Source organism: Novosphingobium sp. BL-S-19 (assembly GCF_055521675.1).
Genome location: NZ_CM145498.1, coordinates 620,180 through 676,147, shown reverse-complemented (window position 1 = coordinate 676,147; position 55,968 = coordinate 620,180). Strand labels below are relative to the sequence as shown.

At 66.3% G+C, this 55,968-nt stretch carries 48 protein-coding genes, 1 tRNA gene and 2 riboswitches (2 of these 51 only partly in view); of the genes, 23 read left to right on the top strand and 26 right to left on the bottom strand.

Features of this window, described 5'->3' with window-relative positions; genetic code table 11:
* From flgE to ACZ1JV_RS11565, 3 genes are all read left to right on the top strand, one after another.
* A protein-coding gene (gene flgE, locus ACZ1JV_RS11575; protein WP_465151672.1) for a flagellar hook protein FlgE crosses the window boundary here: on the top strand, positions 1 to 1,166 show its 3' portion. The gene continues 148 nt to the left of window position 1, outside the view; 1,166 of the gene's 1,314 nt are visible here — the last part of the coding sequence; its start codon lies beyond the left edge, outside the window; it ends in the stop codon at positions 1,164 to 1,166.
* Between the two features lie 201 nt (positions 1,167 to 1,367).
* Entirely contained in the window at positions 1,368 to 3,467 is a 2,100-nt protein-coding gene (gene flgK / locus ACZ1JV_RS11570; protein WP_465151671.1) for a flagellar hook-associated protein FlgK, read from the top strand.
* A gap of 12 nt (positions 3,468 to 3,479) precedes the next feature.
* Positions 3,480 to 4,388 (top strand): flagellin N-terminal helical domain-containing protein, encoded by a 909-nt coding sequence (locus ACZ1JV_RS11565; protein ID WP_465136231.1) that lies wholly within the window; start codon positions 3,480 to 3,482, stop codon positions 4,386 to 4,388.
* A 251-nt stretch (positions 4,389 to 4,639) separates the two neighbouring features.
* Here ACZ1JV_RS11565 and ACZ1JV_RS11560 read toward each other — a convergent pair whose 3' ends face one another.
* Both ACZ1JV_RS11560 and ACZ1JV_RS11555 read right to left on the bottom strand, forming a co-directional pair.
* On the bottom strand, positions 4,640 to 6,526 hold the full coding sequence (locus ACZ1JV_RS11560) for a hypothetical protein (protein ID WP_465151670.1): 1,887 nt from the start codon (positions 6,524 to 6,526) through the stop codon (positions 4,640 to 4,642).
* Positions 6,526 to 6,801 carry a hypothetical protein gene (locus ACZ1JV_RS11555; RefSeq protein ID WP_465136233.1) on the bottom strand — a complete coding sequence of 92 codons (276 nt, stop codon included), beginning with the start codon at positions 6,799 to 6,801 and terminating at the stop codon, positions 6,526 to 6,528. The genes ACZ1JV_RS11560 and ACZ1JV_RS11555 overlap by 1 nt, the downstream gene beginning before the upstream one ends.
* Positions 6,802 to 6,940: 139 nt before the next feature.
* On the opposite strand from ACZ1JV_RS11555, the gene ACZ1JV_RS11550 reads away from it, so the two are divergent.
* Positions 6,941 to 7,336: a hypothetical protein gene (locus tag ACZ1JV_RS11550; RefSeq protein WP_465151669.1), complete on the top strand. Its 396-nt coding sequence runs from the start codon at positions 6,941 to 6,943 to the stop codon at positions 7,334 to 7,336.
* Positions 7,337 to 7,518: 182 nt separating this feature from the next.
* On the opposite strand, the gene ACZ1JV_RS11545 is transcribed toward ACZ1JV_RS11550, so the two are convergent.
* Genes ACZ1JV_RS11545 through ACZ1JV_RS11530 form a run of 4 tightly spaced genes read right to left on the bottom strand, consistent with a single transcriptional unit; the run spans position 7,519 to position 10,365 of the window.
* Positions 7,519 to 8,205 carry a MotE family protein gene (locus ACZ1JV_RS11545; protein ID WP_465151668.1) on the bottom strand — a complete coding sequence of 229 codons (687 nt, stop codon included), beginning with the start codon at positions 8,203 to 8,205 and terminating at the stop codon, positions 7,519 to 7,521.
* The gene (locus ACZ1JV_RS11540) at positions 8,202 to 8,801 is read right to left on the bottom strand and encodes a DUF6468 domain-containing protein (RefSeq protein WP_465151667.1); all 600 of its coding nucleotides are present in this window, start codon (positions 8,799 to 8,801) and stop codon (positions 8,202 to 8,204) included. Before ACZ1JV_RS11540 ends, ACZ1JV_RS11545 begins: the two co-directional genes overlap by 4 nt.
* A complete protein-coding gene (gene fliM / locus ACZ1JV_RS11535; RefSeq protein ID WP_465136237.1) occupies positions 8,798 to 9,820 on the bottom strand; it encodes a flagellar motor switch protein FliM in 1,023 nt (340 codons plus the stop codon). The genes ACZ1JV_RS11540 and fliM overlap by 4 nt, the downstream gene beginning before the upstream one ends.
* A complete protein-coding gene (locus tag ACZ1JV_RS11530; protein WP_465151666.1) occupies positions 9,817 to 10,365 on the bottom strand; it encodes a flagellar basal body-associated FliL family protein in 549 nt (182 codons plus the stop codon). The genes fliM and ACZ1JV_RS11530 overlap by 4 nt, the downstream gene beginning before the upstream one ends.
* A 151-nt stretch (positions 10,366 to 10,516) precedes the next feature.
* Between ACZ1JV_RS11530 and ACZ1JV_RS11525 the strand changes: the two genes are divergently transcribed.
* From ACZ1JV_RS11525 to ACZ1JV_RS11500, 6 genes are all read left to right on the top strand, one after another.
* Positions 10,517 to 11,260 (top strand): flagellar hook-basal body complex protein, encoded by a 744-nt coding sequence (locus ACZ1JV_RS11525; protein WP_465151665.1) that lies wholly within the window; start codon positions 10,517 to 10,519, stop codon positions 11,258 to 11,260.
* 52 nt (positions 11,261 to 11,312) lie between these two features.
* The gene (flgG, locus tag ACZ1JV_RS11520; RefSeq protein WP_465136240.1) at positions 11,313 to 12,098 is read left to right on the top strand and encodes a flagellar basal-body rod protein FlgG; all 786 of its coding nucleotides are present in this window, start codon (positions 11,313 to 11,315) and stop codon (positions 12,096 to 12,098) included.
* A 5-nt stretch (positions 12,099 to 12,103) separates the two neighbouring features.
* Positions 12,104 to 12,553, top strand: a complete 450-nt coding sequence (gene flgA, locus ACZ1JV_RS11515) for a flagellar basal body P-ring formation chaperone FlgA (protein WP_465151664.1) — start codon at positions 12,104 to 12,106, stop codon at positions 12,551 to 12,553.
* A gap of 29 nt (positions 12,554 to 12,582) precedes the next feature.
* Positions 12,583 to 13,350: a flagellar basal body L-ring protein FlgH gene (flgH, locus tag ACZ1JV_RS11510; protein ID WP_465151663.1), complete on the top strand. Its 768-nt coding sequence runs from the start codon at positions 12,583 to 12,585 to the stop codon at positions 13,348 to 13,350.
* 430 nt (positions 13,351 to 13,780) lie between these two features.
* Positions 13,781 to 14,620, top strand: a complete 840-nt coding sequence (locus ACZ1JV_RS11505; protein WP_465136243.1) for a flagellin — start codon at positions 13,781 to 13,783, stop codon at positions 14,618 to 14,620.
* Between the two features lie 425 nt (positions 14,621 to 15,045).
* Positions 15,046 to 16,935 (top strand): methyl-accepting chemotaxis protein, encoded by a 1,890-nt coding sequence (locus tag ACZ1JV_RS11500; protein WP_465151662.1) that lies wholly within the window; start codon positions 15,046 to 15,048, stop codon positions 16,933 to 16,935.
* 98 nt (positions 16,936 to 17,033) lie between these two features.
* On the opposite strand, the gene cobU is transcribed toward ACZ1JV_RS11500, so the two are convergent.
* Genes cobU through ACZ1JV_RS11455 form a run of 9 tightly spaced genes read right to left on the bottom strand, consistent with a single transcriptional unit; the run spans position 17,034 to position 25,592 of the window.
* Positions 17,034 to 17,540, bottom strand: a complete 507-nt coding sequence (cobU, locus tag ACZ1JV_RS11495; RefSeq protein WP_465151661.1) for a bifunctional adenosylcobinamide kinase/adenosylcobinamide-phosphate guanylyltransferase — start codon at positions 17,538 to 17,540, stop codon at positions 17,034 to 17,036.
* Positions 17,537 to 18,991, bottom strand: a complete 1,455-nt coding sequence (locus ACZ1JV_RS11490; RefSeq protein WP_465151660.1) for a cobyric acid synthase — start codon at positions 18,989 to 18,991, stop codon at positions 17,537 to 17,539. Before ACZ1JV_RS11490 ends, cobU begins: the two co-directional genes overlap by 4 nt.
* Positions 18,979 to 19,932, bottom strand: coding sequence for an adenosylcobinamide-phosphate synthase CbiB (gene cbiB, locus ACZ1JV_RS11485; protein ID WP_465151659.1), 954 nt, complete (start codon positions 19,930 to 19,932; stop codon positions 18,979 to 18,981). The genes ACZ1JV_RS11490 and cbiB overlap by 13 nt, the downstream gene beginning before the upstream one ends.
* Complete coding sequence (locus ACZ1JV_RS11480) at positions 19,925 to 20,920, bottom strand: threonine-phosphate decarboxylase (RefSeq protein ID WP_465151658.1); 996 nt, start codon at positions 20,918 to 20,920, stop codon at positions 19,925 to 19,927. Before ACZ1JV_RS11480 ends, cbiB begins: the two co-directional genes overlap by 8 nt.
* Positions 20,917 to 21,630, bottom strand: coding sequence for an adenosylcobinamide-GDP ribazoletransferase (gene cobS / locus ACZ1JV_RS11475; protein ID WP_465152550.1), 714 nt, complete (start codon positions 21,628 to 21,630; stop codon positions 20,917 to 20,919). The genes ACZ1JV_RS11480 and cobS overlap by 4 nt, the downstream gene beginning before the upstream one ends.
* Positions 21,630 to 22,214, bottom strand: coding sequence for a histidine phosphatase family protein (locus ACZ1JV_RS11470; RefSeq protein ID WP_465136249.1), 585 nt, complete (start codon positions 22,212 to 22,214; stop codon positions 21,630 to 21,632). Before ACZ1JV_RS11470 ends, cobS begins: the two co-directional genes overlap by 1 nt.
* Complete coding sequence (cobT, locus tag ACZ1JV_RS11465; protein ID WP_465151657.1) at positions 22,211 to 23,233, bottom strand: nicotinate-nucleotide--dimethylbenzimidazole phosphoribosyltransferase; 1,023 nt, start codon at positions 23,231 to 23,233, stop codon at positions 22,211 to 22,213. Before cobT ends, ACZ1JV_RS11470 begins: the two co-directional genes overlap by 4 nt.
* Positions 23,230 to 23,637 carry a DUF1636 domain-containing protein gene (locus ACZ1JV_RS11460; protein WP_465136251.1) on the bottom strand — a complete coding sequence of 136 codons (408 nt, stop codon included), beginning with the start codon at positions 23,635 to 23,637 and terminating at the stop codon, positions 23,230 to 23,232. The genes cobT and ACZ1JV_RS11460 overlap by 4 nt, the downstream gene beginning before the upstream one ends.
* Complete coding sequence (locus ACZ1JV_RS11455; RefSeq protein WP_465151656.1) at positions 23,637 to 25,592, bottom strand: TonB-dependent receptor plug domain-containing protein; 1,956 nt, start codon at positions 25,590 to 25,592, stop codon at positions 23,637 to 23,639. Before ACZ1JV_RS11455 ends, ACZ1JV_RS11460 begins: the two co-directional genes overlap by 1 nt.
* A gap of 188 nt (positions 25,593 to 25,780) precedes the next feature.
* Positions 25,781 to 25,989: riboswitch (cobalamin riboswitch) on the bottom strand.
* Between the two features lie 57 nt (positions 25,990 to 26,046).
* Positions 26,047 to 26,256: riboswitch (cobalamin riboswitch) on the top strand.
* A 199-nt stretch (positions 26,257 to 26,455) separates the two neighbouring features.
* Here ACZ1JV_RS11455 and ACZ1JV_RS11450 point away from each other — a divergent pair.
* The 3 genes from ACZ1JV_RS11450 to ACZ1JV_RS11440 are packed head-to-tail and all read left to right on the top strand — an operon-like array spanning position 26,456 to position 30,134.
* Positions 26,456 to 27,043, top strand: coding sequence for a hypothetical protein (locus ACZ1JV_RS11450; protein ID WP_465151655.1), 588 nt, complete (start codon positions 26,456 to 26,458; stop codon positions 27,041 to 27,043).
* Positions 27,040 to 28,356, top strand: coding sequence for a cobyrinate a,c-diamide synthase (locus ACZ1JV_RS11445; protein WP_465151654.1), 1,317 nt, complete (start codon positions 27,040 to 27,042; stop codon positions 28,354 to 28,356). The genes ACZ1JV_RS11450 and ACZ1JV_RS11445 overlap by 4 nt, the downstream gene beginning before the upstream one ends.
* Positions 28,357 to 28,388: 32 nt before the next feature.
* Complete coding sequence (locus ACZ1JV_RS11440) at positions 28,389 to 30,134, top strand: tetratricopeptide repeat-containing sulfotransferase family protein (RefSeq protein WP_465151653.1); 1,746 nt, start codon at positions 28,389 to 28,391, stop codon at positions 30,132 to 30,134.
* Here ACZ1JV_RS11440 and nagE read toward each other — a convergent pair.
* The 4 genes from nagE to ACZ1JV_RS11420 are packed head-to-tail and all read right to left on the bottom strand — an operon-like array spanning position 30,074 to position 39,225.
* Positions 30,074 to 31,774, bottom strand: a complete 1,701-nt coding sequence (nagE, locus tag ACZ1JV_RS11435) for an N-acetylglucosamine-specific PTS transporter subunit IIBC (protein ID WP_465151652.1) — start codon at positions 31,772 to 31,774, stop codon at positions 30,074 to 30,076. The two genes, ACZ1JV_RS11440 and nagE, sit on opposite strands and share 61 nt — an antisense overlap.
* Positions 31,771 to 34,263 carry a phosphoenolpyruvate--protein phosphotransferase gene (gene ptsP / locus ACZ1JV_RS11430; RefSeq protein WP_465151651.1) on the bottom strand — a complete coding sequence of 831 codons (2,493 nt, stop codon included), beginning with the start codon at positions 34,261 to 34,263 and terminating at the stop codon, positions 31,771 to 31,773. The genes nagE and ptsP overlap by 4 nt, the downstream gene beginning before the upstream one ends.
* The gene (locus ACZ1JV_RS11425; RefSeq protein WP_465151650.1) at positions 34,260 to 36,509 is read right to left on the bottom strand and encodes a family 20 glycosylhydrolase; all 2,250 of its coding nucleotides are present in this window, start codon (positions 36,507 to 36,509) and stop codon (positions 34,260 to 34,262) included. The genes ptsP and ACZ1JV_RS11425 overlap by 4 nt, the downstream gene beginning before the upstream one ends.
* A gap of 40 nt (positions 36,510 to 36,549) precedes the next feature.
* Entirely contained in the window at positions 36,550 to 39,225 is a 2,676-nt protein-coding gene (locus tag ACZ1JV_RS11420; protein ID WP_465151649.1) for a TonB-dependent receptor, read from the bottom strand.
* Between the two features lie 239 nt (positions 39,226 to 39,464).
* Between ACZ1JV_RS11420 and ACZ1JV_RS11415 the strand changes: the two genes are divergently transcribed.
* The 4 genes from ACZ1JV_RS11415 to ACZ1JV_RS11400 all read left to right on the top strand — a co-directional run bounded on the left by ACZ1JV_RS11415 (position 39,465) and on the right by ACZ1JV_RS11400 (position 44,491).
* Positions 39,465 to 40,199, top strand: coding sequence for a GntR family transcriptional regulator (locus ACZ1JV_RS11415; RefSeq protein WP_465136260.1), 735 nt, complete (start codon positions 39,465 to 39,467; stop codon positions 40,197 to 40,199).
* A 10-nt stretch (positions 40,200 to 40,209) separates the two neighbouring features.
* Positions 40,210 to 41,244 (top strand): SIS domain-containing protein, encoded by a 1,035-nt coding sequence (locus ACZ1JV_RS11410; RefSeq protein WP_465136261.1) that lies wholly within the window; start codon positions 40,210 to 40,212, stop codon positions 41,242 to 41,244.
* A complete protein-coding gene (gene nagA / locus ACZ1JV_RS11405; RefSeq protein ID WP_465136262.1) occupies positions 41,241 to 42,374 on the top strand; it encodes an N-acetylglucosamine-6-phosphate deacetylase in 1,134 nt (377 codons plus the stop codon). Before ACZ1JV_RS11410 ends, nagA begins: the two co-directional genes overlap by 4 nt.
* A 329-nt stretch (positions 42,375 to 42,703) precedes the next feature.
* Positions 42,704 to 44,491: a DUF885 domain-containing protein gene (locus ACZ1JV_RS11400; protein WP_465151648.1), complete on the top strand. Its 1,788-nt coding sequence runs from the start codon at positions 42,704 to 42,706 to the stop codon at positions 44,489 to 44,491.
* A 296-nt stretch (positions 44,492 to 44,787) separates the two neighbouring features.
* On the opposite strand, the gene ACZ1JV_RS11395 is transcribed toward ACZ1JV_RS11400, so the two are convergent.
* Positions 44,788 to 46,002, bottom strand: coding sequence for a M24 family metallopeptidase (locus tag ACZ1JV_RS11395; protein WP_465151647.1), 1,215 nt, complete (start codon positions 46,000 to 46,002; stop codon positions 44,788 to 44,790).
* 123 nt (positions 46,003 to 46,125) lie between these two features.
* Between ACZ1JV_RS11395 and ACZ1JV_RS11390 the strand changes: the two genes are divergently transcribed.
* The gene (locus ACZ1JV_RS11390) at positions 46,126 to 47,037 is read left to right on the top strand and encodes a dihydrodipicolinate synthase family protein (RefSeq protein WP_465151646.1); all 912 of its coding nucleotides are present in this window, start codon (positions 46,126 to 46,128) and stop codon (positions 47,035 to 47,037) included.
* Positions 47,038 to 47,182: 145 nt separating this feature from the next.
* Here the strand turns inward: ACZ1JV_RS11390 and ACZ1JV_RS11385 are convergent.
* Positions 47,183 to 47,273: transfer RNA gene (locus ACZ1JV_RS11385), tRNA-Ser, on the bottom strand.
* 75 nt (positions 47,274 to 47,348) lie between these two features.
* Here ACZ1JV_RS11385 and ACZ1JV_RS11380 point away from each other — a divergent pair.
* Positions 47,349 to 48,284, top strand: a complete 936-nt coding sequence (locus tag ACZ1JV_RS11380) for a peptidylprolyl isomerase (RefSeq protein ID WP_465151645.1) — start codon at positions 47,349 to 47,351, stop codon at positions 48,282 to 48,284.
* Positions 48,281 to 48,601, top strand: coding sequence for a DUF1905 domain-containing protein (locus ACZ1JV_RS11375; protein ID WP_465136267.1), 321 nt, complete (start codon positions 48,281 to 48,283; stop codon positions 48,599 to 48,601). Before ACZ1JV_RS11380 ends, ACZ1JV_RS11375 begins: the two co-directional genes overlap by 4 nt.
* Positions 48,602 to 48,634: 33 nt before the next feature.
* On the opposite strand, the gene ACZ1JV_RS11370 is transcribed toward ACZ1JV_RS11375, so the two are convergent.
* On the bottom strand, positions 48,635 to 50,731 hold the full coding sequence (locus ACZ1JV_RS11370; RefSeq protein ID WP_465151644.1) for a RelA/SpoT family protein: 2,097 nt from the start codon (positions 50,729 to 50,731) through the stop codon (positions 48,635 to 48,637).
* Positions 50,732 to 51,022: 291 nt separating this feature from the next.
* Here ACZ1JV_RS11370 and ACZ1JV_RS11365 point away from each other — a divergent pair, with 291 nt between their 5' ends.
* Positions 51,023 to 51,520 (top strand): PilZ domain-containing protein, encoded by a 498-nt coding sequence (locus ACZ1JV_RS11365; RefSeq protein ID WP_465151643.1) that lies wholly within the window; start codon positions 51,023 to 51,025, stop codon positions 51,518 to 51,520.
* A 16-nt stretch (positions 51,521 to 51,536) separates the two neighbouring features.
* On the opposite strand, the gene ACZ1JV_RS11360 is transcribed toward ACZ1JV_RS11365, so the two are convergent.
* From ACZ1JV_RS11360 to hemF, 3 genes are all read right to left on the bottom strand, one after another.
* A complete protein-coding gene (locus ACZ1JV_RS11360) occupies positions 51,537 to 51,923 on the bottom strand; it encodes a hypothetical protein (RefSeq protein WP_465136270.1) in 387 nt (128 codons plus the stop codon).
* A gap of 107 nt (positions 51,924 to 52,030) precedes the next feature.
* Entirely contained in the window at positions 52,031 to 53,113 is a 1,083-nt protein-coding gene (gene add / locus ACZ1JV_RS11355; protein WP_465151642.1) for an adenosine deaminase, read from the bottom strand.
* 171 nt (positions 53,114 to 53,284) lie between these two features.
* Positions 53,285 to 54,151 carry an oxygen-dependent coproporphyrinogen oxidase gene (gene hemF / locus ACZ1JV_RS11350; protein WP_465151641.1) on the bottom strand — a complete coding sequence of 289 codons (867 nt, stop codon included), beginning with the start codon at positions 54,149 to 54,151 and terminating at the stop codon, positions 53,285 to 53,287.
* 59 nt (positions 54,152 to 54,210) lie between these two features.
* Between hemF and pdeM the strand changes: the two genes are divergently transcribed.
* Both pdeM and infC read left to right on the top strand, forming a co-directional pair.
* Positions 54,211 to 54,903 (top strand): ligase-associated DNA damage response endonuclease PdeM, encoded by a 693-nt coding sequence (pdeM, locus tag ACZ1JV_RS11345; RefSeq protein ID WP_465151640.1) that lies wholly within the window; start codon positions 54,211 to 54,213, stop codon positions 54,901 to 54,903.
* A 362-nt stretch (positions 54,904 to 55,265) separates the two neighbouring features.
* Entirely contained in the window at positions 55,266 to 55,787 is a 522-nt protein-coding gene (infC, locus tag ACZ1JV_RS11340) for a translation initiation factor IF-3 (protein WP_465136274.1), read from the top strand.
* 81 nt (positions 55,788 to 55,868) lie between these two features.
* On the opposite strand, the gene ACZ1JV_RS11335 is transcribed toward infC, so the two are convergent.
* Positions 55,869 to 55,968, bottom strand: partial view of a GNAT family N-acetyltransferase gene (locus ACZ1JV_RS11335; protein WP_465151639.1) — the 3' portion only. 422 nt of this gene lie beyond the right edge of the window; only the last 100 of its 522 coding nucleotides appear in the window; its start codon lies off the right edge, out of view; its stop codon occupies positions 55,869 to 55,871.

Genomic DNA, 55,968 nt, shown 5'->3' with positions numbered 1-55,968 from the left:
GCAAGGTCAAGAGCAGCTATTCGGCCGGCGGCGTCACCGCTGCGCCCAAGGCGCTGATTTCCAAGCAGGGCCTGCTTCAGGCTTCCAGCAGCCTGACCGACATCGGCATCGACGGCGCGGGCTTCTTCGTCGTCCGTTCCAGCTCGGACACCAGCGGTTCCATCGCCTATACGCGCGCCGGTTCGTTCACCACGGATCCCGAAGGCTACCTGGTCAACACCGCAGGGTATTACCTGACCGGCTGGCCGCTGGATGCCGACGGCAACTACGTCAACAACGGCAACCTCAATTCGCTTGAGGCAATCAAGCCCAACGCGCTGACCGGTGCCGCCACGCCGACCACCAAGATCTCGATGCGCGCCAACCTCGATTCCACCGCCACCGCGGTAACCGGCTACACCGCCGGCGACATGGCTTCGGGCACGACCACGCCGCAGTTCTCGCGCTCGGTCACCGTCTATGACGCACAGGGCACCTCGCACGATGTGACCTTCAACTTCATCAAGACCGGCACCAACCAGTGGTCGGCCGAAATCACCGCCGATCCGGCCGACGTCTCGACCGTCGGCGGCGTGGCGAACACCACTGGCCTGCTGGCCAGCGGCACCGTCAGCTTCAACGCCGACGGCAGCCTGGACCTGGCCGGATCGTCGGCCGGGCTGTTCTCCAACCTCGACATCGGCTGGTCCAACGGCGCCGGCTCGACGCCGATCAGCCTCGCGCTGGGCAGCGACGACGGGCTTGACGGCCTGACCCAGTTCGGCAGCGATTCCGCGCTACTTTCGTCCAGCGCCAACGGCGGCATGCTGGGCACCGTGTCTTCGGTGGAAATCTCGAAGGACGGCGTGGTCAGCGCGGTGTTCGACGACGGCACCTCGCGCGCGATCTACCAGCTTCCGCTGGCGACTTTCGCCAACCCGGACGGCCTGACGCGCATCAGCGGCAACGCCTATGTCGCCTCGCAGGATTCGGGCGGCCCCTCGATCAACGAGCCGGGCTCGCTGGGCGGCGGCTCGCTTTCGGCCGGTACGCTGGAAGCCTCGAACGTCGACCTCGCCGGCGAATTCTCGAACATGATCATCTACCAGCGCGCCTACAGCGCCTCGTCGAAGATCATCACGACCGTCGACGACATGCTTCAGGAAGTCAGCAACCTGAAGCGGTAGTTTGTTTGCGGGAATGCCCTGACGGGCATTCCCGTCGCGGCACCGGCCCTCTCCCCCACCCGACCTCCCCTACGGGGTAGAATCTGGGAGGTCGGGTGGGGGAGAGGGCCGGTGCCGCAAAATCCGCCCACGGCGGATTTTCAAGCAAACGCCAACCTGATCTCTTCCTTCCCTTCCACGAGAATCGCAGGAAACCGAAAAGTGTCCCTCAACCAGATCCTCAGTTCCGCCATTTCGGGCCTTTCGGCGTCGCAGGCGGGGATGCAAACGGTCTCCAACAACGTCGCCAACGTGAACACCACCGGCTACGCCCGGCAGAAGGTGTCGCTGGCGACTTCCGTGTCGGGAGGGCAGGTCACCGGCGTCGTCGTCGGCGAGCCTTCGCGCGTGGCGGACAAGTTCCTGGAAAACGCCGTCTACCAGCGCGCCGGCACTTCGGGCCGCGCCGAAGCGGTGAACACTTATCTCGACCGGCTGCAGTCGCTGCTGGGATCCACCGATTCCACCTCCAGCCTGACCTCGCGCCTGTCCGCGATCTCCACCTCGGTTGCGCAGATCAGCGGCCTCAATGGCTCCGCGCAATCGATCGCCAACTTCACCGGCAATATCGACGATACGCTGGACACGCTGAACGGCCTGACCAAGGACGTTTCCAGCCTTCAGGCCGATGTCGAGAGCGAAGTCAGCGACACTGTCAGCCGCAGCAACGTGCTGCTGCAGAAGATCAACGACCTCAATGACGAGGTCGCCCGCCTGCAGGGCCTGGGCCAGAGCACGTCCGGCCCCGCCGACCAGCGCATGTCTGCGCTGCAGGAACTGAGCGGACTGATGAACGTGACCGTCCGCGAACAGAGCGACGGCCGCGTCTTCATCGACACCGCATCGGGGCAGACCTTGCTCGACAAGCGGCTGCGCCAGCTTTCGTACAATTCGGGCGCCGGTGCCTCGCAGGCGACCTATCCCGCGATCGACATCCGCTTCGCATCGGACGACGGCGTGATGGGCGCCTCCACCGGCGAGAAGATCGATTCCACCTCGGTCGGCGGCAAGCTGGGCGGATTGCTGGACATGCGCGACCGCGTGCTGCCGCAGTTCAACGAACAGCTGGGCCAGCTGTTCTCGGGCCTGGCCCAGACGCTGAACAAGGTTTCCAACGAGGGCACCACCCTGCCCCCGCCGAACACGCTGACGGGTGAGGCCAACGGCCTGACCGGCAGCGACCGCCTGGGCTTCACCGGCAAGGCGACTTTCGCCGTGCTGGGCAAGGACGGCACCCTGGTCAACAAGGTGACGATCGATTTCGACACGCTGGGCGCCGGCGCCACCGTCGACGACGCAGTGGCCGCGATCAACGCGGGCCTGTCGCCGGATGCCACCGCCAGCATCGATGCCAAGGGCGTCCTGTCGATCAGCGCCGCGAACAGCACGAACGGCATCGCCATCGCGCAGGATCCGGATACCCCCAGCGACCGCGCGGGCGTGGGCTTCTCGCAATTTTTCGGGCTGAACAACATCATCCGCTCGGACAGCAGCGCGCTGGCGCCTTCGGGCTTCACCAGCACCGATCCGGCCGGCTTCGGCGCGGGCGAGACCGCGCAGCTCGTGCTGCGCGACGCCAGCGGCAAAGTGCTGACCCAGTACACCTACACCAGCAGCGGCAGCGAAAGCTGGGGCGATCTGGTCAATACCCTCAACTCCAGCCCGCTCGCTTCCTACGGCAGCTTCGCGCTGGACGACAGCGGCCGCGTGGCCTTCTCGCCCAACGCTGCCAGCGCCGGTTCGACCATCCAGATCCCTTCGGATTCCACCAACCGTTCGGGCACCGGCCTGTCGTTCTCCGCCCTCTCGGGCCTGACCGGCACCGCCAGCGGCCTGAAGGATGCCGAAGTCGATGCGGGGATGCTGGCAGATACCTCCAAGGTGCCGCTGGCCCAGCTCCAGCTCGACGCCGCGATCGGTGAAAAGGCCGTGGGTTCGGGCGACATGCGCAATGCCACCGCCTTCATCGACGCGCTCGCCGCCACGGCGGACTTCGGGAAGGACGGCAACAAGACGGTCGGCAATTTCGCCAACGCCCTGCTTGGCAGCGTTGCCTCCGCCGCGTCGCTGGCGTCCAGCTCCTATGACGATGCCTCCGCCCGCATGTCGGACGCGGTGGACCGGCGCGACAGCTACGCCGGCGTCAATATCGACGAGGAACTGGCCCAGATGGTGGTGCTGCAGAACAGCTACAGCGCCGCTGCCCGGGTGATGACCACCGCCTCGGAAATGTACGACACCCTGATCGGCATGCTCGGATAAGGAACCCAGCAGATGACCCGCGTAGCCACCATTCCCATGCAGACCACGCTTGCCAACGCGATCCAGCGTTCGCAGCAGGCGCTCAACGCCAGCCAGCTCCAGCTTTCCACCCAGAAGAAGGTGAACAGCTACGCCGACCTCGGCCTGGACGCCGTGCGCACCCTTTCGGCCCGTTCGATGCTGGCCCAGCAGGACGCGTACCAGGCGGTATCGGGCCGCGTCGCGACCACGCTGTCGCTTTACGACGCCAATCTCAACCAGATCGATTCCTCGCTGTCGGACTTGCGTACGCAGCTGATGGAGGCGCTGGGCACCGGTAATTCGCCCGACCTTCAGGGGGCGGTGGAGAGCACCTTCACGGACGTGCGCAACTCGCTCAACGCCACCGAAGGCGGCGTGCCGCTGTTCGCCGGTTCGCAGACTTCGGACACGCCGTTCATCCCGCAGACGCTGCAGGACACCGTCGGCCTCAATTCCGCCGACGCTTTCGCCAACGACAATGTCCGTCAGTCGGCCCGCATGGGAGACGGGGTGGACGTGGAATACGGCATCACCGCCAGCGATGTCGGCACCAACCTGATCCCGGCGTTCCGCACGCTGGCAGAGGCCGGGCCCTTCGGCGATACGCTGACCGAAGACCAGAAGACCGCGATCAAGACCGCGCTCGACCAGCTCGACACCGGGCTGGGCGATGTGCGCAACGTCAATGCCTCCAACGGCCGCCGCCAGAACCAGGTGGACACGCTGACCACGCGCGCCTCGGAACGATCGGACCTGCTGACCGAAGTGATCGGCAGCGTGGAAGATGCCGATCTGGGCCAGGTCGCCATCGACATCACCCAGCGCCAGTCGGTTCTGGAGGCCAGCTACTCGGTCTTCGCCCAGCTTTCGAGCATGTCGCTGGCGAATTACCTCAAGTGATTGGGGAGAGGCTTTCGGGCCTCATCCAAGACACAAAAAAAAGGGGCAGGAGGTTCGATCCTCCTGCCCCTTTTTCTTTGCCTGTAGTCCGGCCTCAGAGACCGTTTGAAAATTCGCGAAATGCGAATTTTGCGGCACCAGCCCACTCCCCCACCCTACCACCCATCGGTAGTATCCTGCGGGTGGTAGGGTGGGGGAGAGGGCTGTTGCCGCCTCAAAAATGCCCCTGCGGGCATTTTTCAAACGGTCTCTCAGCCCTTCTTTGCAGCCTTGGTCGGCACCGGCGCCACATCGGGCGCGCGGTCGATCAGATCGGCCATGTCGCCCGCCGGGCTGGCCGAGGGCAGCGCCGCCATGGCGCGGCCCAGTGCGCCGGCATCGGCGCCCATCGGGCTGGAGGTCAGCATCTCGAAGACCGGCGCGGACGGCAGGCCCGCAAACGCCTGTTCGTACCGCGCATGAAGCGATGCCAGCGCGTCCTCGTGCCCCAGCATCGCCAGCGAGATCGCGTGGCGCAGGACCACCGCCTGCCCAACCTGATCGAGCGCGCGCGCACTCGGCAAGGTGGCGGCGGAAGCGGCGGCATAGCGCTGCCAGTCGCGGTGCTTCCACAGGATCTCCGCCTGAAGCGGCGCGCTGCCGGGCACGGTTTCCAGCACCGCCAGCGCCTCGTCCACGCGGCCGATCTGGCTGAGCGCGACGGCCTCCACCCGATCCCGCGCGGCGATCATGGCGTTCGGGAAACTGGGATCCTCCGTCTTGCGCAGCACGTCCAGCGCCCGGTCCGGCCGGCCGGAGAGGATGTAGAGGCTGGCGACGCGGGCCGAGAGCGGGCCGCGCGCCAGATCGCCCGCACGCACGAAGAGCTGGTATCCCAGCAGGTCCGCAGCCCGCTCATAGAGCCCGGCCGCCTGCAGGCGCCCGGCCAGCTGGCTGGACATCAGATCGCCCTCGGCACCGCCCGGCGCCAGATCGCGATAGTCCCAATAGAGCCCCGCGGCCTGATCCAGCGGCAGGTTGCGCGCGGGATCGAGCGCAGTGACCAGCTTGGCGCGCAGGGCCGGCAGCATCGGCGCATCCGCGCCTTCCAGCCCGAAGTTGCGCAGCAGCGTGGCGCCGCTGCTCAGCGCGCCGGGAAGATCACCGCTGGCATCCTGCAGGCGATAGGTCAGCCGCAGCGCGCGCTGTTCGATCACATCCCCGCGCCAGCCATAGCGCAGCGCGTCCAGCTGGCGCAGCGCGTCCTTCATGCCGATCGTATGCGCGGCCACGCGCGCCTCGATCTCGCTGAGCCGCGCATCGGTGCGCTGCTCCAGCGTGCCCGACTGTTCCACCCGCGCGAACCGCAGCCGCGCCTGATCGCCGTGCCCGTGCAGCAGTTCGGCGCGGCCGCGCAGCAGATTGGCGGCGGCATCGCGGTCCGGCATCGGCTGGAGCCATTCGATAGCCTTGTCCGGCTGCCCGGCATCGACCGCGGCCTGCGCGGCCGACAGCACGAAAGGCTTGGGCCGCGCGGCCCGCAATGCCGGGCGCGCGCAGGCGATCTGTTCCAGCGCCTGTTCGGCCAGATGGCTGTTCGCCAATGCCCGCAGGCGCCAGGCGCAGGCTTCCGGATTGATCGCCAGCCCGGCCGAGGACAATGCCGAAACCGCTTCGGGATAGCGGCCCAGCAGCGTCAGCGCCGCGCCCCGCGCAAGCCGATAGCTGTCCACCATCGCCAGGTCGGGATCGTCCTGCACCATGACTTCCAGCACGCCGAATGCCTCGCCGCCGCGCTCGGCACCGACGAGGCTGCGGGCATAGTCCCACCGCGCCTGTTGTAGTTCGGGCTGCGGCACGCGCGCGATTCGCTGCCATGCGGCCGTCTGCGAAAGCGCCCCCCACGCGCCGGGGCCGGCGATGGCCGGCTGCTGCGCAAGCGCGGCAGCAAAGCCCGGCAGGCGCGGCGGCTGCGGCAGCATGGGCGCCACATTTCCGGCCAGATTTTGCGGCTCAGTCGTTCCGGTCGCTGCTCCGGATGGGCCGGCAGTCGGCGCAGCGGATGGCGTCGAAACCGGGGTGGCCCCCAGCAGCGCGGCGGCGCTGGCCGCCAGCAGCAGCCCCCTGGCGGCCTTGCGTACCGGTGTGTTCGCCCGCATCAGATCAGCCCCGGATAGAGCAGCGAAAGCGTCACCAGCACGCCGCCGGCAGCGCAGCCCAGCACGAACAGCACTACGGCCCCGGCGATCCACAGCAGGCTGCGGCTGGCATCGGCGCCCTGTACTTTGGCCTGCTCGGCAACGACGGCCAGCTGCGGTGCAGCCTCGTCCTCGCTCTGGCGGCCGATATCCCCGCGACGGCGCGCGGGTACGCCGTGCGGTCGATCACCGGACGACAGAACCCGGACTTTTGCCGGGCCCGTATTGCCACTCATGCTGCTTGTCCCCTGCGGCGTAATCCAAAAAGTAACGAATTGATCCTATTATAGAGGAGCGGTCCGCCTCCCGGATTGCGCTGAAATTCCCTTATTCGCCGCCATTGCCGGCGAAACAATACAGATGCCGGAGTACCGAATGCCCCGTAGCGCCCTCTTTGCCTTCATGGCCCTCGCCACCGCCGGAATGGCGCCCGAGGCGACGCAGGCGGTGCCTTTCAGCCCGGCCAATCTGGTCAAGCTGGACCAGATCGATACGCCGATCGTCGATGCCGGCCGAATCGACGGGGTGATGCACGTGCAGCTGGTGGTGGAAACCAATTCCGCCGCCACGGCGAGCGACCTTGCCAAGCGGATGCCCGAACTGCGCGCCGCCTCGCTGGCGGCCTCGATCGAGTTCGCCCGGCTGCGCGCATCGCCGTTCACCGCGCTGGATGTGTCCAAGCTGTCGCAATCGCTCACGCCCGCGCTGCAGCACGTCGATCCCGGCATTGCGCGTGTGCTTATCGTGCGTGCCACCGCCTTTCGCAGCTGACCGGGTGGCGATCTAGCCGCGACGCGCCGCCGCGCAACTGAAATCGCCGTAATGTCCCGCCGTGGGGCAGAAGCGGCTGATATAAAACAGAGAATCACGGCGACCGACCTGTGCGGCCGGCGGAAATGCAAATGGATCCGAAGCAGGGCTGCTTCGGATCCATTGCTTTATTTGCGGAAGGCTTACTTGGCGGCGGGTGTCGCCTGCCCCAGTGCCTTGCCCCCTCGGGCCAAGGCGGCCGGCGCTGCCGCCGGTGCAGGAGGACGCCCCCGCACGACCTTGCGGCCGGCCAGAGACATCGAAAGTTCCACCGCCGCGCTGGGCGTCATGTAGGACATGATCTGCGCGGTGACGGAATCGCGCATCCGCCGGGCGACTTGCGCCTGCACTTCCAGATCGAGCTTCTCGAAAATCGGTGCGGCGCGCTGCGGCTTCATGCGCTGGTAGATCTGCGCCAGGGTGTCGTAAGGCACCTCGGGCTGATCCGCGCCGGGCTGCCCCGGACGGGACGGAGCGGCGCCCGGATCGGGCTGACCCTGCTGCTGGCCCTGAAGCTGGCCAGCCAGCCGGGTTTCCCCGGCGCGCACGGCCTGCTCGCGCATTTCCAGCTTGCGCCGTTCGGCGGCGGCATCGCGGTCCCGCTTGCCCAGCGCATCCTGCAGCGAGGCGCCAAGGCGGCCCGACGATGCATTGCCGGCGCCGGGGTCCGGCGCGGCCAGTGCCATGGCATTGGCCACGACCGCCGCCCCGGCAACGCCCAGCATCAGCCGCGAGGGCTGGGCCAGGCTGCGCAGCGCATTGATGGCCCGCACCTTGCCGGTCACGCGGACCGGCAGGTTGCTGCCGGGATTGGCCATGGCAGAGGTCATGCGGCGGCGCGCTTGCGGCGGGCCGACGGGTGCATAACGATCTCGGCCGAGATTTCCTTGGCTTCGGCCACGGCGGCGGCGATGGCGGCTTCCACGCTGTCATCGGCGGCAGCAACAGCGGCGATCTTGGGGGCGGCGACCTTCGGCTTCGCGGTGCGCGTGCGGGTCGTCTTGCGGGCGCCGCCACGGCTGGACGAGCGCTTCGCCGCGACCTTTTCCTCGCCAGCGTCACCGGCGACGACATCGGCCTTGGCAGCAGGCTTGCGCGTGGTCTTCTTCGGCGCGCTGAGTTCGGTGGCAGCCACGATACGGTCGGCCACGGCATTGCCGATCCCGACCATATCGGCCAGTTCGTCACGCATGGCTTCGGCATCGGCGATCGTGCGGGCCTGGGCCATGCCGTCGGTCGCCAGCACGCGCTTCAGTTCACCCAGCACGGCGCGAGCCTGCGCGGTCGCGCGTTCAAGGCTGGCCACGCCTTCGGTCAGCGGCGCATTGCGGAATGCGCGCATACGGCGGTCGATCCGCCAGCCCTGCACCATCACGGCGGAGCAGAGCGGGATCAGCGTGAAGTTGATCATGGTGGCAGTGTTCACTTCGGATACCCCCTTGAGATGTCGTTCGCCATGCGGACGGCAATGTTTCTGGAACGCTGCCCGATATGCGCGATGCCCAGCGGGACGCCGCCGCACTGGACCTGAAGCGCATCGTTCGGGCTTTGACTGAAAGCTATGGTCTGGCCGACCTTGAGGTTCATGACGTCGCGCAGAGACATCTGCTTTTCGCCCAGAACCACGTCGACCGTCACTTCGGTCTGGGAAAGTTCGCTGGCCATGTGCGCGGCCCACATGCGGTCACGCCCCAGCTTTTCGCCCATGAAGCGCTGCAGCAGCTTGTTGCGCACCGGTTCGATGGTGGCATAGGGCAGCAGCACGCTGAACTTGCCACCGCGCCCTTCCATGTCGACGCGGAAGGTCGCCACGGCGGCGATGTTGCTGGGCCCGGCGATGGCGGCGAAGCGCGGGCTGGCCTCCATGCGCTCCACCTGCATCGTCACCGGCTCGATCGCCTCGAACGCCTGCGACAGGTCATCCAGCGCCAGTTGCACCATGCGCGATACCAGCATGGTCTCGATCGTGGTGAAGGCGCGACCTTCCACGCGCATCGGCTTGCTGCCCTTGCGCCCGCCCAGCAGGGCATCGACCACCGCATAGATCAGGCTCGATTCCACGGTGACGACACCGTAGTTTTCCCACTCGGTCACCTGGAACACGCCGAACATCGCCGGCAGCGCCACGCGGTTCATGAACTCGCCGAAGCGGGTGGAGGTGATCTCCTCCAGGCTGACGTCGATCGCGTCGGACGTCAGGTTGCGCATGCTGGTGGCGAAGGTGCGCACCATGCGTTCGCACACCACTTCCAGCATCGGCAGCCGTTCGTGGCTGATGACATTGGATTCGATGACCGCCTTCAGGCCGCTCTTGGTCTGGGCGGGCGCATCGGCGTCGAACCCGAACAGCGCGTCGATACCCGCCTGGTCGAACGTATCGCCGACCATGTCCTCCATCTTGGGCGGATCGGGCAGCAGGAAATCGTCGAAATCGTCGTCGTTCATTGCTGGATCAGGTCCTGAATGAGCACGTCGGTCACCATGCCGGGGCCAAGCGCCTGGGTGGAGCGGCGCAGCATCTCTTCCTTGATGCGGAACACCGCCGCCGACCCGTCAAGGTCTTCGGGGCGCAGTTCGCGCAGGAAGGGCTGGAGCGAATCCAGCACCAGCGGCAGCTTTTCCTTGACCGTATTGGCCTTGCCCTCGTCCGCAGCGACGATGATCACGCGCAGCTTCAGGAACCGCGCCGATGCATCGCTGCCGCGCAGGTTCACCACCATCGACGGCACTTCGACATAGGATGACTTGCCCGGCGACGCCGCTTCGGAGCCGCCTTCAGAACCACCTTCAGACGAGGCGCTCTCGCTGGAGTGGCCGCCGCTGCTGCCGCCGGCGAACTTGGTATAGCCGTAATAACCCGCCCCGCCGCCGATCAGCAGCACGGCCGCGGCCGCGCCGATCACGATCAGGCGCTTGCGCGACGGCTTGCCCGATGCATTGCTTTCTGGCGCATCGACGGGCTCAACGTCGATGATCTCTTCGTCCGACACTTTCGAACCCCCTTGGCTCCTCGCGAAACGGTGCGGAAATCGAAATCCTCGATACCGACCGCATTCGCGTTTTCGCCTCTATTATAGGAGGACCAAGCGGCAAATTCTGCCTGGTGCCGAAAACCGCCAACTTTTTCTCGGGATGCCGGAAATGGACGTTTCCTCCTTCGTTCTGCTGAGCCACGAGCAGGCCCTGCGCCGCCAGCTGGACATCGTCGCCAACAACATGGCGAACACCAGCACCGTGGGTTACAAGCGCGAACAGGCTCTGTTTCACGAATATGTGGAGACCGCGCAGCAGGCCCCGGTGGAGGACGCGCGCAAGACATCGTTCGTGCTGGACTTCGGCACCGTGCACGACACTGCGCAGGGATCTTTCCAGTCCACCGGCAACCCGCTGGACGTGATGATCGACGGCGCCGGCTATCTCAATGTGGAAAGCCCGGACGGCGGCGTGGTCTATACGCGCGCGGGATTTATCAAGGTTCTCCAGAACGGTGACCTTGCCACCTCGGGCGGGCAGCGCCTGCTGGACGAGAACGGCCGCCCGATTAATGTGCCGGCAGACCAGCAGGCCGGGCTGACCATTGCCGAGGACGGCACCGTGATGGGCAGCACCGGCCCGCTCGGCCGGCTCGCCGTCACCACCTTCGGCAACGAAAGCACGGTCGATCCGCGCGGCGACGGCATGTTGACCGGCACCGGCGGCACGATGCTGACGGCGGCACAGACCAAGCTCAAGAGTGGCGGTGTCGAAGCATCGAATGTCGAACCGATCACCGAAACCACGCACATGGTGGAAATCCTGCGCTCCTACCAGACCAGCCAGCGGCTTTCCGCCGATCTGGCGGACATGCGCAAGAAAGCCATCGATCGCCTGAGCAAGGTCGGCTGAACCCGCCCCGCTTTCACCCTAATTTTACGCCCGTTTCCACGAAGGAGTCATCATGCGTTCGCTCTCCATCGCCTCGACCGGCATGCTCGCGCAGCAGACCAACGTCGATGTCATCTCGAACAACATCGCCAACATGAACACCACCGCGTTCAAGCGTCAGCGCGCGGAATTCCAGGACTTGCTCTACCAGCAGGTCTCGCGCCCCGGCGCCACCACCAGCTCGGACGGCACCCAGGTGCCCACCGGCATCCAGCTTGGCGCCGGTGTGAAGACCGGCGGCATCTACCGCATCACCGAACAGGGCGCGCTGACCAACACCGGCAATACCTATGACCTCGCCGTCGACGGTCAGGGCTATTTCCAGATCATGCTGCCCTCGGGCGACCTCGCCTATACCCGCGCCGGCTCGTTCCAGCTTTCGGACCAGGGCGAACTCGTGACCACCGACGGCTACCGCGTGCAGCCCGACATCACGATCCCGCAAGGCGCCACCAGCGTTTCGGTTTCGAAGACCGGCGAAGTGCAGGTGAAGCTGGACGGCCAGACCCAGATGCAAACCGTCGGCCAGCTCGAACTGGCGACCTTCGTGAACGAGGCCGGCCTCGAAGCCATCGGCTCGAACATGTACCTTGAAACCGGCGCTTCGGGTCAGCCGACCGTCGCCAACCCCGGTGAGCCGGGCTTCGGTTCGCTCAGCCAGGGCTTCGTCGAAGCATCGAACGTCAATCCGGTCTCGGAAATCACCTCGCTGATCACCGCGCAGCGCGCCTACGAGATGAACAGCCGCGTGCTGAAGACCGCCGACGAAATGCTCCAGACCTCCACGCAGACGGGTTGAGGACGATGACCGCCGCGATCCTGCTCATGCTGGCGGCAGCAGCTCCGGCTGCTGTCGCACCCGCCGCCCCCGCCACGATCCAGGCGCCGGTGCTCGCCCGCACGGTCGAGCGCGGCGAGAAGCTGGCCGCCGGGGACTTCACCCGTGGCCCGGTCTCCCCCAATGCCGCGCGCGGCATGCTGGCCCCGGCAGAGGCGGCCGGGCAGGAAGCGACGCACCGCATCATGGCGGGCGCCCCCGTGCGCGCCGCCGATGTTGCCCAGCCGCGCGTGGTGCGGCGGGGCGAAGCGGTGACGATCTCGTTCGCCACCGGCGCGCTGACGATCACCTCCGCCGGCCGCGCGATGAGCGATGCCGGCAAGGGTGAGCCGGTGCGCGTGTTCAACACCGCCACCGGCCGCACGCTCGACGGCATTGCCGACGCCCCGGGCCAGGTCAGCATCCCGGTCCACTGAGCCCTGAGAGAAGCCAGGATTTTTCGATCATGAAATCGACTTATACCCGCCTCGTGCCCATCCTCATGGCCGCCACCCTGCTTTCGGGCTGCGGTGCGGTCGGCCGCCTGAAGAACGTGGGCAAGGCGCCGAAGATGAGCGAATCCGAAGCGCCCGTGGCCCCGCGCGTCGAACCGTCGATCGGCAATCAGGGCGTGGCCGATCGCGGCGCAGTGGACGATCCGGCACTGGCCGAAGGCGCGCGCGGCGCATCGCTGTTCCGCACCGGCGCGGGCGCATTCTTCCACGATCAGCGCGCCTCACGCGTGGGCGACATCGTGACGATCCGCATCAACATCGCGGACAATGCGCAAGTGGACAACAGCACCACCCGCACCCGCGACGGCAAGGAAACCGCCGGCGTCGCCGCGCTCTTGGGTCTGCAATCGCACATCCAGAAGCTGACCGGTTCCGATCCCTCGGCGCTGACCGATACCAGTTCCTCGTCCAGCGCCGTGGGCGTGGGCAAGACCCAGCGCAGCGAACAGATCAACATGACCATCGCCGCCTCGGTGATCGGCGTGCTGCCCAACGGCAACCTGCAGATCCGCGGCCGTCAGGAAGTGCGCGTGAACTACGAGTTGCGCGAACTCGTCGTCACCGGCGTGATCCGTCCGGAAGACATCGCCCGCGACAATTCGATCAAGCATTCGCAGATCGCCGATGCCCGCATCAGCTACGGCGGACGCGGCCAGCTGACCGACGCGCAGCAGGCCCGCTGGGGCCAGCAGATCTACGACGCGCTGTTCCCGTTCTGATGGATCATACCTTCGGCATGGCGAGCACTTAAAACCATCCCGTCATCCCCGCGCAGGCGGGGATCCCGCTTTCTTGCTGCAACATCGCAGAGAAAAGCGGGACCCCCGCCTTCGCGGGGGCGACGAAAAGCTAGGCCGATCAAACACTGGTCGAACCAAAAACTTCCGAGAGCAGTCTCTCTCGTACCCGAAAGGGCGTCGCCGGAAGGCGGCGCCCTTTCTCCGTTTCACGCCGTCATATCGGGACGACGACGGCGCCCACCCGGCAAATTTTGCCTACCGCACAAATAATTAGCGCCAATCGCAACGAACCTCTCACACGCCTTCCTAGAAGACTCGTGCAGGCCTGAAGAAACAGGACCGCACGCGAACCGGCGTACCCCGGTTCAGGCCGCAGAACCGGCCTCAATATTCTAGAAGGAATGAAACAATGGCGTTTTCCGTCAACACCAATGCTGGTGCAATGGCTGCCCTGCAGTCGCTGAATGCCACCAACAAGGCCATGAACACCACCCAGAGCCGCATCAACACCGGTCTGAACGTTGCTTCGACCAAGGATGACTCGGCCAAGTACACCGTCGCGCAGACCCTGCGTGGCGACCAGGGTGGTCTCACCGCGGTTACCTCGTCGCTCAACAACGCCAAGTCGGTTGTTGACGTCGCGGTTTCGGGCACCGAGCAGATCTCGGACCTCATCAACGACATGAAGTCCAAGGCCTACGAAGCTGCCTCCGCAACGGACTCGGGCACGCTCAGCGCGCTTCAGAAGGACTACGACGGCCTCAAGGCTCAGATCGACTCGATCATCTCGTCGTCGGACTTCAACGGCGTCAACCTGCTCGACAGCAGCGGCGGTTCGGTCAGCTCGCTGCAGACGCTCGACACCGGCAACCTGCTGAGCGTCGGCACTGTGAACCTCGCCTCGGCGAAGGGTTCGTCGACCGTCGAGCTCGGTGACCTGTCCGGCAGCACCGACCTTGCTTCGGCCACGTCGGCTGCGACCACCGTCGACAACCTCGATGCACTGTCGGACGCTCTGAACGACAAGCTCAGCACCCTGGGTGCCGCTTCGCGTCAGATCGACGGTCAGCTGGACTTCACCAGCAACCTCAGCGACGTGATCGAGACCGGCATCGGCAACCTCGTCGACGCCGACCTCGCCAAGGAATCGGCGAAGCTTCAGGCCCTGCAGGTCCAGCAGCAGCTGGGCGTTCAGGCTCTGTCGATCGCCAACCAGGCACCGCAGACGATCCTGTCGCTCTTCCGTTAAGAGAGACTGGCGGCCTTTCAGCCCCCAAGCAGAAGGCCGAAACGTCTTGAAGGCCAGGGTGGTTCGCCACCCTGGCCTTTTTTTTTCGTTTGGAAGGGGGGGTTTTGCGAAAATGCCAAAAGGGCATTTTCGACAGCGGCACCAGCCCACTCCCGTCCCGAAGAACACGAAAAGGTCCAGGGGACCTTTTCGCTGAGGGGGCCAACCGCCCACGAGTGTATCCTGATGGGTGGTCGGGTGGGGGAGTGGGCTGGTGCCGCAAAATTCGCGTCGCGCGAATTTTCAAACCGACTTCCCGGTGAGGGCCCCGGGCCTGAACGCGCACACAAATGACCGCGCGCGGCGGCCGAACGGCGCCATCATCCTATAATAATTGTGGCGCGCCGATGGCAGACCGCCCCCTTCAAGCTGGAATTGGACCTAAGATGCTTGATTCACTCAATAATTGGCGGTTGCCTAAAAAGCTGCTGGCCGCCTTTGCCCTGCTCGGCATCATGCTGGGCGCTGTTGGGCTCAATGGATTTATTTCGACCCGGGAACTGAACGCTATCGCGCAGACCCATGTGCAACGCGGCGTTGGCGGCATGTCGGCGCTGGCCGACGTGATCAGCAACGTCAAGGAACTGCGCATCATCGTCTACAGCTACTACAATGCTGCCGACGCCGAAGACGCCTCCAAGTTGCGTGACCGCCTGAAGGCCGGCAACGAGGCACTGATCAAGTCGATCGACGCTTTCGACGCCGTCGCCGACGATTCGCTGTCAGGCGAAGTGTCCGAGATGCGCCGCCAGGCGCTGGACCTGGGCCGCGTCAACGACCACGTGTTCGAACTGCGCACCAAGGGCGATTTCCCCGGCGCGATGGCCGCCATCAAGAAGGAAGGCAAGGCCGCCTCGCACGACACGATCGCGCAGGCGCAGAAGCTGATCGACCTGATGCGCCAGCGCACCGCGCAGAAGGCCGCTGATGGTGAGGCCACTGCGAATATCGCGATCACGCTGGCGATCAGCCTTGCCAGCATCGGCATCGTCACCATCGTGCTGGTGTGGCTGGCGATCAGTCGCTCGGTCGCCGTGCCGATGGGCCGCATCGCCGAAGTGACCACCATTCTGGCCGAAGGCGGCAAGGCCGATGTGCCCTACCGCGAACGTGGTGACGAAATCGGCGAGATTGCCGAAGCCGTCGAACAGTTCCGCGTCGCCGCCGAAGCCCGCGCCGAGATCGACGCCCAGCATGCGAAGGAACAGGAAGTCGTCACCTCGACCCTGCGCTCCAGCCTGCAGGCGATCAGCGAGGGCGATCTGACCCAGTCGATCACCGCCGACTTCCCGCCCGCCTATGCCGAGTTGAAGAACAACTTCAATCTGGCCGTCGGCGCGCTGCGCGATCTGATCGGCGCGGTGACCGAAAGCGCCACCGCCATCCGCACGGGTTCGAGCGAGATCGCCCAGGCTTCCGAGGATCTGGCCCGCCGCACCGAAAGCAACGCGGCCAGCCTTGAGGAAACCTCGGCCGCAATCACCCAGATGGACGAGCGTCTGCGCGTTACCGCCGCCGCCGCCGGCCGCACCGTGCAGCGCGCGGACGGCGCGATGGGCGTGGTCGAATCCGGCCGCTCCATCGCCGATGAGGCGGTGCAGGCGATGGGCCGCGTCAGCGAAAGCGCCAAGGGCATCGACTCGGTTATCGAAGGGCTCGACAAGATCGCCTTCCAGACCCGCGTGCTCGCCATGAACGCCGCCGTCGAGGCAGGCCGCGCCGGCGATGCCGGTCGCGGCTTCGCGGTCGTGGCCGATCTCGTCTCGGCGCTCGCCATGCGCTCGGAAGAAGAAGCCAAGCGCGCCCGCGAACAGCTGACCGCCACGCAGGCCGACATCGGTACCGCCGTGCAGGCCGTGCAGCGCGTCGACGGCGCCCTGCAGAACATCTCGGGCGACGTGACCGAAGTGCACACGCTGCTGAGCGACATCGCCACTGACAACCAGGCGCAGTCCTCAACGATCACGCAGATCAGCGCGGCGATCGGCACGATGGATCAGGCTACGCAGCAGAACGCGGCGATGGTGGAGGAAACCTCCGCCGCCGCGCGCAACCTCAACAGCGAAGTCACCTCGCTGTCGGACCGCGCGGCGATGTTCCGCGTGGGCAACGAGGCGCGTTCCTACTCGGCACGCCCCGCTCCGGCTCCGGCCTCGGCTCCGGCACCCGCCCCGCGCGCGGTTCCGGCGGCGATCACCACCAGCCAGATCGCGCCCCGCAAGCCCGCGCCCGTCGCGCTGGCGACCGGTCAGGACGATGACTGGATGGATTTCTGACGAACTAACCCGGAACTCGGTCAAACTTGCGCGAGCAAGGGCAGGCCGGGTTCTGACCTAGGGGGTCGCCTGTCCGCAGGCGGCCCCTTTTTTATGCGCTACTTCAGGCGCAGCGGCAGCCCGGCGGCAACGAACAGCACGCGATCGGCAGTGGCCGCCACCCGCTGGTTCAGCCGCCCCGCCTCATCACGAAACGCGCGGCCCAGCGGCGTTTCGGGCACGAGCCCCAACCCGACTTCGTTGGAAACCAGCGCCAGCGGCACCGGGCAATCGGCGATCGCGCTGCACAGCGCCTCGAACTGCGGCGGCAGCGGCACTTCGGCCAGCATCAGGTTGGACAGCCAGAGCGTCAGGCAATCGACGAGCACCGCATCGCCTTCGGTCGCCGCGCAGGCAATGCCGCCGACAAGGTCCAGCGGCGCCTCCAGCGTGGACCAGCGCGGCCCCCGCTCCTCGCGGTGGCGGGCGATCCGCGCATCCATCTCGTCATCCAGCGCCTGACCGGTGGCGACATAGACCAGCCGGCCCGGAAGCGCCTCGATCAGGCCCTGCGCATGGCGGCTCTTGCCCGAACGCGCGCCGCCGAGAACGAAAGTGCTGGTCATGCGCGATACTCCGTCAAGGCGATGAGGCCGTCGATGTCGAGGTGCTCCTCCATCGCGGCGGCGAGTTCGTCGAGCGCGGCATCGACCTCGGCATGATGGTCGCGGCGGTCGCTGGCGATGCCGAGGCGGGCGAGCAGTTCGGCGCGCAGATCGGTGGAGGCGAGCAGGCCGTGGCAATAGGTTCCGATCACGCGTCCGGTGGGATCGATCGCACCGTCTGGTCGATCACCCGCCAGCATGGCGAAGGGGGCGCCTCTGTGCCGTTCAGTGATGCCTAGGTGCATTTCATAGCCGGTTAGGTTCACCCCAAAAGCCGTGCCCGAAACCTCGCGCAGGGCCTTGCGTTCACCCAGCACGGTCGTCACGTCGAGCAGGCCCAGACCCGGCATTTCACCCGGCGCGCCCTCGATCCCCAGCGGATCGGCAATACGCCGGCCCAGCACCTGGAAGCCGCCGCAGATGCCAAGGATCATGCCGCCACGCCGGTGGTGCGCCAGCACATCGATATCCCAGCCCTCGGCCCGCATGAAGGCAAGGTCCGCCAAAGTCGCCTTGGAGCCGGGCAACACGATCAGCGCGGCTTCTGCGGGGATCGGCGTGCCTGGCGGGATCATCGCCACCTCCACACCGGATTCCTGGCACAGCGGGTCGAGATCGTCGAAATTGGCGATGCGCGGCAGGATCGGGCAGGCGACCAGCAACTTGCCCGAACCGCCTCCCAGCCCGCGTTCCAGCACCACGGCATCCTCGCTGGGCAGGCGGCCGACCGCGCTCTGCCACGGCAGCACGCCATAGCCGCGCCAGCCGGAACGCTGCTCGATCGCGGCATAGCCATCGGCGAACAGCGTGGGATCGCCGCGAAACTTGTTGATCAGAAAGCCCCGGATTTGCGCGGCATCCTCCGGCTCGATCACCGCACGGGTGCCCACCAGCGAGGCGATCACCCCGCCCCGGTCGATATCGCCGATCAGCACCACGGGCACATCAGCCTCACGCGCGAAGCCCATGTTGGCGATGTCCCCCGCGCGCAAGTTGATCTCCGCCGGGGAGCCGGCGCCTTCCACCACCACAAGGTCGCACTGCGCCTCCAGCCGGCGATAGCTGGCCATGACTTCGGGCAGCAGCGTGCGGCGCGCCTCGCGGAAATTGGCGCTTCCCAGAGTGCCGCGCACCTGGCCTTGAACCACAAGCTGCGACGTGCGATCCGCCTGCGGCTTCAGCAGCACCGGGTTCATATCGACATGCAGCGGCACGCGCGCGGCCAGCGCCTGAAGCGCCTGCGCGCGGCCGATCTCGCCGCCTTCAGGCGTGACGGCTGCATTGTTGGACATGTTCTGCGGCTTGAACGGCAAGACGCGCAGCCCCCGGTTGGCGAGCGCGCGGCACAGCCCCGCCACCATGACCGACTTGCCGACGTCCGAGCCGGTTCCCTGCAACATCAAGCCAGCCATGATACTCCCAACACTGCCATTCCCGCCGCAGCCAGCCCAAGCAGCGCACAGGCCCGCCGATAGATCGTCAACGCCCGCCGCAGATCCGCCGCACCGGCATCGCGGCCCTCCTCCCCGATCCACGGCTTGTTCGCAAGTTCGCCGTCGTAGACCACCGGGCCCGCCAGTCGCACGCCCAGCGCGCCGGCCATCGCCGCTTCGGGCCAGCCAGCGTTGGGCGAGGCATGGCGGCCGTGATCGCGCGCCAGCACGCGCCAGCCGCGCCCGCCGGCAAGGCAGAGCAAGACGCCGCCCAGCCGCGCCGGGATCAGGTTCGCCAAATCGTCGATCCGCGCCGCCGCCCAGCCATAGGCGCGCAGCGGTTCCTCGGGATGGCCGATCAGGCTGTCCGCCGTGTTGATCGCCTTGTAGGCCCAGACGCCCGGCAATCCGCCGACCAGCAGCCAGAAGAGCGGGGCGGCGACGCCATCGCAGAAACTTTCGGCCAGGCTTTCGATGGCGGCGCGGGCCACGCCGGCTTCGTCGAGTTCCCCCGTCTCGCGCCCGACGATCATGCCCACCGCGCGGCGGGCGCGGGGCAGGTCGCGGCCCTCCAGCGCGGCCAGCACAGGCCTGACGTGATCGTCCAGACTGCGCGCGGCCAGCGCCGGCCAGGCCAGCAGTGCCAGCACCGTCCAAGCGAGGCATCCCGTCCAGAGGCGGACACCCAGCGTGACCACCAGACAGACCCCCACGACGGCCGCAATCAACAGCAGCATCGCCGCCAGTCCGGCTCCGCGTCGCACGGCGGCCGGCCATTGCGGCCGGTTCAGCGCACGCTCGCACCCGCTGATTATCCGGGCGAAGAGGCCGACCGGATGCCCGATCCGCGCGTAGAGCCACGATGGCCAGCCGAACGCGGCGTCCAGCGCCAGCGCGGCGAAAGCGACCGGCTCAGCCATCGCTCGTTTTGGCGCCTAATGCGGCGTCGAGCCGGGCCAGCGCTGCGCCATCGGCGGGAACCCCGAAGCGCAACCAGCCGGGGAAGGATGCGAAAGGCCGCACCAGAATGTGGGCGCGGGCAAGGCGTTCAAAAATGGTCTCCGCCGCGCAGCCGGTAACGAGACGGAACAGCGGACACGCGCCCTGCGGTTCGAGACCGTGGCGGCGCAGCACGGCATCCAGCGCCGCCGCGCGAAGGGGCAAGCCGTCCCGCGTCGATGCGATCCAGCCGGCATCGGCATAGGCAGCCGCACCGATTTCAAGCGCGGCGGTGTGAATCGGCCAGCTGCCCATGACATCGCGCAAAGCGGTCAGGATGGCAGGCGGAGCCACCACGAAACCAAGCCGCAATCCGGCAAGCCCGAAGAATTTCCCGAAGGAGCGCAGCACGATCAGGCGACCGTCTCCGTGGACGGCCGAGGCGACGCTCATGCCGTCATGGCAATCGGCAAAGGCCTCGTCGACGATCAGCCAGCCAGCGTGCCGGGCGATCCGGCCTGCCCAGTCCAGCACCGCATCCGGCGCGCGCAGAGCGCCATCGGGATTGTTGGGATTGGCCATCACGACGACTTCGCCCGGCTCCGGAGCCTCGGCGAATGCGATCGGCCGGGACAGTGCGAATGCCTCCACATGGCTGCGATAGCAGGGCACCAGCGCCCGACCCGGCAGGTCGAGTATTCGCGCCAGCAGGTGCAGCGCCGTCTCGCTGCCCGGCACCGCGCAGCACAGCGCCGGATCGACGCCGAAATGCCGCGCCGCCGCCGCCTCCAGCCGCGTCAGTGCATCGGGATCGGGCAAGGCGTGCCAGTCCGGCGTCAATTCCTGCGGGATCGGCCAAGGGCGCGGATTCAGCCCGGTCGAAAGGTCCAGCCAGTCCGCTGGCGCTCCGCCGAACAGCCGCGCCGCTTCGTCCACCCGTCCGCCATGGTGGAGGAACCGGGCGATCATGACAGCGCCACCAAAGCAGCCAGTAGCGCGGTTTCGACCAGTTCGATGCCGGCGCCGTGGCCATCGCCGGAAATGCCGCCGATGCGCTTACCCAGCCAGCCGGCCCAGAGCGGCACGACCAGAAACAGCACCAGCAGCGGCGGCGCCACGAACAGTCCGGCCAAGGCCGCCAGCACGCTCCAAGCGGCAACATGAGGCCAGCCCACCGCGCGGCGGAACCGCGTGCCCAGCCCTTCGTGCAGCGGCGGCAGCGCCAAAGTCCACGCCAGCGGCCCGATCCGCGCGAGCACTGGCACCAGCAGCAATGCCCACACCTGCCCAAGACCCAACGCGTGCAGCAGCACCAGCTTCGACAGCAGTTGCAGCACGATGGCGACCACGCCGAAGCTGCCGATGTGCGGATCGGCCAGCACGGCGGAAAGCCGCTCGCGGTCCTTGTGTGCCGCGCCCGACGCATCGGCGATGTCGCCCAGCCCGTCGAGGTGGAGCGCCCCGGTCATGCCCACCCAGGCCAGCAAACCCACCAGCGCAGCGGGCCAATCCGCGCCGAGGCGTGCGCCCAGCCACCATGCGCCGACCACCGCCGCGCCCACCACCAGCCCCGTCAGTGGAAACCAGCGGATCGACTTTGCAAAATCGTCCTCGTCCGCACGCACCGCCGGCAATGGCAGGCGCGTCATGAACTGAAGGGCAAGGACGATCTGCCGGATCATCCCTGATTCCTCTCCAGCGCGACGATCTGGGCGGAGGGCAGGCGCCCGCCCGTCTCCGGCCAGAGGCGCAGGCTCAGCACCGCGCCATAGCCCAGTTCGAAGGCCCAGACCTGCCGGTGATCGAAGCCGAACAGCACCGAAAGCGCCGCGCGCATGGTGCCGCCGTGGGTGATGACAAGGCTGGAGCGCTGGATGCCCAGCAGCGCGTCCGAAACGCGCGCGCGCAATTGCGACCAGCGCTCGCCGCCCGGCGGGGCGCAAGCGTCCGGATCGTCCCAGAACCGCGCCTGCACCGCCGGATCGAGCGCATCGGGCGCCAGCCCGTCCCATGCACCGAAATCGAGTTCGCGCCAGCGGCGGTCGGCCTGATGGGTCAGCTTGCGCAGCGCCGCGATCTGGCGCGCCGGAATGCGCGCGCGCGACAGGTCGGAACTGAGGACTTGCGCGAATTCCAGCTTTTCGGCCCGCACCACGCAGCGCGCCGTGCCCGATGGCAGCGGCAGATCGTCACGATGGCCCAGCAGCAGCCCCGGCTCGCTGGGTTCGCCATGGCGCATCAGGTGCAGCAGGATGCCGTTCACGCGGCGTCTTTCCCGGCGACCGCGGCCTCCGCAAACGTCGCCATTCCGGCATGGGCGGCCAGTGCCGAGCGCACGATCTGCGCCGCCACCGCCGCGCCCGATCCCTCACCCAGACGCATGCCCAGATGCAGCAGCGGATCCAGCCCCAGCTTTTCCAGCAGGCGCACATGCCCGGCTTCGGCCGAGCAATGCGCGGCGACGCAGTGATCCAGCGCGCCGGCATTGTCCGCCTGCAGCGGTGCCACTGCGGCGCAGCAGATGAACCCGTCCAGCAGCACCGGAATGCCGTGATGCCGCGCTGCCAGCACGGCGCCGGCCATCGCCGCGATCTCGCGCCCGCCAAGGCGGCGCAGGGTTTCAAAAGCGTCGGTGCAGGCGGCGCCGTGCAGCGCCAGTGCCGCCGCCACGGCATCGGCCTTGCGCGCCACGCCCTGATCGTCGACCCCGGTGCCGCGCCCGGTCCAGTCCCGCGCGGCCCCGCCGAAGACTTGTGCGCAAAGCGCGGCGGCGGGCGTGGTGTTGCCGATGCCCATCTCGCCCACGAACAGCAGGTCGAGGTCGGGCCGCACCGATGCCGCGCCGATGTTCAGCGCCTCCAGGCATTCGGCCTCGCTCATCGCCGGTTCGGCGGTGATGTCGCCGGTCGGCCGGTCGAGATCGATGGGAACGACAGACAGTTCGGCGCAGCAGGCCTGCGTCAAGGCATTGATTGCCGCCCCGCCCGCAAGGAAGTTGGCGACCATCTGATGCGTCACTTCGGGCGGATAGGCGCTGACCCCGCGCGCGGCGACGCCGTGATTGCCCGCGAAGACCACTGCGCCGATCCGGTCCGCGCGCGGCTTTTCGCGGCCTTGCCAGCCGGCCATGAACACCGCGATCTCTTCCAGCCGGCCCAGCGAGCCCGCCGGCTTGGTCAGTACCGCCTGCCGGCCCTCGGCCGCGGCGACGGCAGCGGCATCGGGCGCGCGAAGCTGGGCAAGCGCGGCGGCGAAAGCGGCGCGATCGGCGAACATGGTCATGTGCAGATAAATCCCTCAGGCGGCGTGCGCGTGATGAAATGGCCCTTCACGCCGTCCGGCCACTGGCGATAGGGCACCTGCCCCTCTTCGCTGGCCGCATGGCGCGCGGCATATTCCAGCACGGCGCGCGCGGCCTCTTCGCCGGGCGTGAAATCGCCCAGCACATAGCCGACCTTGCCCGGCGCGCGGATGTGCACGGTGCAATGGCGCTGGCAGGCGAACAGGCAGGCCGTTTCCTGAACGGCCACGCCCTGCAATTCCGGATCGGCGGCCTGCACTTCGCGCATCGCCTCTGCCAGCAACGCGCCGCCGCGCCGACCGCCGTCGTCCTCGCGCGCTTCTGCCGAAAGGCGGCAAGTGTTGCACACGACCACGGAAGGCCCCGGCGCGACGGCGCGCAGCATCAGAACTGGCTCCGGATGCCGAAGTAGACCGTGCGGCCAAGCTGGCTATAGCCGGCCACGGTCTCATAGTCCTTGTCGGTCAGGTTCTCGATCCGGCCCTGCAGCATCAGCCCGGGCATCACCTGCCACTGCGCGCGCAGATCCAGCAGCCAGTAATCGTCCAGCTTGGCAGTGCCAGTGGCGGCATTGTAGCTTTCACCCGAATAGCGCGCGGCCAGGCTGGCGCGGATGCCCTGCGGCAGATCCACGCCGCCCTCGATATTGGCGAGATGACGCGGCACGCGCTGCAGCTGGCGGCCATACGTGCTGCTGTCCGGCGTGCGGTCTTCCGCTTCGATCAGGCTGTAGTTGCCGTCCAGGAACAGCACCTTCCACTTGGCCGATGCCGCCAGTTCCAGACCTTGCGCATGGGCCTTGCGGACATTGGCGTAGTAGCCGAAGCGCGTGGTATCGGTGCCCGGCACATAGCAGATGTCGGGCAAGGTGCCGCTGGTGGGGCAATAGGCAAAGTCGATCAGATTGTCGGTATTGCGCTGGAACCAGGTGGCGGAGACATGGAGCAGTTCGCCCAGGCTCTGCTCGGCGCCCACTTGCCAGCCCTTGGCCTTTTCGGGCTTGAGGTTAGCCACGCCATAGTCGCTGAACATCTGGTAGAGCGAAGGCGCCTTGTACCCCTGATCGTAGCTGGCACGAAGCACCGTCTTGCCTTCGTTGGGCGTATAAGCCGCGCCGGCGCTGAACACCGTGTTGCCGCCGAAGCGCGACTGGTGATCGTACCGTGCGCCGCCGTTCACGGTCAGCCCGGTCACCGGCGTCACCCGCAGCTCGCCGTAGACGCTGTTCGTGTCCACCTTGTACGGCGTGGGGGTATAGGGCGTGGTGCTGTTGGTGGGGGACGCGGTGGTCATGCGCTGCTCCTCGCGCTCGGCGCCGAACACGGCCTGCACGGCCTCTGAGAAGCTGTAGGTACCCTGATATTCGTAACGGCGCACGCGGCCATGCGCGTCGAACGTGATCTGGCGGATCTTGCGCGTGGGATCGTAGTTCGCGCGGTCGGTCTCGGTCTGCGTCACTGCCACGCGGTTGACCAGCTTGCCGTCCAGCAGCGCGAAGTTCAGCCCGGCATAGCCCGACCATTCCTCGGTCCGGCCATAGGCCAGCGAATCGCCCGCAGTGCCGTCGAATTCATTGCGCGAGTTGGACCAGTATCCCCGCAAGTCCAGCGATACGCCGGGCGCCACGCGGAACGTCATCGTGCCGCTGGCCGAAGTGCGGGTGAAGCCGTCATCTTCTGTGCCGGTGTCACGCGCCGAAATGCCGTCGGTAGTGAAGCGCGATGCAGAGACGCGCCAGTCGATCGCGTCCGACGTGCCGCCGATCCCGGCGCGGGCGGATACGGTGTCATGCGTACCCGCTTCCACCGCGAAATTGCCTTCCAGCGGCTTGGTCGGCTTGCGGGTGGTCACATTGATGACGCCGCCGATGGCATCGCTGCCCCACAGGATCGACTGCGGGCCGCGCAGAATCTCGATCCGATCGATATCATCGGTGAAGAGCGTGGAAAATCCGTAGCCGCCGGCGGTGGATGATGCGTCGGACAGGCGCATCCCGTCGATCACCATCACGCTCTGCCCCGCGTCCGCGCCGCGAATGCGCACACTGGTGGTGGTGCCATAACCGCCGTTGCGCGAAAGGCTGATGCCGGGCGTGCGCAGTAGCACGTCGGTCACCGCGATCGGCTGGGCGGCGGTGATCTGCGCATCGTCAAGCACGGTGATCGTCTGGGCGACGCGGTCGGCCTCCACCGGAGTGCGCAGCGCGGTGACGACGATGCCGTCTCCTCCTGCATCGGCTCCGGCATCGGCGGCATCCGCAGCCCGGGCAACAGTGGGGACGGCGATGGAGACGAGTGCCAGCGCAAGCGGGCTGGCGGCGGTGAGAATGGGGTACTTCATGGCATTTCCTTCGATACAGTCGTCGAAGCTCCAGCCGAAGGCATCGGCACGAAGAACACGCGGGCGCGCGCTCGGCATCGCTGCCGGGCGCTCGGACGGCGTACCCCGCGCCGGCGCTGGTCCGGCGGAGCAGTGGCTGTCGTTGCGCGAGGAAATCCCCCCGTTCACCCGGCACACCCTGTCCGGACGAAGAACGACTGCGACGGGCAGGTCTCCTGGCTCGCGGGTCGGTGCCGGTTCAGCCGCCTTCTCGGGAATTGCGCCGGTTTCAATGGCTTGGCCCCCAATGGCGAAATGGCCGAACGGCTCGCCGCTTACAGTTGCAGGGGCAGCCCAGGTCTTACACCTGTGTTCCCTTTTGATCCCCTTGCGGGGAACCTGTCGCGGCGCGGCAACTATCGTGCGGGAAGCCGGCTGGCAAGTGTGCGAAGCTTGCGCCCTTGCGCAAAGTGCCATAGGCGGGGCGGCGCAAGGGGTGCCCGAAAGGGCTTAATCGGGAAGCCCGGGGCCGCGGCGACGTTCGCGGCAGGCCGGCACTGCTCCCGCAACTGTAGCCGGGGATGCGCCCCGCCATATGCCATTGGGCCGATAGGCATCCGAGAAGGCGGCGGACAGGCGCGACGATCCGGCAAGTCAGGAAACCGGCCCTTCGCTGTCGATCCTTCGCGCGGGCGGGATGTACCGGGCGGACGGGGCGGGGTTCCATCGCGGGAACCGCCTTGGCGAGACGACAAGCCGCATGTCGTGTCGAAGGGAGCCTGAACGAAATGACACCGATCCGCTGACCCACTCGCCCCGGCGATATCGCCCCGGGACCTTTCGTGCACGCGCCTTCCTTCCATTTTGCCGGGAGACCATTGCCCATGAACACCGCCGCCAAACCTGCCTTCGCCCGCCTTGACCTTTACGTGTTCGCCGCGCTCGCCGCACTGATGCTGGTGACGCGCAGCCATTCGCTGAGCCACCTGGTCCATTTGCCCGATACCGACCTTGCCAGCTTCTTCGTGCTGGGCTTCTTCGTGCGCCGCATTTCCGCCTTCGCCGCGCTGTTCACGCTCGGTTTCGCGATTGACGTGGTGGTGATCCGGGTGCTGGGCGGTTCGGGCTTCTGCTTCACGCCCGCCTACTGGATGCTGCTGCCGGGCCACGCCGTGCTGTGGTTCGCCGGCCGTTTCGCCGCCACCCGCTGGGGGGATCGCCTTGCCGCCCTGCCCGCGATCGCCGCGCTGCTGGTCGCCGCCACATTCACCTCGCACCTGCTGACGAGCGGCGGGTTCTACTTCCTTGGCGGCCGCTTTGCCGATCCGACGCTGGCCGGATTTCTGCCGCGCATCGTCCGCTATTTCCCCGGCAACCTGCTGGCCACGCTGCTGTGGGCCGGCGTTGCCGCCGCGCTCTGGGCACTGGTGGTGAGCGCGCGTCCCGACTTGCGCCTCCAGCGCAGCCGATGACCGCCTGCCCGGCGCTCCTGGTCGCCGCGCCCGCATCGGGCCAGGGCAAGACGCTGGTCACGGCCGCCCTCGCCCGCCGCCACGCCCGCGAAGGGCGGCGCGTGCGCCTGTTCAAATGCGGGCCGGACTTTCTGGACCCCATGGTGCTCGAAGCCGCCAGCGGCGCCCCGGTCCATCAACTGGACCTCTTCATGGTGGGTGAGGCGCAATGCCGCGCCCTGCTGCACGAAGCCGCGCAAGAAGCCGACCTGATCCTGATCGAAGGGGTAATGGGTCTGTTCGACGGCGATCCTTCCGCAGCAGACCTTGCCCGCCGGTTCGGCGTGCCAGTGCTGGCCGTGATCGACGGTTCGGCCATGGCGCAGACTTTCGGTGCGCTGGTCCACGGCCTTGCCAGCTACCGTCCGGGCGTGAAGGTGGCCGCCGTGTTGGCGAATCGCGTGGGCAGCCCGCGCCATGCAGAGATGCTGGAACAGGGCGTGCCCCCCGGCGTGCGCTGGCTTGGCGCAATGGCACGCGATACCGCGATTACGCTGCCGGAACGGCACCTCGGCCTCGTGCAGGCCGGCGAAGTGGGCGATCTCGCCGCGCGGCTGGACCGGGCGGCGGACCTTTTGCCGGACAGCACGCTATGGCTGCCGGCTCCCGTGGATTTTCCGCCGTGCGCCATTGATGCCTCCCCAGCAATGCTGACCGGGCACACCATCGCGGTCGCTCGCGATGCGGCCTTCTCCTTCATCTATCCCGCCAATCTGGCGATGCTCGAAGGTGCCGGCGCACGGATCGCCTTCTTCTCTCCGCTGGCCGACAGCGAATTGCCGGACTGCGACGCGCTCTGGCTGCCCGGCGGCTATCCGGAACTGCACAGGCATCGTCTCGCCGCGAACGCAGCGATGCTTGCCGCGATTCGCGCGCACCATGCCGCCGGCCGGCCGATTCTGGCCGAATGCGGGGGGATGCTCTACGCCTGCGAAACGCTGGACGATGGCAAGGACGGCCAAGGCCGCGCCCATCTGCTGGGCCTGCTGCCGGCCCGCGCGGCGATGCAGCCCCGCCTTGCCGCGCTGGGCATGCAGCAGGCGGAAATCGACGGGCAAACGGTGCGTGGACACACCTTCCACTACTCCACGCTCGATACCGCGCTGGAGCCGATTGCCCGCGCCATCACCCCCGATGGCCGGCCCGGAGAGCGGGTATTTCGCCACGGTTCGCTGACGGCCAGCTACATGCATCTCTACTTCGCGTCCGCGCCGGAACTCGTGGCAGCGCTATTCGGCGCTACCGCACTGGAACCAGCCGTAAAGTCCGGTTGACTCCGCCGCGCGCAAGGGCACTAAGCTGCGGCATGTCCGCCGATCCGCAGACCATTGCCGCCGCGCGCAGCGCGCTGTCCTCGGGCGATCTCGACCGGGCCGAAACGCTTGCCCAATCGGCGCGCGCGCAGCCCGCGCTCGCGCTGGACGCGGTGGAGGTTCTGGCGCTCTGTGCCAAGGCGCGCGGAATGGGTGACCGCTTCGAGGCGCTGCTGCGCGAAGCCATCGCGCTGGCCCCCGATCGGGCGTGGCCGCGCGACGATCTGGCCGAGTGGCTGCATGACACCGGCCGGCTTCACGACGCCGAAACCACGCTGCGCGAAACGCTGACCGAGCAACCCGGCAATGCCAACGCGCATATGCGCCTGGGGAACCTGCTGAGCGAGCGCGAGGAACTGGTGGAAGGTGCCGAGCACCTAGAATCCGCGATCGGCGTGGCCGGGCGCCACCCCCAGCTACTCGCCAATCTGGGCCGCAATCTCCAGCGCCAGGGGCGGCTCGACGAAGCGGCCCCGCTTCTGGCCGACGCCGCGCGGGCCATGCCGGAGGCGCTGCCGCCGCTGGCGTGGCTGGCCGAACTGGAGGAACAGGCCGGTCGATTCGACCGTGCCGCCGCCCTGCTCGACCGGGCCGAAGTACTGGCGTTGCGGCAGGGAACCGACGTCACGCTGCAACGCGTCACCTTGCTGGCGCGCACCGATGGCTGGGAAAAGGGCCTCTCCATGCTGGAGGCCGAAACCGCCCCGTCCGGCGCGGCACTGCTGCTGCGCGGGCGCCTGCGCGACCGGGCGGGACGCAGGGCGGAAGCATGGGAGGATTTCGTGGCCGGCAAGGCGGCACTGGCCGCTGCCGCCAGCCGCACGTATCCGGCCCGCGCGGTGGGCGAATTGGTCCGGCAATGGCAGGACTGGTTCACCACCGATCGCTTTGCCGAATATACCCCGGCACCGCGCCGCAAGGGCGTGCCGCAGCCGGTCTTCGTGCTGGGCTTCCCGCGTTCAGGCACCACCCTGACCGAACAGGTGCTGGCCAGCCATTCGCAAGTGCGCGCGGGCGGCGAACTGCCATTCGGCCGCGAACTGGCCGAGAAAGCCGCCGCCTTGACGGCAGGCGCCTTCCCTCGCCATCCCGACGCGGTGACGGAGGAGCAGCGCGAAACGCTGGGAACGCAGCTGCGCGACCATTACCTCGCCCGTGCCGAACGCTACGGCCTGCTGCGCGAAGGGGCGATGTTCTTTAGCGACAAGATGCCGCTGAACGAGCTGTACCTGCCGCTGCTGCAACTGGCCTTCCCGCAGTCGCCGGTCGTGGTGGTCTCCCGCGATCCTCGCGACGTGATGATCTCCGCCATGAGCCATGATTTCACCCATGGCTTCGCCTGCGGTTACCGGATCGAGGATCTGGCCCTGCACTATGCGCGGATGGAAGCGCTGACCGGTCACTGGATCGACACTCTGCCGGTCCCCGTCCACGAACTCGGCTACGAACACTTCGTGGCCGATCAGGAAGAGGAAACCGGCGAGCTGATGGCGTGGCTGGGCCTCGATGCGGAACCGGCGCAACTGTCCTTCCACACGCTGGGCCGTCACGCGCCGACGCCCAGCTATGCGCAAGTGCAGGAGCCGCTCAACCGCAGGTCGATCGGCCGGTGGAAGGGCTACGCACGCGAACTGGCGCCGGTGCTCCCGATCCTGGCCGACGCCATCGCGCGGGGCGGCTATGCGGCTTCGGACAGTCCCGAGGCCAGCGACGGCGCCAGCGACCCGACGATCAACTGAACGCCGCCCGGCGCTCTCACCACCATGCGGGCGCCAAGGCGCCGAAGCGCGGCTTCATCGACAGCGTCCGTATCCGCCAGATCGATCCAGACACGGCTTGAGGCCGAACCCGCTGCCGTGACATTGCCCTTGCCGCCCAGCGCGGCCAGCCACGGCCCAGCGTTCACGGCGGAAGCCGCGTCGGTCTTGGTCGCGACCGGTGCCGCCGCGCGCAGCGGGCCCGCCGCCTCGCGCATTTCGCTCGCCACATCATCGGCAATCGGACCGACGACGACTTGCAACGCGCCCGGCGCAGGGCGGATCAGCCCGCGTGCGCCAAGCGCCTTGAGGCGCGGCTCGTCCACCGCCTCGCTATCGTGCAAGCGCAGGCGCAGGCGCGTGGTGCAGGCCCCGATCTCGGCAAGGTTGCCCGCGCCGCCCAGCGCCGCCACGAAGGCCGCGCCGCGTCCGCCCTCGGCAGGGGCGATGGAGCCCAGTTCCTCGCCCACCGGCTCGTCCTCGCGCCCCGGCGTCTTGATGTCGAAACGCGCGATGGCCCAGCGGAACGAGGCATAATAGAGCAGCGAATAGCCCGCACCGATCGGCAGCAGCAGCAGCGGATTGGTGGCCTTGGAATAGTTCAGCACATAGTCGAGCAGGCCCGCCGAAAAGCCGAAGCCCAGCTTCACGTGCAGCAGATCCATCAGCGCCATGGCCACGCCCGTCATCACCGTGTGCATCGCGTAGAGCAGCGGTGCCAGGAACATGAAGGTGAACTCGATGGGCTCGGTCACGCCCGTCAGGAAGGCGGTGAGCGCCATCGACAGGAACATGCCGCCCACGGCCTTGCGCCGCTCCGGCTTGGCCGCGTGATACATGGCAAGGCAGGCGGCGGGCAGGCCGAACATCATCACCGGGAAGAAGCCCGACATGAAGCTGCCGGCGGTGGGATCGCCCGCGAAGAAGCGATTGAGATCGCCGGTCGTGCCGTGGAAGTCGCCGATGATGAACCACGCCACATTGTTGATCACGTGGTGCAGGCCGGTGACGATCAGCAGGCGGTTGAGCACGCCGTACGCGAACAGCCCCAGCACGCCCGCGTGGACGACACCGTTGCTGACCAGATCCATGCCGCCGGTGATCGGCGCGAAACCATAGCCGACCAATGCGGCCAGCAGCAGCCCGGCCAGCCCCGAGAGGATCGGCACGAAGCGGCGGCCGCCGAAGAAGGCGAGGTATTCCGGCAGGCGGATCGTGGCGTAGCGGTTGTAGAACGCGCCCGCGATCAGGCCGGAGATTATGCCGATCGGCACCGAAAGCTTTGCAATGGCCTTGGCGCGCCACGCGTCAGCGGCAAGGCCTGCCGCCACATCATGCGGCACCACCAGCAGCGTCTCGGCGCCCTTGCTGGCGACAAGGAAGCAGACGAGGCCCGCCAGCCCCGCCGCACCGTTGGAATCGCGCGCAATGCCTACGGCAATGCCCAGCGCGAACAGCAGGCCAAGGTTGTCGAAGATCGCCGCGCCCGCCGCTGCCACGAACGGCAGGGCCAGCAGGTCGGGCTGGCCAAGACGCAGCAGCAGCCCGGCGATCGGCAGCACCGCGATCGGCAGCATCAGCGCGCGGCCCAGCGGCTGGAGCGATTGCAGCGAGAGCTTCATGCCACTTCCTCCACGACTTCACGGACCATCGCGCGCACCGCGGCGGCATCGGGCAATTCCAGTGCCCGCTCCGCCAAGGCGCGGCAACGGGCGAGATCGAGCGTGCGCACCAGCGCCTTGGTTTCGGCGACCGAGGCAGCGGAAACCGAAAGTTCGCTGATACCAAGGCCAACCAGCAGCGGCACCGCGTCGGGATCGGTGCCCAGCCCGCCGCACAGGCCGGTCCAGCGGCCATGGCGTGCGGCACCGGTCACGGTGGCTTCGATCAGATGCAGGATCGCCGGGTGCAGTGCATCCAGCCCGGCCGCGACATGCGGGTTCGTGCGGTCGCGCGCCAGCGTGTACTGGGCCAGATCGTTGCTGCCGATCGAGAAGAAGTCGGCCTCCGCCGCCAATATCCCGGCGTGAAGCGCGGCAGCGGGCGTTTCAATCATGATGCCGAGTTCGGGACACGGACGCCCCTCTTCGGCGACGATCCGCTCCAGCACGGCGCGTGTCACGCGCAGTTCTGCAAGTTCGCTGACCATCGGCAGCATGATCTGTACCGGGCCTTGCGTCTCCATGGTCACCAGCGCGCGCAATTGCGCATCGAGCAGGCCCGGCGTCGCCAGTTGCAGGCGGATACCGCGCAGGCCCAGTGCCGGGTTTTCCTCGCCGGTCATCGGCAGGTAGGGGGCAGGCTTGTCGGCACCGATGTCGAGCGTGCGCACGACCAGTGGGCGGCCTTCAAGTGCAGCGGCAATCTCGGAATAGGTCTCGCGCTGTTCGGCCAGCGAGGGCGCTTCGGCGCGATCGAGGAACAGGAATTCGGTGCGCAGCAGCCCGCAGCCTTCGGCCCCGGCGGCGACGGCTGCACGGGCATCGGTGGCGGAGGCGAGATTGGCGAAGACCTCGATCCGGGTGCCGTCGCGGGTAATCGCGGGCTCATGCGCGTGGACCACGGCAGCGGCACGGCGGCCGCGCGCGCCTTCGATCCGCGCCTGCGCAGCGGCAAGCACGCTCGTTTCGGGCGCATGAGTCAGGCCGCCCTTTTCGAGCAGTAGCGCGGCGCCTTGCGGGATCGACTTCAGGCGCTCGCCCGCCGCCACCAGCATCGGCACACCCATGCCCGCCGCGATGATCGCCACGTGGGAGGTCGCGCCGCCGTGAACAGTGACCACGCCGCCAAGACCGGCATTCGCCAAGCCCATCAATTGCGAGGGATAGAGATCATCCGCCAGCAGGATCGCCCCGGGCGGCGGCAGGGCCGGTGCTTCATCGATCCCCGCGCTCGCCAGCGCGACGCGCCGAGCAAGGTCGGCAAGATCGTCCACCCGCTCCCGCAGGCGCGGATCGGGCGAGAGGCGCAGCTGGGCCATGTAGCCTTCGACGGCAGTGATCCACGCCTTGCCCGCCGGAAGCCCGCCCGCAATACGGGCGCGCGCGGTTTCGAGAAGTTCCGGATCGTCGAGCAGGACAAGATGCGCGGCAGCGATCTGCGCCGCCTGCCCTTCCCCGGCGGCAGCACTTTCAAGGCTCGCGTGGACCTGAGCGATGGCCCCGTCCAGAGAGGCAGTTTCCGCCTCGCGCGCAGCCGCCGTATCGGGAAGCGACGCAAGCGGATCGGCCAGCCAGACCGCCGATCCAATGGCCGCGCCAGGCACGGCGGTGACGGCGGCCAGTGCCTCACCTTCACCCAGCGGGGCCAGCGTGGGTTCAACCGTTTCCGCCGCAGGTTCGCCGACGACGACCGGACGATGTTCGCCCATGCCGCTCTCGATCAGTTCGGCAAGCGCGTCGATGGCAGCGGTGTCGCTGCCTCGCAGGGTCAATGTCTCGCCATGGCTGAGGCCCAGCGCCAGCATGGCAACCGCACTGCGCGCCGACGCCACGCGGCCATCGGCGGCGACCATTTCGAGCGTGCAGGTGAACTGCCCGGCCAGCTTGGCCAGACGCGCGGCAGGACGGGCATGGAGGCCGTGCGCCAGCGGCAGCAGGAGCGAACGGCTGGCGAGCGGTGCCGCGTCGATCGCGACAGCCGCCGAAGCCACGCCGCAGGATTCGAGCGTCATCAGCGCTTCGCCCGCGGCGATCTCGCGATCCGCCTTGCCCGCGACAAGCGCAAAAGCCTCGCCATTGGTGACGATCACCGGCGTCACCAGACTGCGCGCGGTGCGGGCAAGACGATCGAGATCGAACTCGATCAGCAACTGGCCCGCCTCGACCCGCTCACCGTCGGCAACATTGGGCGTGAAACCCGCGCCGCCAAGGCCCACGGTGTCGAGCCCGATGTGCATCAGCAGCACCGGCCCGGCATCGAGTTCCAGCGTCACCGCATGGCCCGCCGGATGGACCGATATCACCCGCCCCGCGCCCGGTGCGACAAGCCAGCCCTCGGCCGGATCGACCGCGATCCCCTGTCCCATCATGCCTTCCGCGAAGACGGGATCGGGCACCTCGGAAAGCGGCGTGGCCCAACCCGAAAGCGGGCTGGCGATGGTAAGCGTCATTGCACGGGGTCCAGCGTCAGGCGATCGAGCATCCAGAGCGGATCGGGACCGGGCTGCGCAAAGCTGAAGTAGAGGTCATGCGGGCCGGCCTGCGCCGGAAGAATCGCCGTGAGCGTGCTGACACCGGGGTTCTCGGCTGCCTTGCCCAGCGGCACGCGGGCCACGATGGGGCCATCGGCAGCGTCGAGCCGGACGAGCAATTCGCCCGCCTTGGTCTCGGGCTTGTCGAACACGACTTTCGCGAGGTCGGGACCGATCTGGTAGTTGAACGGCACTTGCCCGACTTCGGCAGTCAGCCCTTTGATCCCCGCGAGCGGAGCCCCGCGCCAGATCCAGCAGGGGTGGAAGATATCGCCCCAGAACACGCGGCGTTTGGCGTTTGTCGCCGCATCGTCTTCCGGCCGCAGCGGCACGGAGCGGGTGCAGAGTTCGAGCTGGGACGCACTGCGCGTGCGAGTCATCGCCGTGGAGAGAGTCCAGCTCTTCTCTTCGCCGAAAGGCTCGGTGCCGATGAAGCTGCGAGTGCGCAGCACGGTGCCCGGCGCCAGCGTCAGCGGCGCGTCATAGGCGGGCGAAGTGGCCAGCGGCGCGCTGCCATCGGTGGTGTAATGCAGCGTGCCCGCCTTCACCGGCTGCTCCAGCGACACCGCGATCTTGTCGCCGGCACTGGTGAACATGCCGAGCGCCTGCAACGGCGTGTGGTTGTAGCCGATGCCCAGCGCCTTCTCGCGCGCCAGTTCGGCGGGCAGGCGCGTGGCGAACTCGTCCCATTGGCGGCGGTCGCCCGAAGTCCAGGCGATTTCGGCCAGCATCGCGGCGCGCGGCCACATCTGGCGCTCCATGATGTCCGTGGTGCGCATGTGCTCGGTCCAGAGGTTCGCCTGAACGCCCAGGATATGCGCGCGCTCCGCATCGGTCAGACCATGGGGCACGACCGGCGTTTCGTAGAACTTCTTCCAGTCGATCACCTCGCCCCGGCTCGAAGGCTCGTCGGCGGACATCGACTGCATGTGGTCCAGATAGAATTCGGGCGACGGCGAAAGCACGGCGTCGTGCCCGGCCTTGGCCGCGACGATGCCGCCGTCGATGCCATGCCACGACATGACCGTGGCCGACGGCGGCACATGACCTTCCAGGATCTCGTCCCAGCCGACGATCTTGCGGCCCTTGGTCGCGAGGTAGTCGCCGATGCGGGCGATGAACCAGCCTTGCAGCTCTGCCTCGTTCTTCAGGCCGAGCGCCTTGATCCGGGCCTGCGCGCGCGGATCGGCGATCCACTGCACCTTCACCGCCTCGTCCCCGCCGACATGGATGTAGGTGGAGGGGAACAGTTCGATCACCTCGTCCAGCACGTTCTGCAGGAAGGTGAAGGTCGAATCCTCGGTGTTGAACAGGTTCTCGTAGACGCCCCAGTCGGCGCCCGGCACCTTTACCGGATCGGCCGCCGCGGCGAGTGCCGGATAGGCCGCAATGGCCGCCGTGGCGTGGCCGGGCATCTCGATCTCGGGCACGATGGTGATATGGCGTTCGGCTGCATAGGCGACTATCTCGCGGATCTCGGCCTTCGTATAGAATCCGCCGTAACGCACGGGATTGCCCGCGGCATCGGTTCCGGCCGCACCGGCCGGGCGGCGCCATGCGCCGATCTCGATGAGGCGCGGGTACTTGTCGATGGGTATGCGCCAGCCCTGATCGTCGACCAGATGCCAATGCAGCACGTTGAGCTTTTCGGCCGCCATGCGGTCGATCAGCGCCTTCACGAAAGCGGGCGGCTGGAAATGACGGGCAGAATCGAGCATCAGCCCGCGCCAGGCGAAGGCCGGGGCGTCGTCGATCACCATGGCCTCGATCGTGCCGTCCTTCGACGCGGCGATCAGCTGCCAGAGCGTTTCCGCACCGTAGAAAAGCCCCGCATCGGTGCTGGCTTCGACGGTGACACCCCCCGATGTCACCGTCAGCCGATAGGCTTCCTCACCCGCGATCGCGCCGTTGCGGCGAAAGCGAATGTCGCCCTCGGATGAGGAAATCAGCTGCGGCGAGCGCGTCTGGCGGAGGAGAAGTGCCAGCCGGCTCGCCGCCGCCCGTTCACCGCTGTCTGTCGCGGTAACGCGGGCATGTCGGAAATCGAACCGCCCCTGCTGCGGCAGGACTTTCGCCGGAAGCGGGAGGAGCGGAGGAGAGGCCGCCGCAGCCGCTCCGGAAACGAGCCCGGAAACGACGGCGGCGGTAAGGAGGATTGAACGCATTATGTCAGTCTATCCTCTGTGCGACCCGTAAGCGACCAGATCAGAAGTGAATCTTGCCACCGATCCAGAACGTGCGGCCGTTGTTGTAATAAGCGCGCGGGATCGAGGGATCGCCGACGAAGTAGTAGAGCTTGTGGTTGAGCATGTTCTGCGCATCCACCGTGATCGCGGCATAGTCGGTCACGTTGACGGTCACCGAACCGTCGAGCGATCCGAAATTGTCCTGCCACATCGGCGTGGCGCGATCGATGCCCGAACGGAACTTCGAACGGAAGGTATAGGCCAGACGGGCCGAAACCAGCTTGTTTTCGAAGTAACCGGTCAGGTTGTAGGTGTGCTTCGAGTTGCCGTCGATCACGTCGCCATTGTCATCCTTGGCATTGGCGTAGGTGTAGTTGGCCTGGACGCCGAAGCCGCCCCAGATCGGCTGCTGCCAGTTGAATTCGAAGCCCTTGTTCTTGCCGCCCTTGCCGTTGATCGGCTGGGTGATCAGGAAGTCCGCGCCATCCGGATGCTGCTGGGTGACCAGGTGAACGGTCGACGTCTCGCTGGTGACGTAAGAGTCGATGTCCAAATAGAACAGCGTGACCGACAGCAGCGCCTGCGGGGCATAGTACCATTCGGCCGCAAGGTTGAAGTTCCAGGCGCGGGTCGGCTTCAGGTAGGGGTTGCCGCCCGCCGTGCCGGTAAGCGCAAGGTCGCTGACCGTGAAGGCACCAGCAAGCTGGGCATAGCCGGGACGGGTCATCGTCTTGGCCGCACCGGCGCGCAGCAGCAGGTCTTCGCGCAGGTTGTAGGTCAGGTTGGCGCTGGGCAGGAAGTCCCAGTAGCTGCGATCGACCTGCACCTTGCCGCAGGTGGCGCAGAAGGCGGTGATGGTGTCGGCCACCGGAGCATTCGGCGAATACTGCGTGGTGGTCAGGTCCGTGCGAACCGCGCGCAGGCCGATGTTGCCGCGCCAGTTGCTGTCATCACCCAGCTTGGCCATCGCGTAGAAGCCCTGGGTCTTCTCCTTCACCGAGAAGCTCGCCTGCGGATAGAAGTCGAACACGCGGCCGCCGTTGGTGCCGTCGAGCTGGTCGAGCACCAGGCCCTGGTCGGCCAGGGTATAGCCCGGCAGGTCGATCAGACCGTCCAGATAGTCGCTCGGCGTCGAACCGCCGGCATAGACGGTGCCGAGGCCGACCAGCTTGGTGCCCGAATAGGCGCCGTTGCCGGCCCATGAATAGGCATAGTCATTGACCGCACGCTTGTGGTTGGTGATGCGCGCGCCGACCTTGATCGACTTCAGGAAGCTGCTGCCGATGTCATACTCGGCGTCGAGGTTGCCGTAGAACTCCTTGTCGGGCGACTTGATCTTGGCGCCCCACGACCAGCTGTAATAGTTGTTGAGATAGTCTGCCGAAGTCGGATCGGTGGGCAGGCCGGGATAGCTGAGCACCGCGCCCTTGCCGGCGAAGTTGTAGCCCATGCCGGTATCCCAGTAGGTTTCCCAGGCGAAGCTGTCCTTGGTGACGCCCTTGCCTTCGGTGTAGCCCACCTGGCCGGTCACGTTCAGGCGATCGGTCGGCTGCCACTTCGCTTCAAGGTTGGCGACCCAGGTCGAGGAGTAGGACTTGCGGAAGATATCGTCCTGCACGCGGCCCTGAACGGCCGAACCATCGGCGGTGGTGGCGTTCCACGCGGCCTGCGTCAGGTAGCCGTCCTTCACCGTGGCGCTTGCAAGTGCGTAGCCGTCGGTGCCGGGCGTCGAGTTGTTGGTGAGCAGACGGCTGACCCAGGCCATCGAGTTCACGTTGATATTGTCCGCGTCCATCCGGGTGTAGATGGCGTTCGCGTTGATCTCCAGCGTATCGGTCGGCTTGAACTCGACGGCGATCGTGCCGCCCTTGCGCACGCGCTTCTGGCGGAAGTAGGACTGGCCGATCAGCGTCGGCGCGGCCACGGTTTCACCCGTGCCGTTGAAATCGTCATAATTGCCATAGCCCAGGAATTCCATGCCATCGCGGCGGAAGGCGCGTTCCTGATAGAAACCGGAGACGAGGACGCCGAAGGTCTCTTCATCGTTCTTCCAGCTGTAGAGCCCGGAAACCTGCGGCTTCCACTTGCCGGCCAGATCGTTGTAGTTCATCTGCGCGGTCAGGCTGAAGCTGTTGGCCTTCAGATCGAACGGGCGGCGGCTCTTCAGATTGATGGTGCCGCCGATGCCGCCTTCGACAATATCCGCTTCCGAAGACTTGAACACTTCCAGCTGGCCAACGATTTCCGACGGCAGCAGGCTGAAGTCGAAGCTACGGCCGCCAGAGGTCTGGTCGAGCACGAACCAGTCGCCGGTGGCGACCGAGTGGCCGTCGAGCAGGGTGAGGTTGAGCGTGGGATCGGTACCGCGGATCGAGACCGACTGGTTTTCACCGAAGCCGCCGGCAGCGGCCGAACCGGTAACGACGTTCACGCCGGTCAGGCGGCCCAGCGAGTCGGCGACGTTCTTGTCCGGAAACTTGCCGATGTCCTGCGCGGTGATGACTTCCGAAACGATGTCGCTGGACCGCTTCGCATCGAGCGAGGCTTCAAGCGAGGCACGAATGCCGCTGACGATGATTTCGCCGGCCTTGTCGGCATCGGACGATGTGGCTGATGTGTCCTGCGCGAAAGCCGGCGTTGCCATGGCCAGAGCGAGAAGACTTACGGTACCCCCGAAGATTGAACCTTTGCTCATCTTGCTACCCCTTCATGTTGACCGCATTGGAACCATACCAAATGGAAACCAATGCACGTCCTCCTGTACCCCGAGGGCGTTCGAGCGCCCTTCGAAACATTTCTGTCATGGATTTAACGCGCATTGGTAGCAATAATGCAATACCAAAAATCGCCTTTGCATAAATTTCATGATTTTTGGTATTGAAATGGCATTGATCGTTGCCCTATGAGAATGGTCATTGGATGGAGACCACACCCATGTTCGTTGATCGCGTCGGCCAGCTTCCAGAAGGGGATACCGCCCCGCTGTACCGGCAATTCCAGCGCCTTTTGCGCGACGCGATCGAGCGGCAGGTGCTCTCCGCAGACGAAGCGCTGCCGCCGGAGCGCGACCTTGCCGCCGCTTACAACCTGTCGCGCGTAACCGTCCGCAAGGCACTGGACGGGCTGGTGGAAGCGCGCATGCTTACGCGCCGCCAGGGTGCCGGCACGTTCGTGGCCGCCCGTGTCGAGAAGAACTTCGCAGCGATCTCCTCCTTCACCGAAGACATGATTTCGCGCGGCCGGGCGCCGCACAGCGAATGGCTGTCGCGCGCGGAATCGGTGGTCTCCCCCGAAGAGGCGATGGCGCTGGGGTTGAGCCCGGGCAGCTCCGTCTATCGGTTCACCCGCATCCGTTATGCCGACGGCATTTCGATGGCGCTGGAATCGGCAACCGTTCCGGCCTCCTCGCTGCCCTCACCCGAAGCTGTCGAGGATTCGCTCTACGATGCGCTAGGCGATGATCGCCCGGTGCGCGTGCTGCAGCGGTTCCGCGCGGTGCTGTTCACCGACGAGCAGGCCGCGCTGCTGAAGATCCCGAAGAATTCACCCGGCCTTGCCATCGAACGCCGCGGCTACAATGCCGATGGCCGAACGGTGGAGTTCACCAAGTCCTGGTACCGTGGCGACGCCTATGACTTCGTCGCCGAACTCAATGTGCCTCCGGCCTGATTGCAGGACCATGATCCAGAATCCCGAAACCACTTTGATGTTTGCCGAAGCGGCTGAGGCGGCCGAGGCCGTTGCCCGCCAGCGTGCGCACAATGCCCCTGCCCTTGCCGTGCTGGCCGAAAGCCTGCGCACCGCCCCGCCACGCGCGGTGGCGACGCTGGCGCGCGGCAGTTCGGACAATGCCGCCACGCTGGCCCGTTATCTGGTGGAAACCCAGCTGCGCCTGCTGACCACCTCGGTCGCGCCCTCGGTCAGTTCGGTCTACGATTCGCCGCCCGACTATGCCGATACGCTGATGATCGCCATCTCGCAGTCCGGCCGCAGCCCCGACCTGATCGCGGCTGCCGAACATGCCCGCGAAGGCGGTGCGCGTCTGGTTTCGCTGGTCAACGATGAAGCCTCGCCGCTCGCCACCGATGCCGAAGTGCTGCTGCCGCTCTGCGCCGGTCCGGAACGCTCGGTAGCGGCAACCAAGTCCTACATCACCAGCGTCGCCGGGGTTCTCGACCTGATCGCCGCGTGGAGCGATGACGCCGAACTCGCCGCCGCGCTGGATGGCCTGCCCGCACTGCTGGCACAGGCGTGGTCGCTCGACTGGACCTCGGCACTCGAACCGCTGCGCGAAGCGCGCAGCCTCTTCGTCGTCGCGCGCGGCCCGGCCTTTGGCGTGGCGCAGGAGATGGCGCTGAAGATTAAGGAAACCTGCGGCTTTCATGCCGAGGCTTTCAGCGCCGCCGAGGTGCGCCACGGCCCCATGGCCATCGTCGAGAACGGTTTCCCGGTGATCCTGCTGGGTCAGGACGACGAATCGAACGAGAGCGTCGCCGCCCTTGCCCCGATGTTTGCCGAGCGCGGCGCCACCGTGATCGGCGCGGGCATTGGCGAAGTGCCGGGGATCACCCTGCCCACGCTCTCCGCCCATCCGATGCTGCAGCCGGTGCTGGCGGTGCAAAGCTTCTACCGCCTTGCCAACGCCCTTTCGGTCGCGCGCGGCCGCGATCCCGACAGCCCGCCGCACCTTGCGAAAGTGACCCGCACCGTATGACCCGACAGGCGCTCGTCAATGCCCGCGTCGCCCTTCCCGTGGGCCTGCGCGAGGGCCTGTGCGTCCTGATCGAGGATGGCCGCATCGCTGGCGTCAGCTCGGGCATCCCGGCCAATGCGGAAATCGTCGATCTCGGCGGCGGCACGCTGGTGCCCGGCTTCATCGATACCCAGGTCAACGGCGGCGGCGGCCGGCTGTTCAACGACGATCCCTCGGTAGAGACGATCCGCGTGATCGCCGAAACGCACCGCCGCTTCGGCACCACCGGCCTGCTGCCGACGATCATCAGCGACGACCTCACCGTCGTCGAAGCCGCGATCCGCGCCACCGATAAGGCGATCGAGGCTGGCGTCCCCGGCGTGCTGGGCCTCCATATCGAAGGCCCGTTCCTCGACCCCGCCCGGCGCGGCATCCATGACGGCGCCAAGCTGCGCCGGCTTGAGGATTCCTTCCTCGAACTGCTGGCATCCGCCAAGCACGGCCGCACGCTCGTCACCCTCTCGCCCGAAAGCGCCACGCCCAATCAGGTCGAATGGCTGACCGGGCAGGGCGTGATCGTTGCCGCCGGCCACTCGGACGCGCCCTATGACACAGTGCGCGCCATGATCGATGCCGGCATCACCGGCTTCACCCACTTGTTCAACGCCATGTCGCAACTGGTGAACCGCGCGCCCGGCATGGTCGGCGCCGCGCTGGAAGACGATGCGACCTACGCGGGCCTCATCGTCGACGGCCACCACCTCCACCCCGCCACCGTGCGCATCGCCGTGCGTGCCAAGGGGCCGCAGCGGCTGATGCTGGTCACCGACGCCATGCCCAGCGTCGGCACCGAGGATCCCGAATTCACCTTGCAAGGCCGCCGCATCCGCCGGGTGGGCGACAAACTGCTGGGCGAGGACGGGGTGATCGCCGGTTCGACGCTGACGATGGACGCGGCGGTCCGCCAAGTCCTGACGCAGACCGGCATCCCGCTCGCCGATGCACTCGCCATGGCCTCGGCCACGCCGGCCCGTTTCCTGGGCCTGCAGGGTGAAACCGGCGCCATCGCCCCCGGCCTGCGCGCCGATCTGGTACTGCTGGATGCGGAGCTTGCCGTGCGCCGAAGCTGGATCGGCGGCATCGCCGACTAGAGCATTTTCTAATCAGGTGGAATCACCTGATGACTCGGAAAATGCGCCAAACCAGAAACTTAGAGCAGTCGATCCGACGCAGTCGGGTCGACTGCTCTAGCATGTAATTCGGCCGGACGTGGGAAGACTTCCGGCCCGATTACAATCATCCGCAACCGCAGAAAATCATTCCACTCCAAGTCCCTTGTAGCTTTGGGCGGGCAATTCGCGCGCAGTAATAACGCGCGATTACAATTTTTTCTCTCCCACGCCCTGCCCTCCTCTGCTACACGGCCGCCGCATAAAATACCGTATACTCGCATAAGATAGACGAAACCCGGAGGGTCGAGTTGTCCAAGTTCGCGTCTCGCGCCGCGGCTGCCCTCCTGCTGGCAGGCGCAGCACTTCCTGTTCATGCCGCCGCTGTAGACGCTGGCGCGGGCGAGGTATCCACCGCAGCCGACGCGCAGTTCAAGGCCATTACCGACAAGGAATGGGCCTGGCGCAAGGAACAGCAGGGCGACGATGAGGACGACGGTCCGGGCAAGCTGCGCGCCCACATGCCCGACGTCACCCCCAAGGCACAGGCCATGCGGCTCGCCTACTGGCAGGACGTTCGCAAGCAGGTCGCCGCGATTCCGGCAGAGCAGCTCTCCCCCGCCGTGCGCGTGGACCAGCAGGTCTATCTCAATCAGATCGACGTGCTGATCGCCCAGCAGAAGTTTCACGAGTGGGAAAAGCCGGTCAATTCGGACACTAGCTTCTGGAGCAATCTGGCCAGCATGGGCCGCCGTACTTTCTCCACCGAGGAGGAATACCGCCGCTACATCGCGCTGATGAACGAATTTCCGCGTTATTTCAGCGACCAGACCGCCAATATGAAGGCCGGTCTCGCGCGCGGGTTCACTGCGCCGCAGGTTACGCTGAAGGGCCGTGACGAATCGATCGCCTCGGTCGCCAATAAGGCGGCGGAAGACACCGTCTATTTCGAACCGTTCAAGGCCATGCCGGCGACGATTCCCGCCGCCACGCAGACCGAACTGCGCGCTGCCGGGCTCAAGGCGATCAACGAGGCGGTGATCCCAGCGCACAAGGACCTGCTGGCCTTCGTTCGCGGCACTTACATCCCCGGCGCGCGGAAAGCATTGGCGGCCGAGGGCCTGCCCGATGGCAAGGCCTATTACCGCTCGGTCATCAAGGAATACGCGACGACCGACATGACGCCGGAGCAGATCCACGAGATCGGCCTGTCGGAAATGGCCAAGATCCGCGCGGAAATGCAGGAAACCATGAAGGAGGCGAAGTTCGACGGCAATCTGCCCGCCTTCCTCCAGTTCCTCCGCACCGATCCGCAGTTCTACGTGAAGACGCCGCAGGAACTGCTCGACCGCGCGGCCTGGACCGCCAAGGAAGTGGACCGCAAGATCGGCCGCTTCATCGGCCACTTGCCCCGCCAGCGCTTCGGCATCATCCCGGTGCCTGACGATATCGCCCCGTTCTACACCGCCGGTCGCGGCGGCCCGGGCGTCTACCTCGTCAACACCTACGACCTACCCAGCCGCCCGCTCTATTCGCTGCCGGCACTGACGCTGCACGAATCAGCACCCGGCCACGCCTTCCAGATGCCGATCGCGGCCGAGAACAAGGACCAGCCGGACTTCCGCCGCGAAACCTATATCTCCGCCTTCGGCGAAGGCTGGGCACTCTATACCGAACGCCTCGGCACCGACATGGGCATCTACCAGACGCCTTACGAGAAGTTCGGGATGCTCAGCTATCAGGCCTGGCGCGCCGCGCGCCTCGTCGTCGATACCGGCGTCCATCACTATGGCTGGACGCGCGAACAGGCGCAGCAGTACCTGCACGACAACACCGCGCTGTCCAACCACGAGATCGAAACCGAGGTAGACCGCTACATCGCATGGCCGGGTCAGGCGCTGGCCTACTACCTCGGCGAAATGACGATCATGCAGGGCCGCCGCAAGGCCGAAGCCGCGCTAGGCCCCAAGTTCAACATCCGCGCCTTCCACGATACCGTGCTGGCCCTCGGATCGGTGCCGCTGCCGATCCTGACCGCCCGCATCGACCAGTTCATCGCCGAAGGCGGCAAGGGTCCCTATCCCGACGAGGAGTCCTGACGATCCAGAGACGGGCGGCAAAGATCGCCCGCCGGATCTGACGAGCCCACGGGTCGCAAGGAGGGGGCGGCAACGACCGCCCCCTCCGTTTATTTTCAAGGTTTAAGGGGTTGAGGCGGGGGAGCATAGCACGCGCCCGTTCCAACGCTCTCGTTTCAAACCGCCCTTACCAAACTCACTCCGTCGCCCCCGCGAAGGCGGGGGCCCCGCTTTCCTTCGCCAAGCGCACCAGGAAAAGCGGGATCCCCGCCTTCGCGGGGATGACGAGGTTTGGTGGCTGATTAGCTACGTTGAGTTCAACCGAACGGCCGATCGATCGAGGGCTGCGGCTCGGTGAACCACTTCGCACCGCTGTCGGTCACATAGAAGTGATCCTCCAGACGGACGCCGAAACGGTCGGGAATGACGATCATCGGCTCGTTCGAGAAGCACATGCCTGGCGCCAACGGCGTCTTGTCTCCGCGCACCAGATAGGCCGGTTCGTGGATGGACAGGCCGATGCCATGGCCGGTGCGATGCGGCAGACCGGGCAACTTGTAGTCCGGCCCCAGCCCCGCCTTCTCCAGCACCGCGCGCGCGGCATAGTCGACCAGTTCGCAAGCCTTGCCCGGCTCAACGGCATCGAAGGCCGCCTGCTGCGCGGAACGCTCCAGTTCCCAGATCGCGCGCTGTTCGTCGTTCGCCTCACCGAAGACGTAAGTGCGGGTGATATCCGAGTGATAACCGGCAACGCGGCAGCCGGTATCGATCAGCACGATCTCACCCTCTTGCAACTCGCGGTCACCGGGGAGGCCGTGCGGATAAGCGCTGGCGAGGCCGAACTGAACGATGACAAAGGCATTGCCGCCGGGTGCCCCGATGGCGCGGTGAGCCTCATCGATAAAGCGGGCGACTTCGCTGGCACGGATGCCGGGGCGCAGGATGCTGGCGGCGCGGCGGTGCACTTCCAGCGTCATCGACTTGGCCTGCTGCATCAGCGCCAGTTCGGCGGCCGACTTGAACATGCGGCATCCATCGATCACCGGCGCGCCCGAAACGAGCGTGGTCGAAGGCGCATCCTTGGCAATACGGTCGACGAAGAGGTAGCTCATGGCCGGATCGATCGCGAGGCGCGAGACGCCCTTTTCGCGAAGGGCCGCAGCCAGCAGCGCCGTCGGGCTCTCATCCTCTTCCCAAAGGCGGAAGTCGGCCTCGATCAGCAGACCCGCCTCCAACGTACCCAGTTCGAAGCGCGGCGCGATCAGGATCGGCGCGCCGTCCACCGGCAACAGCATCGCCACCAGACGCTCGGATTCGCTCCAGGCAAGGCCGGCGAAATAGTTGAGGCTGGCGCCTGCGGTAACGAGCAGCGCCTCGGCGCCGATGTCGCGCGTCAGGCGGCGCGCCTTCTCGATGCGGGCCATGCGCTCTTCCAGCGTGATCGCCGGCGCAGGATCGGCCCAAGGGCGGATTTGCGCCAGCTGCTCAGCCGCATTCGAGCCCCCGATACCGCCTGCATTACCCTGTGTCACCGTTAACTCCTGTCCGTATTGAAAGTCGGCGCTAGCACTTCCGGAGAGGCCCAGAAAGCCATTGCTGAGATGAATCTTATATCGTATACGAATGTTCCAGTCAATTTTCAGGAACACCGCAAGATGCCTTCGACCAAGACGCTCTGGACTGGGGTCTACCCCGCAGCAACCACGCAGTTTGCGCCGGACTACTCGGTCGATCACGATGCCACGCAGGCGGTCCAGACCGCGCTCGTCGACGATGGCGTCGATGGTCTGATCCTGCTCGGCACCTGCGGTGAGAACAACTCGCTGGAAGGCGATGAGAAGCGCGCGATCCTGGCCGGTGCGGTGAAAGCCGTGGGCGCGCGCGTGCCGCTGGTGGCGGGCGTTTCCGAATTCACCACCGAACGCGCCGTGGCCTATGCCAAGGATGCCGAAAAGATCGGCGTGGACGCGCTGATGCTGCTGCCGGCGATGGTCTACGTACCCACCACCGAGGAACTGGTCGCCCACTTCCGCACCGTGGCCGAGGCGACCTCGCTGCCCATCATGCTCTACAACAACCCGCCGGCCTACCGCGTGAACGTCAGCGCCGAAGCGCTGGAAGCGCTGGCCGACGTGCCGAACATCGTCGCCGTCAAGGAAAGCGCGCCCGACACCCGCCGCTTCACCGACCTGATCAACCGCTTCGGCGATCGCTACTCGGTCATGGCCGGCCTCGACGACGTGGCACTGGAAGGCATGATGCTGGGCGCGAGCGGCTGGGTCTCGGGCCTCACCAGCGCCTTCCCGCGTGAATCGGTGCGCCTGATCGCCGCCTTCAACGAAGGCAATATCGAGGAAGCCCGCGCGATCTACCGCTGGTTCATGCCGCTGCTGCACCTCGATGCCGAGCATGACCTCGTGCAGTCGATCAAGCTGGCCGAAACGATCATGGGCCGCGGCACCGAACGCGTCCGCATGCCGCGCATGCCGCTGTCCGGCAAGCGCCGCGAGGACGTGATCCAGTGGGTCGAGACCTGCAAGGCCACCCGCCCCTGCCCGGGCGCCTGATCCCTCGGAAAACCGCGCCCCTCTGAGGGACGCATGAAGAGCGCGCGATGCCCCCGCATCGCGCGCTTTTTGCTGCGCCGGATCAGGACATGGCGGCGCGCTCATCCCCTCTGGGGATGGTCTGATGGCATCTGATTGGGAAATGTGGCGGAGCGGGAGGGATTCGAACCCTCGATACGCTTTTGACGTATACTCACTTTCCAGGCGAGCGCCTTCGACCACTCGGCCACCGCTCCGCATGCACTGGAGACGCGCGCCCTAGCGTGCGCGAAAGGCTTTCGCAAGCGTTCGCAGCGTGCCATCACACAAGAATGCGCAAATTCCTTTTGGCCTCCGTGCTTTCCGCCAGTTTTTCCGCCCCTTTGCTGGCCGATGAGGCCAAAACGCCCTCCACGCCTAGCGAAATCGTCGCCAGTGCGCCGGCTGCGGATTGGGTGCGGATCGCGCCGCAGGACCTGATGGTGATGGACCTTGCGCCCGATGCCGCCGGAAAGCCGCGCCGCGTGGTGATTCAACTGATTTCCGCGCCGTTCTCGCAAGGGTGGGTAGAGAATATCCGCAAGCTGATTGCCGCGCGCTGGTACGATGGGATTGCCGTCGTGCGGGTGCAGGACAACTATGTCGTCCAGTGGGGCGATCCCGATGGCGAGGATGCAAAGAAGGCCAAGCCGCTGCCGGCCGGGCTGAAAGTGATGACCGACGGCGATTACGCGGTTTCCGACAAGTCCGTGGTCGCGACATATGCGCCGAAGGCCGGACCACTGGCCATCCGCGACAACTATGCCGCCGTCGCATCGTTCCGTGGTGGCTGGCCCTATGCCAAGTCCGCGAGCGCGGTCTGGCCGATCCATTGCTACGGCTATGTCGGCGTCGGCCGCAATCTTTCACCCGATGCCGGGACGGGGGCGGAGCTTTACGCCGTGATCGGCCATGCGCCGCGCCAGCTCGATCGCAATGTCGCGATCGTCGGGCGCGTGATCGAGGGGATCGAGAACCTCTCGGCACTGCCCCGAGGAACCGGGGCCTTGGGCTTCTACGAGAATCCGGCACAGCGAATCGGGATCGTCTCGGCGCGGATGGGGAATGAAGTTTCGGGGCTGCCGGGTTACGAATACCTGTCCACCGAAAGCGCCAGCTTTGCGGCCTATGTCGGCAAGCGGGCCAACCGGAAGGACGATTTCTATATCCAGCCCGCCGGGGGCGCCGATGTGTGCAACGTTCTCGTGCCGGTCCGCGAGGTGAAATGAGAGCCGAACAGGTCACTCATACCGGCCGCCTCTGGCGCTGGACCGGCGGGGCGAACAACGGCACCTGGCATTTCCTCACCATCGACGGCGCGGCGGGAGAAACGCTTTCCGGCACCGCGCTGATGCGCAAGCTGGAAGGCGTTTCGCGCGGGTTCGGATCGCTGAAAGTGAAGGCTCGGATCGGCGATACGGCCTTCGCCACATCCGTCTTTCCTAGCAAGGCGGACGGGGGCTGGCTGCTGCCGGTGAAGGCCAGCGTCCGGCGCGCCGAGCGGCTGGCCGAAGGCGACGAGGTGGAAGTCACCCTGGAGTTCTGACCTCTCCGCTGGAGAGGTCAGCCGGCACAGCGCTTAGATCCGCTGAGCTTCCGCCACCGCTTCGCTGGCGCGCAGCGCGCCCACGATGCGGGTGAGGTGGGCCAAGTCGCTCACTTCGACATCCACATCGTAAGTGCCGAAAGGCTCGTCACGCTGGATCATCTGCAGGTTAGTGACGTTGGCGCGGTTGGATGCCAGGATCTGCGTCACATCAGCCAGCGTGCCGGGGCGATTGTAGAGCACCAGCCGCAAGTGGCCGACCGCGCCGGTGGTGGTTTCGCCCCAGGACAGGTCCAGCCAGTCGGCATCGACACCATTCGCCAGCGTCAGGCAGTCGATCGTATGGACTTCAACCTTGTGATCGGGGCGGCGCAGGCCGACGATCCGGTCACCAGGCACCGGGTGGCAGCAGGTGGCCAGTTCGAAGCCCATGCCCGGCGTCAGCCCGCGAATGGAGATGGCCCGCTCGGCCCGCGTCCATTCGGGTTCCTCGGGTAATTCGGCGGTGCTGCCGGGCATCAGCGCCTCCATCACCTGCCGGTCGGTCAGGCGGGCGGAGCCGATGGCGAACATCAGGTCTTCCTCGTCGCGCATGTCCAGCCGGTGGATGGCGGCATCGATCGCCTTCTTGCCGACGCGCGCGGGCAGGCGGCCAGCGATCTCGTCCAGCAGCTTGGCGCCGATCTCGGCGACTTCGGCGCGTTCCTTCGCGCGCACCGCACGGCGGATCGAGGCACGCGCCTTGCCGGTGACGACGAAGCCCAGCCACGAAAGCTGCGGCTCCGAAGCCGGGCTCTTGATGATTTCGACCACGTCGCCATTGGCCAACCGCGTGCGCAGCGGCATGTGGCGGCCGTTGATCTTCACGCCGACCGCGGCATTGCCCAGATTGGTGTGCACCGCATAGGCGAAGTCGACCGCCGTGGAACCCTTGGGCAACTGGAACAGCGCACCCTTGGGGGTGAAGGCGAAGATGCGATCCTGATAGATCGCCAGCTTCGTGTGTTCGAGCAGTTCCTCCGCATCGTGGCTGGCGTCGACGATCTCGATCAGGTCGCGCAGCCAACCCACTTGTCCGTCGGGCCGCGAACCGCCGCCCTGCTTGTAGGCCCAGTGCGCGGCGAGGCCGAACTCGTTGAGGCGGTGCATGTCCTTGGTGCGGATCTGCACTTCGACGCGCATCGAATTCTCGTAGATCAGCGAGGTGTGCAGCGACTGGTAGCCGTTCGACTTGGGCGTCGAGATATAGTCCTTGAAGCGGCCGGGGATCGATTGCCACGTAGTGTGCAGCACGCCCAGCGCCTTGTAGCATTCCTCGACATCTTCCGTGAGCACGCGGAAGGCCATGATGTCGGTGATCTGTTCGAAGGTCACATGGCGCTCGGCCATCTTGCGCCAGATCGAATAGGGGTGCTTCTCGCGGCCGGAGACTTCCACGTTCAACCCGGCTTCGGTCAGCGCCTGCTTGATCGAAAGCGCGATCGCATCGACTTGGCTGCCTTCCTGGCTGCGGATCTGCGCCAGACGGCCGGTGATGGTGGCGTAGCCTTCGGGCTCCAGTTGCTCGAAAGCGAGCATCTGCATCTCGCGCATGTATTCGTACATGCCCACGCGCTCCGCCAGCGGGGCGTAGATATCCATGGTCTCGCGGGCGATGCGGCGGCGCTTGTCCTCCTTCTTGATGTAATGGAGGGTGCGCATGTTGTGCAGGCGGTCCGCCAGCTTCACCAGCAGCACGCGCAGATCCTCGCTCATCGCGAGCAGGAACTTGCGCAGGTTTTCGGCCGCACGCTCGTTCTCGGTCATCACCTCGATCTTGGAGAGCTTGGTAACGCCGTCCACCAGTCGCGCGACATCGGGGCCGAACAGCTTCTCGATCTCGTCGATCGTCGCCAGCGTGTCCTCCACGGTATCGTGGAGCAGTGCGGTGATGATCGTCTGCTGATCGAGCTTCAACTCGGTCATCAGGCCGGCCACTTCGACCGGGTGGCTGAAGTAGGGATCCCCCGAAGCACGCTTCTGGGTTCCGTGCTTCTGTACGGTGTAGACGTAGGCACGGTTGAGCAAGGCTTCATCGGCCTGGGGCGCGTATTCCTTGACGCGTTCGACGAGTTCGTATTGGCGCAGCATTTCCAACAAAGCATGTCAGGATTTTTTGCGGCGCGGCAAGGGGCAGATGCTGCACGTGCAACATTTGCACGCCAGCCCTGCGGCGAAAGTGCAACACGGGCGCCTGCTTCGGGTCCCGACAGGCGATCCTAAACCCGAATCCTCCGCGGAATCCACATGCAATCGTTTGCCTGAGGAAGACCACGAGGTCCCGCTTAAACGCGCCTAAACATGCGCGCCGTGATGATCGGGGCGAAGAATGGCAGGGTGCGAAAGGCCTCGGCCCCGCATCCGCCATGTGAGGAGGCGGCAATGGGGAAAAATTTGGACATGGCGGTCTACGCCGCGATTCTGGGAATGAGCGACGATGAACTCATCACCGCCTCCTTCCTTCCGGACGCGGATGACGGCGGCCCTCAACACGGCGACCAGCATCCGCGCGCGCCAAGGATGCGCACACTGATTCGCGCCACCGTGGTTTCGACCAACCGCGATGGCACCGCCGCTGCAGCGCATCGTTCGGAGGAAACCACACTCGTCCGCAATGTCTCGGAACGCGGCATGTGCCTGCTGCTGCGCGGAGCCGCGCCGCATGCAGGCGACATCGTGATCGTCCGCATGCCTTCGCACCGCGAGTACCGCGCGCAAGTGCGCTGGACCGACGGCCGCGCCTGCGGCGTTCAGTTGTTCGAAAAACTCGATGTCGATGCACTGGTGGTGTCGGATCGGCGCGACAACGCCCCAGTGGTCAAGGCGATGGACGTGCCCTTGCGTTGCAGCCCGGGCGGCATGCAAATGCGTCCATGCTGAGCGATCGCTGTTCCGATCAGTTGCTATAGGTAAACGCAGTCACGACGCCGTGGCGCGTATCGCATTTGATGGTCCGCTTCTTGGTCTTGGTCGTCCCGTCCTTCTGGCGCAGCGCCACATCGACTTGCGCGCGCAGCGATGCCCGTCCGTCGCTCTTCTTGTCGGTATCCTCAACCTTGCGCATGCTGACGTCCACCGCACCCAGCTTCTCGCCGCGCGTCTTGGCCTCAGCCATGCAGACCTGCACCACCTGATCGCGCGCATCCGCATCCGGTGCCATCGCCGCTGCGGGCGGCGCGGGTGGCGGGGGCGCAGGATCCTGGCTCCAGGCCTTGGACACCATGGCCATGCCCAGCACTACCGCATTGGCGCCAGCGAACATTTTCCAGGATCGGTCGTGCATCGTCACCTCCTGCCCGCCATCGCGCGGGGTCATTGCAGTAACGATGGTGCAAGCGAATTGGCTGCCGGCCCATTGGGGGCAGCCCCCAGCGCGTCAGGGGAAAGTCCCTAGGCGATCAATCCCTGCTGCTGAGCGAAGGCATCCAGCCTGCTCTGGAACGCGGCGCGTCGTTCCGGCGCGATCCACGCCGCGTCGAAGGCATTGCGCTCGATCTGCACCAGTTCGGCCTTGGTCAGCCGGCTGCGCGCCTGGGCCCGCATCATGACTTCGTTGATATATTCGCTGCCCATGTAGGCCGGATCGTCCGAATTGAGCGTGACCTTCAGCCCGTTGTCCAGCATCCTGCGCACCACGTCGACCGGCTTGCCGTCGACCATGATCTGGCCCGAGAAGGTGGGGCAGACCGTGAAGGGAACGCCCCGCTCGCGCGCGATCGCCATCAGTTCGGGCGATTGCAGGATGTTGCCGCCGTGATCGATGCGTTCGACATGGATATCCATCAATGCCTCGCGGATGTGGCCCAGCGTGTCCTTCTGGTTGACGTCGCAGTGCGCGGTAACGTGCAGCCCCGCCGCGCGCGCCTTGGCGAAATGGGCGGCGAACTTGCCGGGCGGATTGTCCTTCTCGTCCGAATCGAGGCCGACGCCCACCAGTTTTTCCCGATAGGGCAGCGCCGCATCCAGCGCCTTCATCGCATTGTCCGCGCTCAGATCGCGCATGAAGCAGAGGATCAACTGCGATTCGATGCCCAGCCGTGCCTGCGCATCCGCACGCGCCTGAGTGATGCCACCGATCACCGCCTCGATCGGGATGCCCCGGTCGATATGCTGCTGGGGATCGAAGAACATCTCCGCATAGAGCACGTTCTGCGCATGGGCCTTGGCCAGATAGGCATAGGCCAGATCGTAGAAGTCCTGCTGCTTCAGCAGCACGTTCATGCCGTCGTAGTAGATCGCCAGAAAACTCGGCAGATCATGGTAGACATAGCTGCGCTTCATCGCCGCGACATCGGCATAAGGCAGCTTCAACCCGTTGCGCTGCGCCAGCGCGAACTTCATCTCCGCCTCCAGCGTGCCTTCGAGATGGACGTGGTATTCCGCCTTGGGCATGGCAGCGATGAAGGCCGCCATATCGCCACTGGCGGGCGCGGCCAGCGCGCGCGCTGCGCCAAGAGCGTGAAGCGCAGGCATGCACAGTGCCGCCTGCACCAAGGACCGTCGGGAAAGTCGCATGAAAAACTCGCGTGGAAGGAAGCCCCGCCCCTCTATCCGCGAGCGAGCAACTCCCTGTCCATCAACGAAAACGGCACGCCCCGTTCCATAAAAGCGGCCGGACGGCCTGCCGGCATCAGCTCCCCTGCTTCAGTTCCACGTCGCTTCGGGCGGCAGGCTCATCAGGATGGCGTCGATATTGCCGCCGGTCTTGAGGCCGAACAGCGTCCCCCGGTCATAGACCAGGTTGAATTCGGCGTAGCGGCCGCGCCATTCGAGCTGGCGTGCCTTGTCCTCGGCCGAGAATTCCATCCCCATCCGCCGGCGCACGAGGCGGGGGAACACCGCAAGGAATGCCTCGCCCACGGCACGCGTGAAGGCGAAGTTCGCTTCCCATGCCGCCACGTCCGCGCATTCGAGGTGATCGTAGAAGATGCCGCCGACGCCGCGATGGACCTTGCGGTGCGGGATGTAGAAGTAATCGTCGGCCCAGGCCTTGTACCGCTCATAGTAATTGTCGCCATGCGCGTCGCAGGCGGCCTTGAGTTCGGCGTGGAACTCGGCCGTGTCCTCATCATAGGCGATCGGCGGATTGAGGTCGGCGCCGCCGCCGAACCAGGCCTTGGTCGTCGTCAGGAAGCGGGTGTTCATATGCACCGCCGGCACGTGCGGATTGGCCATGTGGGCGACAAGGCTGATGCCCGTCGCCGAAAAGGCATTCTGCTCGGCCGAGGCGCCGTTGATGGTGCCGGCAAAATCCTTCGACAGCGATCCGACGACGGTGGAGACGTTGACGCCCACCTTCTCGAACACCTGGCCCTTCATCAAGCCGCGGGTGCCGCCGCCCGTCTCTCCCTCTTCGCCGCCTTCCACCGCCGCGCGTTTCCACGGCGTGTAGTCGAACGCTGCGGAGGAGCCTGCCTCGCGCTCGATCGCCTCGAACTCGGCGCAGATCCGGTCACGCAGGGTTTCGAACCAGTCGCGGGCGCGTTCGCTTTGGGCGGTCCAGTCGGTCATGCAATCTCCCCTTCAGCGGGGCGCTTGCCAAAACCGGCGGCCTGCGGCAAGGGAAAGCCATGGTTCCCTTTTCGTTCTGCGCGCAGGAGATGTGCCTCGTGTCCGCCCCGGCAGGGCGCGGGGCGGCGCTCTACTGGCCGCGCGAACAGGCCCTGCTGGTGGCGGACCTGCATCTGGAAAAGGCCAGCTTCTTCGCCAGGACCGGCCAGATGCTGCCCCCCTACGACAGCCGCGAGACGCTGGAACGGCTAGCGCTGGCCGTGCGGCAGACCGGCGCGCGGCGCGTCTATGCGCTGGGGGACAATTTCCACGACAGCGCGGGAACGGACAGACTCGATCCCCATACGGCCGGGATGCTTTCCGCGCTGACCCACGCGCTGGACTGGGTGTGGATTACCGGAAATCACGATCCGCATCTGGGCGCAGAGGCAGGCGGCACCCGCGTCGAGGAAATCGCCATTGGCGGCATCATGCTGCGCCACGAAGCGAAACCGGGCATGGCAGAGCCCGAACTGTCCGGCCATTACCACCCCCGCCTGATCGTCCACGCGCGCGGCAGGCGCATTGCCCGCCCTTGCGTCGTCCATGGCGGAAATCGGCTGATTCTGCCGGCTTTCGGCGCGCTGACCGGGGGGATGGATGCCGCCGATCCGATCATCCTGAAGGCGCTTCAGCCGGCCGAGCGGATCGACGCACTGGTCGCCGCGAAAGATCAACTTGTGCGTTACCCCCTCTGGCGATCCGCCGCCTGAACCTATTTGAAAATTCGCTTGAAGCGAATTTCGCGGCACCGGCCCACTCCCGTCCTGAAGAACACGAAAAGGTCCGGGGGACCTTTTCGCTGAAGGGGCCGACCTCCCACGAGTGTATCCTGATGGGTGGTCGGGTGGGGGAGTGGGCCGGTGCCGCATCCGAAAATGCCCTTCCGGGCATTTCAAAACAGACTCTGAAACCCTATATCCGCATGGACCGTTTCATACGGCAGCGGCGTCCTGTAGATTTCAGTGAAATCCGCCTTTGCGTGTCGACGCGATTCGCACTAATGACGCCCGAACTTGCACCCGATTGACAGAAGCGATTCAGGAGAACGCATATAGCACCCCCACCCCGGCGTATGATGACGCCCCCGGTCAAGAGTGGACCGCGCTTCAATAACATGATCCAGTCGGACAAGGTCCGCGTGATCGATGAAAACGGCGAGAACATCGGCGTGATGTACACGCGCCAGGCAATCGAGCAGGCGGCCGAAGTCGGCCTTGACCTGGTCGAAGTCTCGCCCAACGCCGATCCGCCGGTCTGCAAGTTCCTCGATGTCGGCAAGTACCGGTATGAGGCCCAGAAAAAGGCCAATGCCGCGCGCAAGACCCAGAAGACGCAGGAGATCAAAGAGATCAAGATGCGTCCGAACATCGATGACCACGATTACGACACCAAGATGCGCAACGTCCAACGCTTCATCGGTGACGGTGACAAGGTGAAGGTGACCCTGCGTTTCCGCGGTCGCGAGCTTTCGCACCAGCAGCTGGGCATGAACCTGCTGCGCCGCGTGCAGGAAGACGTGGCGGAAATCGCCAAGGTCGAAGCCTATCCGCGCATGGAAGGCCGCCAGATGCTGATGGTGCTGGCGCCCAAGTAAGCGCCGCGGCACATCATATGGCCAAACGCGAAGGGCGCGCCGCAAGGCGCGCCCTTTGTCGTATCGGCCTGATATCGGCGCTCAGCCGGGAAGATTTTCCGGCAGCAGCGGCTTCTCCAGCACCACCATTTCCAGCGGCGGATCAAGCAGGATCGGAAATGGCCGCTTCTCGCCGGTCAGG

What these genes read in the sequence shown, in the direction of transcription:
- ACZ1JV_RS11565 (WP_465136231.1), top strand. Translation starts at nt 3,480, where the DNA reads ATGACCCGCGTAGCCACCATTCCCATGCAGACCACGCTTGCCAACGCG.
- ACZ1JV_RS11560 (WP_465151670.1), bottom strand. Translation starts at nt 6,526, where the DNA reads ATGCGGGCGAACACACCGGTACGCAAGGCCGCCAGGGGGCTGCTGCTG.
- ACZ1JV_RS11555 (WP_465136233.1), bottom strand. Translation starts at nt 6,801, where the DNA reads ATGAGTGGCAATACGGGCCCGGCAAAAGTCCGGGTTCTGTCGTCCGGT.
- ACZ1JV_RS11550 (WP_465151669.1), top strand. Translation starts at nt 6,941, where the DNA reads ATGCCCCGTAGCGCCCTCTTTGCCTTCATGGCCCTCGCCACCGCCGGA.
- ACZ1JV_RS11545 (WP_465151668.1), bottom strand. Translation starts at nt 8,205, where the DNA reads ATGACCTCTGCCATGGCCAATCCCGGCAGCAACCTGCCGGTCCGCGTG.
- fliM (WP_465136237.1), bottom strand. Translation starts at nt 9,820, where the DNA reads ATGAACGACGACGATTTCGACGATTTCCTGCTGCCCGATCCGCCCAAG.
- ACZ1JV_RS11525 (WP_465151665.1), top strand. Translation starts at nt 10,517, where the DNA reads ATGGACGTTTCCTCCTTCGTTCTGCTGAGCCACGAGCAGGCCCTGCGC.
- flgG (WP_465136240.1), top strand. Translation starts at nt 11,313, where the DNA reads ATGCGTTCGCTCTCCATCGCCTCGACCGGCATGCTCGCGCAGCAGACC.
- flgA (WP_465151664.1), top strand. Translation starts at nt 12,104, where the DNA reads ATGACCGCCGCGATCCTGCTCATGCTGGCGGCAGCAGCTCCGGCTGCT.
- flgH (WP_465151663.1), top strand. Translation starts at nt 12,583, where the DNA reads ATGAAATCGACTTATACCCGCCTCGTGCCCATCCTCATGGCCGCCACC.
- ACZ1JV_RS11505 (WP_465136243.1), top strand. Translation starts at nt 13,781, where the DNA reads ATGGCGTTTTCCGTCAACACCAATGCTGGTGCAATGGCTGCCCTGCAG.
- ACZ1JV_RS11500 (WP_465151662.1), top strand. Translation starts at nt 15,046, where the DNA reads ATGCTTGATTCACTCAATAATTGGCGGTTGCCTAAAAAGCTGCTGGCC.
- cobU (WP_465151661.1), bottom strand. Translation starts at nt 17,540, where the DNA reads ATGACCAGCACTTTCGTTCTCGGCGGCGCGCGTTCGGGCAAGAGCCGC.
- ACZ1JV_RS11490 (WP_465151660.1), bottom strand. Translation starts at nt 18,991, where the DNA reads ATGGCTGGCTTGATGTTGCAGGGAACCGGCTCGGACGTCGGCAAGTCG.
- cbiB (WP_465151659.1), bottom strand. Translation starts at nt 19,932, where the DNA reads ATGGCTGAGCCGGTCGCTTTCGCCGCGCTGGCGCTGGACGCCGCGTTC.
- ACZ1JV_RS11480 (WP_465151658.1), bottom strand. Translation starts at nt 20,920, where the DNA reads ATGATCGCCCGGTTCCTCCACCATGGCGGACGGGTGGACGAAGCGGCG.
- cobT (WP_465151657.1), bottom strand. Translation starts at nt 23,233, where the DNA reads ATGACCATGTTCGCCGATCGCGCCGCTTTCGCCGCCGCGCTTGCCCAG.
- ACZ1JV_RS11460 (WP_465136251.1), bottom strand. Translation starts at nt 23,637, where the DNA reads ATGCTGCGCGCCGTCGCGCCGGGGCCTTCCGTGGTCGTGTGCAACACT.
- ACZ1JV_RS11455 (WP_465151656.1), bottom strand. Translation starts at nt 25,592, where the DNA reads ATGAAGTACCCCATTCTCACCGCCGCCAGCCCGCTTGCGCTGGCACTC.
- ACZ1JV_RS11450 (WP_465151655.1), top strand. Translation starts at nt 26,456, where the DNA reads ATGAACACCGCCGCCAAACCTGCCTTCGCCCGCCTTGACCTTTACGTG.
- ACZ1JV_RS11445 (WP_465151654.1), top strand. Translation starts at nt 27,040, where the DNA reads ATGACCGCCTGCCCGGCGCTCCTGGTCGCCGCGCCCGCATCGGGCCAG.
- ACZ1JV_RS11440 (WP_465151653.1), top strand. Translation starts at nt 28,389, where the DNA reads ATGTCCGCCGATCCGCAGACCATTGCCGCCGCGCGCAGCGCGCTGTCC.
- nagE (WP_465151652.1), bottom strand. Translation starts at nt 31,774, where the DNA reads ATGAAGCTCTCGCTGCAATCGCTCCAGCCGCTGGGCCGCGCGCTGATG.
- ptsP (WP_465151651.1), bottom strand. Translation starts at nt 34,263, where the DNA reads ATGACGCTTACCATCGCCAGCCCGCTTTCGGGTTGGGCCACGCCGCTT.
- ACZ1JV_RS11425 (WP_465151650.1), bottom strand. Translation starts at nt 36,509, where the DNA reads ATGCGTTCAATCCTCCTTACCGCCGCCGTCGTTTCCGGGCTCGTTTCC.
- ACZ1JV_RS11420 (WP_465151649.1), bottom strand. Translation starts at nt 39,225, where the DNA reads ATGAGCAAAGGTTCAATCTTCGGGGGTACCGTAAGTCTTCTCGCTCTG.
- ACZ1JV_RS11415 (WP_465136260.1), top strand. Translation starts at nt 39,465, where the DNA reads ATGTTCGTTGATCGCGTCGGCCAGCTTCCAGAAGGGGATACCGCCCCG.
- ACZ1JV_RS11410 (WP_465136261.1), top strand. Translation starts at nt 40,210, where the DNA reads ATGATCCAGAATCCCGAAACCACTTTGATGTTTGCCGAAGCGGCTGAG.
- nagA (WP_465136262.1), top strand. Translation starts at nt 41,241, where the DNA reads ATGACCCGACAGGCGCTCGTCAATGCCCGCGTCGCCCTTCCCGTGGGC.
- ACZ1JV_RS11390 (WP_465151646.1), top strand. Translation starts at nt 46,126, where the DNA reads ATGCCTTCGACCAAGACGCTCTGGACTGGGGTCTACCCCGCAGCAACC.
- ACZ1JV_RS11380 (WP_465151645.1), top strand. Translation starts at nt 47,349, where the DNA reads ATGCGCAAATTCCTTTTGGCCTCCGTGCTTTCCGCCAGTTTTTCCGCC.
- ACZ1JV_RS11375 (WP_465136267.1), top strand. Translation starts at nt 48,281, where the DNA reads ATGAGAGCCGAACAGGTCACTCATACCGGCCGCCTCTGGCGCTGGACC.
- ACZ1JV_RS11370 (WP_465151644.1), bottom strand. Translation starts at nt 50,731, where the DNA reads ATGCTGCGCCAATACGAACTCGTCGAACGCGTCAAGGAATACGCGCCC.
- ACZ1JV_RS11365 (WP_465151643.1), top strand. Translation starts at nt 51,023, where the DNA reads ATGGGGAAAAATTTGGACATGGCGGTCTACGCCGCGATTCTGGGAATG.
- ACZ1JV_RS11360 (WP_465136270.1), bottom strand. Translation starts at nt 51,923, where the DNA reads ATGCACGACCGATCCTGGAAAATGTTCGCTGGCGCCAATGCGGTAGTG.
- add (WP_465151642.1), bottom strand. Translation starts at nt 53,113, where the DNA reads ATGCCTGCGCTTCACGCTCTTGGCGCAGCGCGCGCGCTGGCCGCGCCC.
- hemF (WP_465151641.1), bottom strand. Translation starts at nt 54,151, where the DNA reads ATGACCGACTGGACCGCCCAAAGCGAACGCGCCCGCGACTGGTTCGAA.
- pdeM (WP_465151640.1), top strand. Translation starts at nt 54,211, where the DNA reads ATGGTTCCCTTTTCGTTCTGCGCGCAGGAGATGTGCCTCGTGTCCGCC.
- infC (WP_465136274.1), top strand. Translation starts at nt 55,266, where the DNA reads ATGATGACGCCCCCGGTCAAGAGTGGACCGCGCTTCAATAACATGATC.